Below are 54,581 nucleotides of genomic sequence, written 5' to 3'. Positions count from 1 at the left end.
GCGCCGACGAACGCGAGATCGCCGAGATCAACACCGGCATCGTCGTCACGCCGACGCAACAGCTCGCGACCTGGCTCGCGTCCCTGAAAAACGACAACGCGCAGGGCGAGTTCTATTTGACCGACGTGGTCGAGCGCGCGCTAGAAGCGGGCGTCGAAGTCGTCACTGCGCAGCCGGACGAGGAGTGGGAAACGCTCGGCGTGAACAGCAAGCAGCAACTCGCCGAACTCGAACGCGTGCACCAGCGCAACGTCGCGAACGCGCTGCTCGTCGCGGGCGTGACGCTGATGGACCCCGCGCGCCTCGACGTGCGCGGCACGCTCCAGTGCGGCCGCGATGTGTCGATCGACGTGAACTGCGTGTTCGAAGGCGAGGTGACACTCGCGGACAACGTGACGATCGGCCCGAACTGCGTGATCCGCGATGCGCGGATCGGCGAAGGCACGCGCGTCGATGCGTTCACGCACATCGAAGGCGGCACGACCGGCGCGAACGTCGTGCTCGGACCGTACGCTCGGCTGCGCCCGGGCGCCGTGCTCGGCGACGAAGCGCATATCGGCAACTTCGTCGAAGTGAAGAACGCGGTGCTCGGGCGCGGCTCGAAGGCGAACCATCTCGCGTATGTCGGCGATTCGGACGTCGGCGCGCGCGTGAATATCGGCGCGGGCACGATCACCTGCAATTACGACGGCGCGAACAAGCATCGCACGGTGATCGAAGACGACGTGTTCGTCGGCTCCGATACGCAACTCGTGGCGCCGGTGCGCATCGGCCGCGGCGTGACTATCGCGGCGGGCACAACGGTGTGGAAGGACGTCGCCGAGGGCGAACTCGTGCTGAACGAAAAGACGCAGGTGAGCCGCCAGGGCTACGTGCGGCCGACCAAGAAAAAAGCCTGAACGCGACTACAGCGTCGGCTCGGAACAAACTTTAGAAGGACGGAAACCATGTGTGGAATCGTCGGCGCGGTCGCGCAACGCAACATCGTCTCGGTGCTGGTGGAAGGCCTGCGCCGGCTTGAATATCGTGGTTACGATTCCTGCGGCGTCGCCGTGCTCGCCGGCGGCGAGCCGAAGCGCGCGCGCAGCGTCGCGCGCGTGTCGGACCTCGACGCGCAAGTGCGCGAAACGCGTCTCGAAGGCGTCACGGGCATCGCGCACACGCGCTGGGCGACGCACGGCGCGCCCGTCACGGACAACGCCCACCCGATCTTTTCGCGCGACGCCGTGGCGCTCGTTCACAACGGCATCATCGAGAACTACGAATCGTTGCGTGAAATGCTGCGCGGCAAGGGCTACGTGTTCGTCTCGCAGACCGATACCGAAGTGATCGCGCACCTGATCCACAGCATGTATCGCGGCGACCTGTTCCAGACCGTTCGCGATGCCGTCAAGCAGTTGCACGGCGCGTATGCGATCGCCGTCGTTCACAAGGATCAGCCGCATACCGTGGTCGGCGCGCGGCAGGGTTCGCCGCTCGTCGTCGGCGTGGGGCAGGGCGAGAACTTCCTGGCATCGGATGCGCTTGCGCTCGCGGGCAGCACCGACCGTTTCGCGTTCCTCGAAGAAGGCGACGTGGTGGAGATCACGCTCGACGGCGTGAAGATCGTCGATCGCGAAGGCATCCACGTCGAGCGCGAAGTGCGCACGGTCGCGGCTTACGGCGGCGCGGTCGAACTTGGACCGTACCGGCATTTCATGCAGAAGGAAATCTTCGAGCAGCCGCGCGCGATCACCGACACCATTCCGCAAGCGGACCAGTTCGATGCATCGCTCTTCGGCGATCGCGCGAGCGACGTGTTCGGCGATATCGACAGCCTGCTGATCCTCGCGTGCGGCACGAGCTATTACTCGGGGCTGACGGCGAAGTACTGGCTCGAATCGGTCGCGAAGATTCCGACGCAGGTGGAGATCGCGAGCGAGTACCGGTATCGCGAGTCGGTGCCGAATCCGAAGGCGCTGGTCGTGGTGATTTCCCAATCGGGCGAAACCGCCGATACGCTCGCGGCGCTCAAGCATGCGCAGTCGCTCGGACACACGCACACGCTCGCGGTGTGCAATGTCGCGACGAGCGCGATGGTGCGGTTGACCGGCATGTCGTTCCTCACGCATGCAGGGACGGAGATCGGCGTGGCATCGACGAAGGCGTTCACGACACAGCTTGCGGGATTGTTCGTATTGGCCGTGACGCTTGGCAAACTGCGCGGACACGTCGATGCCAGGCAGGAAGCCGCGTATCTCGCGCAATTGCGGCATTTGCCGGCCGCGTTGAACAGCGTGCTGGCGCTCGAACCGCAGATCATCGCGTGGGCCGAGGAGTTTGCCCGCAAGGAGAATGCGCTGTTCCTCGGCCGCGGCTTGCACTACCCGATCGCGCTGGAAGGGGCGCTTAAGCTCAAGGAGATTTCGTATATCCACGCGGAAGCGTACCCGGCGGGCGAACTGAAGCACGGGCCGCTGGCGCTGGTGACGGAGGCGATGCCTGTCGTGACGGTGGCGCCCAATGACACGTTGCTGGAGAAGCTCAAGTCGAACATGCAGGAAGTCAGGGCGCGTGGCGGCGAACTGTATGTGTTCGCCGATTCGGATACGCGCATCGTCAGTGAAGACGGGATTCACGTGATCCGCATGCCGGAGCATTATGGGTTGCTGTCGCCTATCCTGCATGTGGTGCCGTTGCAGTTGCTGGCTTATCACACGGCGTGCGCACGGGGGACCGATGTCGACAAGCCGAGGAATCTGGCGAAGTCGGTGACGGTGGAGTAGGCGAATTGAAGTAAGCCACCTCTTCTCACTTTCGATCGAAGCAGCATCACAAAACGGCCACCATTCGGTGGCCGTTTGCATTGGCGCCTTCAGCCATCTCCATGCTGAATGAATCATGTCGGAACGAGTTGCTCGACTCCTGTGCGCAGAATGTGCATAACTTCGAAGCGGTCCCGAAAGCAGGAAAGTTGTCCCAGCCTCGCGCTCATCGTCCCGCGTTTCTACGCAAGTCATTCGGTCTGCAAGATGCTGAGCACAAAGCCGATTCGCCTGTTGTCCACAGAAAACGGGCAGCCTTGTTAACTGTTACTACGTATACATACAGAAGCAGTAAACACCAGTGAGCAGAACATGTATACGCGGTGATCTCGAAAGCATGCCGCAAAAAACGTATGTGCAAGTGGACCAAACGCGAGCGCAAAGTTCGACCATCCCTCGCTCACACCGCCCAACCGAAAACGCACTATAGTGACAAGCACGCACGTCATGGAGGGACTCAGCATGAAACTCAATGCATGCCGCATCACCGCAACGATTCTGATCACCGTCGCGAGCCTTTCGGCATCCGTCGCCTACGCGCAACTCGGCGACCTCTTGAAAAACAACGGCGGCACGACGGGTGCCGCTGGCGGCCTGGGCGGCCTCGGCAGCGCGCTGTCCGGCAGTTCGCTCAGCTCGGGAAGCCTCGGCAATGTCACCGGCATCATCGAATACTGCATGAAGAACAATTACCTGAGCGGCAGCGGAGCGTCGTCGGTGAAGGATTCGCTGATGAGCAAGCTAGGCGGCTCGCCGTCGTCCGATAGCGGGTACACCGACGGCGCGAAAGGCATCCTGAACAGCGGCAGTGGTCAAAAGGTCGACCTGAGCGCCGGCGGTCTGAAGGAGCAAGTCACGAAGCAGGTCTGCGACAAGATCCTCGAGCAAGGCAAGTCGATGTTGTAGGCGTCGCTCACTCGTCGAAAGGCAAGTCCGTCTGACCCTCTGCGCGCATGTCGAACGTATTGAGCGTCATCGCGACGAGCGAGTAGTAGCCGAGCAGCCCGACGAGATTGATCACCGTCACGTGCCCGAACCGCTCGACCGCGCGATCGTACGTGCGGTCGCTCACGCGTCGCGATTCGTATAGCTCGGTCGCGAAGGCATGGATGAGGGCGTCGTCGGCATCGTCGAACGCGGGCGTGCCGCCTTCGCGCAGCGCATCCGCGACAGCCGATGGCACGCCCGCCTTCAGTGCGATCGGATGGTGAATGAACCATTCCGCCTGCGAGCGCCAGCGCGCCGCAGTGACCAGAATCGCGAGTTCCGACAGCCGCAACGGCAGCCCCGTCTCGTAGCGGCAAAACGCGCCGAGCCGCTGCGCATGCTGCGCAAACTCGGGGCTGTGAATCCAGCCGAGAAACGGTCCATTCAGATTCCCGCGCGGACCGCTCAGGATTTCCTTCAACACGGCTTCCTGTTCATCGGTTGCGTGGTCGGCATCGAAGTCGGGAAGGCGCTTGTTCATGTCTTACTCCGTGGTCGTGAGGTGCAGCGCGGCGTCGACGGCATCCCCCAGCCGCTCCACGATGGTCTCGATCTGCCGTTCCGTGCAGATGAACGGCGGCGCCAGAAGCACGTGATCGCCGATACGGCCATCCACCGTCCCGCCCATCGGATACACCATCAGACCGCGCTGCATCGCCTGATTCTTGATGAGCGCGTGCAGCTTGCGCTTCGGGTCGAACGGCGTCTTGCTCGCGCGGTCCTTCACGAGTTCGACGCCGACGAACAAGCCGCGTCCGCGAATGTCGCCGATATGCGGATGATCCGCGTAAACGTTCGCGCAGCAACGAGCGCAACTGTTCGCCGCGCGCCTTCACGTTGTCCAGCAGCCGTTCTTCTTCGATCACGCGTTGCACTTCGAGCGCCGCCGCGCATGCGCTCGCGTGGCCGATGTATGTGTGCCCATGCTGAAAGAAGCCCGAGCCGCCGACGATCGCGTCATAGATCGCGTCGGAGACGAGTGTCGCGCCGGGCCGCGTGCGCAGACGCGCGACGAACAGCTCCCGCAGTTCGTTCCAGCCGGGAAAGCCGAGTTGCTGGGCGAGACGCACGAGCGCGGCGGGCTGGACGCTCGCCCGCTCGGCGACCTTGCGCATCGACGAGACAGCGACCTCGTCGGGATAGTCGAGCAGGAACGCGGCGCCTGCCTGGAATTGCGGGCTCAGCTTGGAAAAGGTGGCGCGGATCGCGACGGCGAGGTCGTCGAAGGAGTGATACACGGTGCCGCCTCATTTGTTTCGACAACAAATGTTACGCAGCGGGCGGAAGAGTTGGCAAGGACAGGTTGATCGCGCCGAAGGCGCTGGCGAATTTCATTTGCGGCCGACCAGATACGTCACGCCGTCCGGACCGTAGCTTTCCGAGTGCGGCGCGTGGGTCGCGAGGTGAAACATGTCGCCCGGCCGGTAGTGCCGTTGTGATTCACCCGCGCGGATCGTCAGATCGCCCGCGACGATCAGCGCCTTGGCTTCGAACGGATGTGCGTGGAGATCCATCGCCAGGTTCGGTTCGCGCGTGACCGTCACGATTTCCTGGAAGCCTTCGCGCGCGAGTTCGGCGAGGAATTCGTCGCGTGTCATGGCGTGAATGGAGGCGAGTTCTTACAACTGAAAAGGAGAATCCGCCGGCGTGAAAACGCCTCGCGGATTCTCCCGATTGCAACCTTCACTGGCCGAAGAAAATGTCGCAGCCCGGGCCGCGCACGCACGGCTTCGATACCATGCCCGCCGCGCTACGTGTCGACGGCGTGCCGCCATAGGCGCTGCTGTCGGCAGGCTGGCCGGGCGCGTTCGCGTCCTGCTGCATGCCGGGCTGGGTCATGGACGATTGCCCGGTCGTATCGGCGCCCTGCATAGGCGGCTGCGCGGTGCGGTAGGTTTCCTGGGCGGAGGCGAGACCGCCCACCGCGACGAGCGATGCGACGACCGCCGTCAATACCAAACGTGATTTCATATCGACTCCTTCATCTATAAGCGCTGATCACATGAGACCCGCACGCGACCGATGGCGGGCTCGTTTTCCGTTCGCAAGGCGCGTGCCGCATCGTCGGACGGCGTGGTCATGCAGAGCGGCTGACGTCGGTTCTGCGCCGGTTTTTTCCGGCGCGCCGAACTGGTTGGACTGATACGCAAATGACGCAGATACGCGAATACGCAGGTGTCGCCCGGACCCGTTGCCGGTGCGAGCAGCGCGGTGCGCCGGCGATCTGGCCGGCGAGGGGACCCGCAAGGTCCGGGACGCGTCCCGAACGCGTCGGGAGCCGCACTGCAATTTCGTTATAGCGTGCGGATGCGGGAATTGACAGCACATTCTCGCGGCGGGGCGCGTCGGCGCTCGACGCGGCACAGTCCTGCCATATTGTCGCCGATGGCCGGCCATTTTTCGACACGGGTTGCCGCATGCTCGTGCGCTTCGAACGCCGGCCGTACCGGCACTAGAATGTCGACTGACCGGGCCTTCATGCACGCTCGAAACCAGAAGGAAGACATCATCATGACCGTCACGATCTACCACAACCCCCAGTGCGGCACGTCGCGCAACACGCTCGCGCTGATCCGCAATGCGGGCATCGAGCCGCAGGTCGTCGAATATCTGACTGCGCCGCCGGATCGCGCCACGCTGACCGCGTTGATCGCGCGCGCGGGCCTCTCGGTGCGCGACGCGCTGCGCGAGAAAGGCACGCCCTACGCCGAACTCGGCCTCGGCGATCCCACGCTCACCGACGACCAGCTGATCGACGCGATGCTCGCTCACCCGATCCTCATCAACCGTCCGTTCGTCGAGACGCCGCTCGGCGTGCGGCTGTGCCGGCCCTCGGAACAGGTGCTGGACATCCTGCCTTCGGCGCAGCGAGGGCCGTTCGCGAAGGAAGACGGCGAAGTCGTCATCGACGACAAAGGGCAGCGCGTGCGCTGAAGCCGCGGTAACGACGCGTTACCTTTCTGCCACTCCTGTTGCACCTGTGTCCGGGCTCGCCCTCTAGACTGCGCACGTGGTCATACATTGCACTCGGTGCAGGGAGAAGCGAGATGAACAAGACAATCCTCGGGGCGGTTCTCGGCTTGACGGTGCTGGCGGCGTCGACGGCGGCGTCGGCGCATGTGGATGTGGCGGTCGGCATCGGCGTGCCGGGTTACTACGCGGCGCCACAGCCGGTGTATGTCGCGCCGCCGCCCGTCGCGGTGGCCTACGGTTACGGCGGCTATGACGACTGGCGCGGCCGTGAGTGGCGCGAGCGCCGCGAATGGCGCGAACGCCACTGGCGTCACGAAGCGCATCGCGAGGAGCGCTGGCGCGAACGTCAGGGCTGGAACTGAGCCCGGCGGATTGGGCGCGATACAGACACGGCGGCGGAGCCTGACGGCCTCGCCGCCGTTTGCATTGGGCGTGACGTTCAAGTTTGCGCCGCGATTGCCGTTATTCCGATGAGCGTGTCTGCACGACGCGCGCGCTGACCATGCCGGGCAGCGCCGCTCACACGACGGTCGCAAGCGGCCGAATCCACCCACCAGCCACGATGTTCAGCCCTGTCAGCATCCTCGTCGTCACCGCACTGTCGAGCATCCTCTCGATCCTGGTGCTGATCTCGCTTCTGCCGAACGCGATAGCGGGCGTGCCGCGCTGGATCTGCGCCAATGTGCTTGCGCTCGTCTCGCTCGTGCTTTTCGCGATGCAGGGCGGATTGCCTCCGGTGCTCGGCATTCTGATGGCTAACCAGTTGCTCGCCGCGACGGTCCTCCTGATCTTCGAAGGCTGCACTCAGTTCTTCGACGCCGGGACGCGGCCTGCGCGCTCGAACGTCGGCTGGCTCGCGTGGCTGGCGGTGCTCGCGGGCATCGCGTATTTCACCTACAAGGCGCCCGATGTGAACATGCGCGTGGTGATCGTGTCGGCGTTTCATGCGGCCTGCGATCTCGCCATCATGGCGCGCGTGCTGATCGCCTGGCCACGCGAGCGTCCGCGCTACAACTACTTCTTTGCGGCGGGCGCGGCGGGACTCGGCGGCATCGGCCATCTGGTGCGCGGCTCGATCTACGTCGCCGCGCCGCCCTCGCAGACGGCACTGCTGCAGCCCGGCGCGATGCAGATCGCGTTTCTGGCGCTCGGCATCCTCGTCTTGCCGTCGCTGTCGATCGGTCTCGTGATGATGGCGCACGACCGCCTCTCGCAGCGTCTGGAGCGTCTCGCCCGTTTCGACGACCTGACCGGCGCGCTCTCGCGCAAGGCGTTTCTGCAACTCGCCGCGGCCCGCCTCGCGCGCCCGGCGCAGGACGGGGCGCGCGAATACGTCGCCGTCATCGACATCGATCATTTCAAGAGCGTGAACGACCGCTACGGTCACGCCGCAGGCGACGAAGTGCTGCGCCACTTCTGCGCGCTCGTGACGGCGCGAATCGGCGAGGCGGCGTTCGGCCGGATCGGCGGCGAAGAGTTCTGCCTGATGCGCGCCGCGCGAACTCGCGCGGAATTCGCGGCGCTCGTCGAAATACTGCGGCAGGCAGTCGAAAGCACGCCGTGCCCGTTGCCGGGCGTGATGCTGCGCTACACGTTCAGCGCGGGAATCGCCTGCCGCTCCGACTCGGAGTCGCTCGCGACGCTGCTCGCGCGCGCCGACGCGCGGCTCTACGCGGCGAAAGTCGGCGGACGCAACCGCGTCGAATCGGAGGCGGCGAGCGTCGCGGCGTGAGAAATCGCCGCCGGAAGCGTCGCGTTCATATTCGTCCAATGCGAATCCGGCGACGCTGTTAGGATTGGGGCTCGAACAAAATTCGAGACGACAATGACGATCGGTCTGGGCCAGCCGGCTTCAAACAGTCTTTCATTCCGAGATCTGATTTTCCCGCACGCCACCGGCGCCAGGCGAACTTGCAGGCGTTTGCCCGCGGCGCTCGGCGCGATGCTGCTCGCCGCTTCCGGCGCGCTCCACGCGCAGGAGATTTCGCTGCTCGGGGGCGTGTCGCGCGGCATCGGTGAGCACACCTATTCGTGGGCGGCCTCCTACGAGGAAGGGCTCGGGGAATACTTCGCCGCGAGCTTCACCTGGATCAACGAAGGCCACGTCACCGGCCACCATCGCGACGGCCAGGTGATCCAGGGCTGGGCGCGCCTGCCGCTCGCCAACCGGCGCGTCGTGCTGTCGGCGGGCATCGGCCCGTACCGCTACTTCGATACGTCCACCGAACAGGACGGCGGCAGTTATTCCGATCTGCACGGCTGGGGCATCGTGTACAGCCTTCGCGCGCAGTACTACTTTGCGAACCGCTGGATCGCGCAATTGCAGTTGAACCGCATTCAGGTGCAACGCGGGCCGAACACGAGCGCCGCGCTGATCGGCGTCGCGTACCAGCTCGACGCGCCGAGCGTGCCCGGCCCGCGCGACTGGGCGCCCGGCCGCTCGACGCGCGTGACCGGCAACGAAGTGACGGCCTTTCTCGGGCAGACGATCGTCAACAGCAACGAGTCGCAGACATCGCTCGCCGCGGCGCTCGAATACCGGCGCGGCCTGATGAAATATCTCGACTGGACGCTCGGCTACCTGCACGAGGGCAACTCGGATCTGGTGCGGCGCGACGGCCTCACGACGCAGCTCTGGGCGACGCGCGCCTTCTTCGACGATCGCATGACGCTCGGCCTCGGCGCGGGCGCGTACTTCGCGGTCAAGCAGCGCTCGAACACCGACGTCACCGGCGACAACGACACCGACGACCGCTTTGCCGGCATCATCTCGATGTCGGCGTCGTACCGGTTCGGCCAGCACTGGACGACACGCGTCACCTGGAACCGCATCGTCACGCGCTACAACCGCGACACCGACGTGATCGTCGCGGGCGTCGGCTACCGGTTCTAGGCTGCGCCGACTGGCGGCAGGCTCAGTCCTCGTCGGGGAGGCTGCGTGCCTCGCGCTCGGCGGGCGGCTTTTGCAGCCATTGCCGATGCAGCGACTTCTCGATCAGGCGACCGATGGTCAGCAGCGCGATCAGGATCACGGTCGCCGCGAGCGCCACGCTCCAGAGCCCGAGACCGCACACGATCCCGACCGCCGCCGTCACCCAGATCGATGCCGCCGTCGTCAGCCCGCGCACGCGGTTCTGGTCCGGATTCTGGATGATCACGCCCGCGCCGAGAAAGCCGATGCCGGTGACGATCCCCTGCACGACGCGCGACACGTCGGCGTTCGCGGAGGGCGCGGCCACCGAAAAACCCATCGCGGACATCGTCGCGAGACACGCGCCGAGCGAGACCAGCCCGAGCGTCTTCATGCCGGTCGGCTTGCCGTGCAGATCGCGGTCGATGCCGATGATGCAGCCGATCGCCACCGCCACGAGCATGCGGATCACGACTTCCATCAGGACGGGAAAAGGGAGCATGGCGGGTTCCGGGTTGATCGGGTGCGGTTCGGTCGCTCAGAACAGCAATTGTCCGTCGAGTTTGACCTCGTTCATCACGAAGAAGGTGCGCACCTGCCGCACGCTCGGCAGGGCGAGGATTTTTTCGCTGTGAAAGACGTTGAACGCGGCCAGATCGCGCACGCGCACTTTCAGGAAATAATCGACGTCGCCCGCGACCAGCACGCATTCGAGCACCTGCGGCAGTTCGCGCGCGGCGCTTTCGAAGAGCGCAAAGCTTTCCTGCGTCGAGCGGTCGAGCACCACGCCGACCAGCACCAGCACCGGCCGCTGAACGGCCGCCGGATCGATGCGCGCGTGCACGCCCTGGATCACGCGCAGGTCGAACAGACGCTTCGTGCGGTTCCAGCACGCAGCCGCGCTCAGGCCGACGAGTTTCGCCAGTTCGGCATTACTCAGCCGGCCGTCGTTCTGAAGGGCGCGGAGGATCTTGCGGTCGGTCGGATCGAGCGGGATGTCCTGGTCGGGCATGATGAAGATCGTTTTGCAAAGAGCGACAATTTCGGAAAGATGATCTGAAACATGCGTCGAATATAAAAATACTACGCCAAACGAGGTTTTTGAACAAAGCACATTCAGCGAACAAATTTCTAGAATGAGATCTCCTTTCGTCGCCTTCCAACAGGAATCTCACGCATGGCACTCGATCTCGAAAAGCGCTTCGGCCGCGTCACGCTCGGCTTTTTTCCCTCGCCGATCCACAAGCTCGAACGGCTGTCGAAGGCGCTCGGCGTTTCGGTGTGGGCGAAGCGCGACGACGTCTCGTCCGGGCTCGCGTTCGGCGGCAACAAGATTCGCAAGCTCGAATGGCTCGCCGCCGACGCCGTGAAGCAGGGCGCCGACACGCTCGTCTCGATCGGCAACATCCAGTCGAATCACACGCGGCAGGTCGCGGCGGTGGCCGCGGTGCTCGGCATGCGCTGCCGGCTCGTGCAGGAGGAGTGGACGCACTGGGAAGACCCGGTGTACGACAAGGTCGGCAACATCCTGCTGTCGCGGCTGATGGGCGCCGAGACGTTGCTGGAGGGCGAAGGCTACTCGACCGAGGTGAAAAAGACCTGGGAGCGCGCGCTCGAACAGGTGCGCCGCGACGGCGGCAAGCCGTATGCGATTCCTGCGGGCGCGTCGGATCATCCGCTGGGCGGCCTCGGCTACGCGAATTTCGCCGACGAACTCGAACGCCAGGAAAACGACCTGGGCGTGTTCTTCGACACCGTCATCACCGCGACCTGCACCGGTTCCACGCAAGGCGGCATGGTCGCGGGCTTCAAGGCGCAGGAACGGCCCCGCCGGCTGATCGGCATCGACACCGCCTGCGACGAAGCGATGACCCGCCGCGCCGTCACGAAGATTGCACGGCAGACGGCGGAACTGATCGGCATCGACAAGCCGATCGACGACGCCGACGTCATCATCGATCCGCGTTTTGCCGGGCCGGACTATGGTTTGCCGGACGAGCAGACGATCGACGCGATCCGCACGGCAGCGCGGCTCGAAGCGATGCTGACCGATCCGGTGTACGAGGGCAAATCCATGGCCGGGCTAATCGCGATGGCGAAGGCGGGCGAAATCGCGCCGGGCGCGAACGTGCTGTATGTGCATCTGGGCGGCGCGCCCGCGCTCAACGCCTATCACAAGGCGTTCGCGTGAGAGGAAGCGTATTTTTTGGCGCGATAACGTGAGAGCTTTTTCACTTTTGACTCAGGAGCCGATTTGAGCCTGCCCACATTCACGATGGTCGACGCCGCGCCCACGCCGGTCGGTCCGTTCTCCCACGCGGCCGAAGCCGACGGCTGGGTGTTCCTGACCGGCCAGATGCCGACCGATCCCGTCGACGATCGCGCGCCGCTGCCGGAAGGCGTCGCCGCGCAGACGCGTCGCGTGATGGACAACCTGATTCTCGTGCTGGCCGGGGTCGGTCTGACGCTCGACCACGTGGTCAGCGTGCGCATCTTCCTCACCGAGTTCAAGCGCGACTACGACGCGATGAACGCCGTCTACAAGTCCTATTTCCTGCCGAAGCCGCTGCCGGCGCGCACCTGCATCGGCGTGACGGGACTGGCGCGCGACGCGCTCGTCGAGATCGATTTCGTCGCCAGGCGACCGTAGGCCGCAGGGCCTTCGATGCTCAGGCGCGGCGCGTCTTCCGCTTCGGCGCGGCGGCGGCATCGACCCAGCGAAAAGTGAGATTGATGCGCTCGCCGCGCGCGGCCGGCTCCTTCGGCACGCGATGAACCCATTCCTGCTGCGTGCGTCCGCGCATCACGAGCAGGCTGCCGTGCGCGAGCGAGAGCGTATGGGTCGCGTGCGTGCGTGCGTGGCGGAACTCGAACGTGCGCGTCGTGCCGAGGCTCACCGACGCGATAACCGGCTCAGGCCCGAGTTCGCGCTCCTTGTCGGCGTGCCAGCCCATGCTGTCCTGGCCGGTGCGGTAGCGGTTGAGCAGCACGCTGTTAAAGCGCGTCTGCGACGCCTCCTCGGCGCGCGCGCGCAACTGCGCGACCGTGGGCGTCCACGGCGCTGGCACATTGCGAATGCCCGAATAGACGTAGACGGCATCCGGCTCGCCCTGCCACGCGGTCAGGCGCGGCAGCGGCACGCGGCCGCCGGGCGTCGTCATCGTGTCCTGCTGCCAGCGGACTTCGTCGATCAAGGCCGCCATCAGATCGGACGCGAGATCGGCGGGAAGCCAGTCCGGCTGCCAGTCGATCTCGGGCTTGGGGATGTCGTCGAAAAGGTCGAACATGGTGCGTCACGCGTGAAGGCGGCCGCGCGCCGCGGCCCGAACTTCACCATAACAGAGGCGGCCACACGAGGTTTGCGCATCCATTTTCCGGCGCGTTTCAGCGCGCTTTCAACCCCGCGCCGACCGGCCGCAAAAGCACGCCCCGCGCGGGCAGACGAATTTACTCGGCCCGAACGCCTGTGCTACAGTCGGCCGGACTTATATCGAAAGTGCGCCGATGCGGGGCGCGCCCATCTGGCAGACCACGATGAACGACATGGACACGACCGGCGCGGACAACCGCACGGGGCTTCGTCGGCGCGTGCTCGTCGTCGACGACAGCGTCGATGCGGCAGAAGCCCTGTCGATGCTGATCGAGACGCTCGGCCACGACGTGCGCGCGGCCTTCGATGGCGCGAGCGCGCTCGCCACCGTCGATGGATTCAGGCCGCAGGTGGTGATTCTCGACATCGGTCTGCCGGACATGGACGGCTTCACGCTCGCGCGCGAACTGCGCCAGCGGGATTCGACGTGCGATGCGCTCCTGATCGCGCTGACCGGCTTCGGCGGCGACGCGGACCGGCAGCGCTCGATCGATGCCGGTTTCGATCATCACCTCGTCAAGCCGGTTTCCTTCACCGAACTGGAAACGCTGATCGCGTAAGCGGCGCTCGTCACTCCACCCGCAGCCGCGCCATATACGGAAGGTGATCCGAGAGCCACGCGGTGTCCTGCGTCGGCGTGATCCATTCGACCGGCTTCATGCCGCGCACGAACATCTTGTCGAGCGCGAGCGCCGGTGAAAATGCCGGAAACGTCCGCCCCGATTCGCCGAGCAGCGTCGCGACTTCATGCATGCCGAGTTCGCCGAAGAGCGGCACGGAATCGTTGCGCCAGTCGTTGAAATCGCCCGCGAGCACGAGCGGGCCGTCCGGCGCCTCTTTCGCGATCCAGTGCGCGATCCAGTTCATCTGACGCAGACGCGCCTGGCGCGTGAGCGCGAGATGCGCGCAGAGCAGGGTGATCGAGCGTCCCGCGAAGGTCGCGCGCGCGACCAGCAGGCCGCGCCGTTCGAAGCGATGCGCCGAGATGTCCCAGCGGCCGGAGAGATCGAGCGGATGCGGCGAGAGGATCGCGTTGCCGTGTCGCCACGACGGCTTGAACACGTTCGGTCCGAGCGCGATCTGAAGTTCGAGCGCCTGCGCGATTTCGGTGGCCTGGCAATGCCAGATGTCGTCGGGCGGGCTGGCGAGCGGATTGCCGAAACCCGTGGCGAGCATCGGCTGGGGCATGCGCCGCGCCATCGCTTCCTGGAGGAAATAGGCATCGGCGTTGGTGGACTGAACCCAGCGCTGCATGGCGCTCCAGGCCTGCAGCCCGAGCGGCGAGCGGCCCTTGTGCAGATTCCAGCTCACCGCGGTGAAATCGGGCGTTTCGTGCGCGGAAGGAAGGCTCGGCGGGAAATGGTCGGGGTTTCGCATGCGTTTCGTGTTGTCGTGCGGCGCGGCGCGGATCGGATCGGTCAGGCCGTCATTGGGCCGCCGCAGTGGTATTCAGGCTGGCACGTACCCGATACGCAAGCGACGGATTCTTTTCGACGATCTGCCAGTTCGACCATTCTCCGGGCTTGAGCACGAGCCCCGGATGCGACGCGTTCACGACGCGCGGCTGCGGCGGCAGCTTGCAACCCTGCACGGTGGCGCGCGACGCGTCGTCCTGGAGCGTTTCCTGGGCTTCGATCGAAAGCGTGATGTCGTCCGGGCCCGCGTGGGTCGGCGAGACCGTGAGGGTGCGTTGCAGGTCGATGTCGCCGGCCGGCTTGTCGGCGCAGCCTACGTTGTTCTTCACGACGTTGTGATGCGTATCGGTGCGCGCCTGGCCGACGTTGGTGGTCGCGGAGAACGAGTCTATCTGCTGGCCGTCGCTCAGGACCTGAAGCTCCCACGCCACCGGCTGCGACGTGCTCTGCGCGTGGGCGGCGAGCGTCAGAGCGAGCGATGCGCCGGCGAGAAGCAGGGTCGGCAGACGGATGGCGCGCGGGTTCAGCATCGAAAGTCTTCTCCTGGAGAGCGGGCATGCGCGCGGTTTTTGCCCGCGCGGCCCGTGGTCGGGAACGTATTTGTGACACCGCGGGCGTCGGCGGGTTCAGCCGGAGGCTGCTTTGCGTGCGTCGTCCTCTATTTGGGTCCGGATGCGCGCATTGCAATTCGCCGACGGCGCTTCGCCTTTCGGGAGCACGATCTGCACCCGGGGACGGGCGGTTCGATCCGCGTCGAGACGTGTCGATGATACTAGCGCTTGGGGCTGGGCGCTTTCTCCATACTTTATGACGTTGTTGGGGGATATTTATCGCGAGTGAGCGGGTCTATGCGGGCATGCCAAAACGTTCGACCAACCGATCAGAAAGGAAAATAACCTGTCGTTAGGTTTATACTCGCTATGCCAAAGCTATTTCGGACGCAAGGATACAAGTTAGTCATTTTTACGTTGGACCATCGACCCGCGCACGTCCACGCGATCGGCCCCGAGGGCGGTCTACGAACTGAACTGCCCGTCGGGACCCGTGGTCGTCAGGGAAATCCAGGGCAGGATTGGGCTCGCGACGGTTCGAAAAATCGCGCGATTCGTCGAAACCGAGATACGCGTTCTCTGCGAGCATTGGAGAAGCATTCATGGCAAACACTAAAGAGGAGCGCGAGCAATACGAGCGCGCTGTTCAGGCCGGCAAGGCGCTCGGCCCGCGTGTCGCCGCCGCGCGCTACCGACGTGCGAGCGCGAAGCTCGAAATCGACTACGACAATGGCGTCACGCTCGGCGTGCCGGTCGCGATCATCCAAGAGTTTGATTTGCTGCCCGCCCCGCCAGGCACGGCAGATCTCTCCCACATCGAAATCTGGGGAGATGGCTACGACTTGCATTTTCCTCGGCTGGACCTGTCCATCTATGCGCCGGCGCTTCTGAAAGGCGTCTTCGGAACGCGCGCATGGCAGCGCGACCTCGCCCGCGCAATGGGCTCGATCACCTCTCCCGCCAAGGCGGCCGCTTCGCGGGAAAACGGAAAGAAAGGCGGCAGGCCACGCAAGCATGCTGTTCCGGCTCAGGCCGCGTAACCTTCTGCCCACGGCCGGTCGTTCCCCCCCACAATTAGCAGCAAACCCCTCCGACTGCTCGCTTGCGCCGCCTTTTGTCGTCGATACACTGGCCTCATCGACTACAGAAACGACGGGGTGTGACATGACGACAGCCGTGGTCAAACAGGAACTCGCGGTCGCATCGTTCAGCAAGGTCTACAGTCTCGACGACGTCGAGACCGCGCTCAACGATCTCTCCGACGGCGCCAGCGAAGCGCTGCGCGCCACTTACGAAAAGATGCTCAAGGTCGGCAACCTGCGCTTTTGCGTGAAGCCGAACCGCATGCCGTCGATCGACGATCTCGTCGCCAATCTGCCGAATTTCGAGGAACCGCTCGCCGACATCCGCAAGCAGATCGCGCTCTGCCTCGAAACCGACGACCGCCTCGAACTCATGCCGATGCTGCTCCTCGGCGACCCCGGCATCGGCAAGACGCATTTCGCGAAACAGCTCGCGCGTCTGCTCGGCACGACCTGCCACTACGTCGCGATGAGTTCGCTCACGGCCGGCTGGATCTTGTCGGGCGCGTCGTCGCAATGGCGCAACGCCAAGCCGGGCAAGGTCTTCGACGCGCTCGTCAACGGCAGCTACGCGAACCCCGTCATGACCGTCGACGAAATCGACAAGGCCACCGGCGACGCGCAATACGATCCGCTCGGCGCGCTTTACGCGCTGCTGGAACACGATACGGCGCAATGTTTCATCGACGAATTCGCCGAAGTGCCGATCAACGCGGGCAACGTCGTGTGGATCGCGACCGCGAACGACGCCCGCGCGATCCCCGAGCCGCTCTTGAACCGCATGAACGTCTATGAAATCCCGCCACCCGATCGCGACGGCGCGCGCCGCATCGCGCAGGCGATCTACGACGAGATCCGCAACGCGCACGCGTGGGGACGGCGCTTCCCGGAAACGCTCGGCGATGCCCCGCTCGACGCGCTCACGAAGGCGTCGCCGCGCGCGATGCGCCGGGCGATGCTCAACGCGTTCGGCAACGCGCGCATCGGCGGGCGGCATCACGTCGAAGCCGGCGACATCCAGATCGACCCGCACTCGCGTAAGAAAGCGATTGGCTTCTGAAAGGGCGCGATTTTTAAAACTTGCCAAAAAGGCCGTCAAAAACCGATTTTTCTGGCTCGAAACCCTTTAATTCTTGCCTTTTCGTGAATCGTTTCATAGCGCGGTGTAATTCACCTTCCGTTGTTGTGCAACACGCAATAGTCCAGAAAGTAGAATGGATTGATTGACCCTGCGACGGAAAAGACATGGACCAGATCGAATGTGTCGTCATCGGGGCGGGCGCCGTCGGGCTCGCCATCGCCCGGGCGCTCGCGGCGCGCGGGCGCGAAGTCGTCGTGCTGGAAGCGGGGGAGGGAATCGGGATCGGCACGAGTTCGCGCAACAGCGAGGTGATCCACGCCGGTATCTACTACCCGCGCGGCTCGCTCAAGGCGGAACTCTGCGTGCGCGGCCGCGCGATGCTGTACGAATTCTGCGAATCGCACGGCGTGCCGCACCAGCGCTGCGGAAAGCTGCTGGTCGCGACCGCGCGCAATCAACTGCCGCAGCTTGCGGCGATCGAGCAAAAGGGCGTCGAAAATCACGTCACGGGGCTCGAACGGCTGTCCGGCGCCGAAGCGGCCGCCTTGGAACCGCAGCTCCAGTGCGTCGCGGCGGTGTATTCGCCGCAGACGGGCATCGTCGACAGCCATCAGTACATGCTCGCGCTGCAAGGCGACGCGGAACGCGACGGCGCGAACATCGCGTTTCGCACGCCCGTCACCGCGATCGACGCGCGCGAGGGCTGCTTCATCATCGAAACCGGTGGCGAGACGCCCGCACGGCTGCGCGCGGCGCAGGTCGTCAACAGCGCGGGTCTGCATGCGAACGACATCGCCCGGAAGATCCAGGGTCTCGACGACCGCCACGTCCCGCCGCTCTACTTCGCGAAGGGCAATTATTTCAGCGTGAGCGGGCGCACGCCATTCGACCGCCTGATCTATCCGATGCCGAACGAAGCGGGCCTCGGCGTGCATCTGACCATCGATCTCGGCGGCCAGGCGAAGTTCGGGCCGGACGTCGAATGGGTGCAGTCGATCAGCTATGACGTCGATCCGCAACGCGCGAACGCGTTCTATGCAGCGATCCGCGCGTACTGGCCGGGCCTGCCCGACGGCGCGCTGCAACCGGCCTACGCCGGCATCCGGCCGAAGCTCTCGGGGCCGGGCCAGAGCGCCGCCGACTTCATGATCCAGGGAAAATCCGCGCACGGCGTGCGCGGGCTCGTGAACCTGTTCGGCATCGAATCGCCGGGGCTGACGGCGTCGCTCGCGATCGCCGAGCGCGTCGCCGACATGCTTCCGCCGCCCTGATCCGGTATTCCCTTATCTATAACATTTGGGCTGTCTGTTGCCGCTTCGCATTGTTATGCTCGGACGTCGCCGTCGTCAGAACGGCGCGTCCCCACAATACAAGGAGTGAGCATCATGAAGACATCCCGTCGAACGTTCCTGATTTCGAGTATCGGTGTGGCCTCGACGCTGGCGCTCGGCACGACCGCCTTCGCCGCCGACGCCGCCCGAGTCGAGGAAAGCGATCCGACCGCGCAGGCGCTCGGCTACAAGCACGATGCGAGCAAGGTCGACAAGGCCAAGTACACGAAGTACGCGGCCGGCCAGGATTGCGGCAACTGCTCGTTCTATCAGGGCAAGCCGACCGACGCCTGGGCGCCGTGCCCGATGTTCGCCAACAAGCAGGTGGCATCGAAGGGATGGTGCAGCGCGTACAACAAGAAGGCCTGATTCACCGAGTTCGGCCGTTGCAGACCTGAGAGCGTAAGAGAAGCGAAAAAGAAGAAGAATGAAAGCGCGCCGGCCCTGTGGTCGAGCGCGCTTTTTTCATCGCTTGATAACGTTGAGCGCCCTAATTACACTCGCCAAGGCACAAAACCGTCCGGCGCCGAAACCGCGTCCGGCGGACAATACAACCGAGGCAGTGCGCCCGACGGGCGGGGAGAATTCATGCCAACGGAGAATCGCAAGGCAGTCCGGCCACCCAATGTCCGAGCGGTCGTGGCCGCGGTCATCGGCAACGCGCTCGAGTGGTACGACTTCACGGTGTTCGGTTTCATGACCGTCGTGATCGCGCAACTGTTCTTCCCGAGTCACAGCGACTATTCCTCGATCCTGCTGACCACGGCGACCTTCGGCGTCGCCTTCGTGATGCGGCCGGTGGGCGGCATCGTCCTCGGTCTCTACGCCGATCGCGCCGGCCGCAAGGCGGCGCTCACGCTCGTCATCGCGCTGATGACGGTGGGCATCCTGCTGCTCGCGATCGCGCCGCCGTATTCGGCGATCGGCATCGGCGGGCCGCTCATCATCGTGTTCGCGCGGCTTCTGCAAGGTTTCTCGGCGGGCGGCGAGTTCGGCAGTTCGACTGCGCTCCTGATCGAAGCCGCGCCGTTCTCGAAGCGCGGCTTCTACGGCAGCTTGCAGATGGCGAGCCAGGCGGCGGCGCTCCTGCTCGGCGCGATCGTCGGCGCGGCGATCTCGCGCGGCATGTCGCCCGAGACGCTCAATGCCTGGGGCTGGCGCGTGCCGTTCATTCTCGGGCTCGTCATCGGGCCGGTGGGCTTCTATATCCGCCGCAACATGACCGATACGGAAGCGTTCCTCCACGCGAAGAAGACGGGCCGCCGCGCGACGCTCGGCGAAGTCTTTCGCGGACACACCCGCGAAGTGCTGTGCGGACTCGGCTCGGTGATCGCGCTCACCGTCACGATCTATGTGTTCATCGCCTATCTGCCGACCTTCGCCGTCAAGCAACTGAAGCTGCCGTTCGGCGAGTCGTTCACGGCGCTGATCGTCGGTAACCTGCTGTTGACCGTGCTCTCGCCGATCGCGGGCGCATGGTCCGACCGCATCGGCCGGAAGGGGCTGTCGCTGTGGTCGCTGTTCGTCAGCCTCGTGATCATCTATCCGCTCTTCGCGTGGCTCGCCGCCGAGCCGAGCGTGCTGCGCCTCGTGATCGTGCAGGCGGCTTTGTCGATCACGCTGTCCGGCTACTACGGGCCCTTCGGCGCGCTGATCGCGGAACTCTTTCCCGCGCATATCCGCTCGACCGGCCTCTCGCTCGCCTACAACGTCGCGGTGATGGTCTTCGGCGGCTTCGGGCAGTTCATCGTGACCTGGCTCATCAAGACGACCGGATCGCAGCTCGCGCCGACCTTCTACGTGATGGCGGGCATCGCGCTGTCGCTGATCGCGGTGGCGTGCATTCCGGCGGCGCGGCGCGTCGATGTCGACGAGGCGCGCGAATCCACCCGATGAATCGACGATCATGAAAGTAATCGAAAGCGAACGATTTACCGCCGCGCGCGCCTGGGGCGCACTCGATGTCTGCACGATGAACGGCATCACGTGCCGCCTGCACTGGACGGATCAGCCGTACAAGTGGCACGTCAACGATGGCGAGGAAGTCTTCGCCGTGATGCACGGCGAAGTGAAGATGCACGTGCGCCGCGAGGGACGCGAAGACACGCTGACGCTCAAGGCCGGCGACATCTTCCACGCGCAGGCGGGCGACGAGCACTTCGCCGAGCCGGTGGGCGAAGCGCGCATTCTGGTGATCGAAAAAGAGGGCAGCGTCTGAGCGACGCTGCGGGTTTCAGCGCGTCAGTCCGGCAGCGACCAGCAGTTCGGCGAGCGCTTCCGTCATGCCGCCTTCATGCGCGGCGGCGCGTTCCTGCAACTGCTTGACGAGCGCGGCGTCGAGCTTGCAGGCGAACGGCACGAGGCCCTTTTCCTGATCGATGCGGCGTTGCTCGCGGCGATCCAGCTTCGGCTGCGCGCCGGCGGCGCCGAATTTCGCGGCGCTGTTTTGCTTGAGGTCGTTGGCGAGCTTGAGCGCCTTGTTCTTTTCGAGGTCGAATTTCTTCACGCTAAGCTCCGGGCAGTAGGTTGAACGTCTGAGAGGACGCGTATTGTACGTAAGGTTGCGCCGCGCTCATTCGCAACTCATGCGCAACCGACGCGCAACTCACGCGCAACTCACGCGCGGCTCGCGTCCGCGAGCGACGCGATGCGCTCGCGCATCCGCTTCCAGTGCGAGCCTTCCCAGAATACGCGCCGGCAGACGTCGCACGTGACGAAGCGCGTGTGCCGCTCGCGCACGCCCTCTGGCACGCGGCCGTCGAGATCGCGGGAATGGGCGGGCCGCAGCGGCGCGTTGCACATCAGGCAGAGCCGGAACGCGCGCACGTGCGGCAGCAGATCGAGCCGTTCGGCGATTTCGCGCCATTGCGCATCGGCCTGCAGCGCGCGCACGTAGCAGCCGTGCACCACCGAGCGGCGTTTGAGCAACTCGCGGTCGCGCGTCAGCACGACGCGCGCTTCGTCGAGTGCGAGGCGCTCGACTTCGTCGTCGGGGAAGTTGTTGTCGTAGCGCGTGTCGAAACCGGCGAGTCGCAGCAGTTGCGCGAGCGCACCCAAATGCGCATCCGCGACGAAACGAATGCGCTCGGGGTCGAGCGGCGCACGCAAGAGCAGCGCGCCCGCGCGCAGGTCGTGCGGCACGGCGCGCTTCGGATAGACGTCGATCACGTCGCCTTGCGCGATGGGCGCGTCGAATCCGGCCGGCCTGCCGTTTTGCACGATCAGCTCGACTTCCGTATGCGGCACGCCGAGCGCCTCGATCATGTGCTTCGTCGACGAAGCCTTCGCGCACGCGCAGTCGAACGCGCGCTCGCGCTGCGGCCGCGCGAGGAATTCGTTCAGTTCGCGATGGAATCGAAAGCGTGCATGAACCATGCGACGAGTATCGCATCGCTCGGCGCTGCATGCTTCGGATCGATGTGCTCTACTGGCGCTCGAGCTTTCTCCGACGGTTTTGGGCAAGAACAGAAAGGAGCACGACATGGACATCGGTTTCATCGGACTCGGCGAAATGGGCGGCGCGATCGCGGGCAACGCGCTGAAAGCGGGCCACACGGTGCGGGTCTGGAACCGCTCGCGCGATCGCACGAAAGCGCTCGCGGATCAGGGCGCAACCGTGGTCGACACGCCCGAGCAGGCCTTCGCCGGCGACGCCGCGTTTTCCATGCTCGCCGACGATGCCGCGCTGTGCTCGGTGCTGATCGACGGCGGTTTGCTGAAACACGCGCCGAAAGGGCTCGTCCACGTGAACATGGCGACGATCTCGGCCGCGCTCGCAGGCGAACTGGCCGAGCTTCACGAGCAGCACGGCGTTGCGTATGTGGCGGCGCCGGTGCTCGGCAGGCCGGACGTCGCGGCGGCCGGCAAGCTCAACATCCTCGCCGCGGGCGCCGACGACGCGATGGAGCGCGTCCAGCCCATCTTCGATGCGATCGGCCAGAAGACCTGGCGCGTCGGCCGCGAGCCGCAGCATGCGAACGTGCTCAAGCTGGCGGCCAATTTCATGCTGGCATCGGCGATCGAAACGTTCGGCGAGGCGGCGGCGCTGGTGTCGGGGCACGGCATCGAGCCGCAGTCGTTCCTCGACATCATCGCGAACACGCTCTTTCCCGGACCGGTCTATCAGGGCTACGGGAAGATGATCGCCGAGCGCCGCTATGAGCCGGCGCTTTTCAAGGCGCGGCTCGGACTGAAAGACGTGCGGCTCGCGCTCGCGGCTGCGGAAGCCGTCGATACGCCATTGCCGATCGGCAGCCTCCTGCGCGACAGCCTGATCGACGCCATCGCGCACGGCGGCGGCGACAAGGACTTCGCCGTGCTCGGCGAAGTGGCGATCCGGCGCGCGGGACGCTGAATTGTCAACTAAAGTGAATCGGCGTGGCATTTCGTAGTCGGCGGCGTGTACAACCGGCATAATCCGGTCCTATCTCAATATTTGTGCACGCCGCGATGAACCTGCATACCTGGTGGCTGTTCGTTGCCACCGTCTTCGTGATTGCGGCGATTCCCGGGCCGAACATGCTGCTCGTGATGACGCACGGCGCGCGCCACGGTCTGCGGCGATCCAGCGCGACGATGGCGGGCTGCCTGACCGCGCTGGTGCTGATGCTGTCGGTGTCGGCGGCCGGCCTCGGCGTGTTTCTCGAAGCGTGGCCCGCGATGTTCGACACCCTGCGCTTCGTCGGCGCGGCTTATCTGGTGTGGCTCGGCGTGAAAAGCTGGCGCGCGAAGATCGACGATACCGAGGTCCCGATCGTCGATCCGGTCGCCCGGTCGCCGCGCGCGCTCTTTCGCAACGGCTTTCTGGTCGCGAGCAGCAATCCGAAGTCGATCCTGTTCGCTGCCGCGCTACTGCCGCAGTTCATCGGTGCCAGCCGTCCGACGCTGCCGCAGTGCGGCGTGCTCGTCTCGACCTTCGCGGTGATCGAAGTGAGCTGGTACCTGCTTTACGCGGGGCTCGGCACGCGGATCGGCGCGACGCTCAAGAACCGCAACGTCGCAAAGGCGTTCAATCGTCTGACGGGCGGCGTCTTCGCCGGCTTCGGCGCGATGATGGCGCTCATGCGGCATTGACGCGCGCGAGCGGCGCCTGCACAGCAAAGATGTGATGAATTTCGCGGATGGCGCGCATATCACGCGGGCGTCGCGCCTATCGTGCGTGGTTCGCGCCTTGCTACTGTCATGATGGGTTTCATTCGGTTTCGAACATACGCGGTGGCGGCTTGAGCGCAAAGTGGCCGTCGATGAAGTCTTGCGTCGATCGCAGAAGAACAGCAAGAAAGGGAGGCGCCCCATGTTTTCATCCACGCGAACGATCGCCCGGCTGGCGCTCGTGACAGCCGTCGGTGCAGCACTTGCGCCGGCCGCCGCGCTAGCCGACGACACGCCGAGTCCCTGCGACGCACTCAAGCGCATCGTCGCGGCGGCGCCCGGATTTTCGGCGCTGACGCCGGAGGACGGCAGGGCAGCCGCGCTTCCCTATGGCGACGATGCGGCGTGCTCCGCCACGCACGGCAGCTATCAGTGCACGTGGACCTCGCGCGGCGGTTCGAGCGCGGACGCGTTGCAGGGCGTCGCGGCCGACATCGCGTCGTGCCTGCCCGATGCCACTCACGACCAGAATTCTCCATCCCGCCAGCACTTCTATCTGGGCGCGCGCGGTCAGCGCACGCAGATCGTCGCGGCTACGGCGGGCGCCAACAAGCTCAAGCTCGTCGTTTCGGGCAACAAATGAGACTGCCGTGACCAAACGCATCCTGATTGCCGACGATGACGACGACGCGCTCGTCGGACTCTCGAACTTGCTCAACGGAATGGGCCATGAAATCGCGCTCGCGGCGAACGGGGCGCAGGCCGTCGAGGTCGCGCAGCAGTTCGAACCGGAAGTCGTGATTCTGGATCTCGGCATGCCGCTGATGGACGGCCTCGCCGCCGCGCGGGCGCTGCGAAATCTGCCGAACGGCCGCGCCTTGCTGATCGTCGCGCTGACCGGCTGGGGCCAGCCGCAACATCACGAGATGACGCAGCTCGCCGGATTCGACGTGCATCTTGTCAAACCCGTATCCGCGGACCAGCTCGGCTTCATTCTGTCGATGACGCAGTCCTAGTTGCGTCGGCAGGCCGTTGTATGAGCGAGACAGATCGACGCACCCCGCTGTGGGATGTTGCGGCGCACCAATCGTTTTGGTACAGTCGTTCTTGTCTCCTCCATGTCTCCACTGATATGGATTCAGCCCGCTCCACAACGAGCGGGCTTTTTTTCGTCCGTTCGTTTTGTGCGAGAGTTCGAGCGACAAGAAAAAGGCCGGTCCGCCCATCTGGCGAAACCGGCCTTCGGTTCGAAGTGTTCTTGTTTACTACCGCTTCAGTCCCGCTTCTTCATCCGCGCCGATGTGCAGGTTCATGCACTGGATTGCCGCGCCCGATGCGCCCTTGCCAAGATTATCGAGGCGCGCCACGGTCACGAAGCGCTCGTCATTGCCGAACACGAAGAGGTCCACGCGATTCGTGTCGTTGCAGGCCTGCACGTCGAAGAAGCCGTCGTCGAGATTGCTGTCCGCGTTGAACGGCAACACGCGCACGAACGGCTCGTTCGCGTAGTACTCGGCGAGCATCGACTGCACGTCCTGCGGCTTGCCGGCGCGCGCAAGCTGGCTCGGCGAGAAATACGTCGTGACGGAGAGACCCTTCAGGAAGTTGCCGACGATCGGCGTGAAGATCGGCGCGCGCTTGAGTCCCGAGCGCACCGCCATTTCCGGCAGATGCTTGTGCGTGAGTCCGAGCGCGTACGGACGCGGGCTCGTGAGCTTCGCGTTGCCGCCGGCTTCGTAGTCCGCGATCATTTTTTTGCCGCCGCCGCTGTAGCCCGTGATCGAGTACGCGTGCGCGTCGAAATCGGCGGGAATGAGCCCGCCCGCGACGAGCGGCTGCACCGACAGCACGAACGCCGACGCGTGACACCCCGGCACCGCGATGCGCTTGGCCGTGCGGAGCCGCTCGCGCTGGGCGCGCGTCAGTTCCGGCAGGCCGTAGGCCCAGTCGTCCTGCGTGCGAAACGCCGTGCTCGCGTCGATCACGCAGGTGTTGTCGTTGTCGACGAGCGACACCGACTCGCGCGAAGCCACGTCGGGCAGGCACAGAAACGTCACGTCCGACGCGTTGATCAGGCGGCGGCGCTCCTCGATGTCCTTGCGCTTCGCCTCGTCGATGCGCAGCACCTCGATGTCACGGCGTTCCGACAGGTATTCGAAAATCTTCAGGCCGGTGGTGCCTTCCTGTCCGTCGACAAATACTTTCGTGGTCATCTCGATCTCGCTGGTTCGGCCCCGGGTGCGTCGCGCGCGGGGCGGCAAAACCGTCATTTTAATGCGCTTCCAGGTCAGCGTGATGGCGCGCGGTGGGAATCGGCCGTTCGGACGATACCGCCGTCATTTTCCGGCCCAGCGCGCGGTGACGGTCGCGATGCGCGCGCCGAACGCCTTCGCGGTCTCGAGGTCGCCCGGCGGCGGCGCTTCTTCCGGCGACGCATCGGCGGGCGATTGCGCGAGCAGCCCCGTAAAGCCGCCGACGAAGTTCAGGTCGTTGCGCGTGGCCGCCTTGGTGTTCGACGGCATCATGCCCGTGCCCGCCCAGATCATGCCGTGCTGCATCGCGAGCGTAACGAGATAGGTGATCGTGTTGAACTTGTCGCCGTTCATCGTCGCGGAATTGGTGAAGCCGGCCGCGACCTTGTCCTTCCATTTCTGCGCGAACCACGGTTTGGAACTGGCATCGGCGAATTTCTTGAAGTCGGCCGACGGCCCGCCCATGTAGGTCGGCGCGCCGAAGATGATTGCGTCGGCGGCGTCGAGCTCGGCCCAGCCGGCGTCGTCGAGATCGCCTACCGGCATCAGTTTCGCCTCGGCGCCCGCGCCCTGCGTGCCGGCAAGCACCGCTTCGGCGACTTTCTTCGTGTGACCGTACCCACTGTGATAAACGATGACGATCTTCGGCATGGTGATGTCCTTGGGCTGCGATGGGGCGTCCGTCGTCGGTCGCGAGCGCGGCTTGCCGCGCTTTCCGGTGACGAGGGCGCCGGGGATGACTCGGCCGGGCCAGTCTAGCAAGAAGAAATCCGGTCGCTCGGTTCGCCAGCCAACGGCGGTGCGCCGTCCCGTCGTCGTGCGACTAGCGCCCGTAGGTGAAGACGAGCTGCGCGCTCGCGATCGTCGTCGCGCGGATCTCGTGCTCGAACATCAGCGCGGGACGGCCCTGGCGCAGACGCAGGTCGTCGCTGTTGAGCGCGTAGACGGTGATGACATAGCGATGCGGCTTGCCGGGCGGTGGACAGGGGCCGCCATAGCCGTCGGTGTCGAAATCGTTGCGGGCCTCGACGGCGCCCATCGTCCGCAGCGCGCCCGATGCGCTCGCATTGCCGGGCAACTGCGTGACATTGGCGGGGATGCCGGCTGCGGCCCAATGCCACCAGCCGCGGCCGGGCGCGTCCGGATCGACGATCGTGACGGCGAAACTGCGCGTTGCGGCGGGCGCACCGTGCCAGGAGAGCTGCGGCGACCGGTTGCCGCCCTTGCAGTCGGTCTGATCGAAGAGCAGCGACGGCGACACGGCCTTGCCGGCGATCAGATCGCTGCTTTTGACCGTGAATGTGGGTTCGGCGAGCGCGTGAGGCGACCTAAAGGCGATCGCCGCCGCGCAGAGCGCGGCGAAAACGAGGGTGAAACGGCCGGAGTTGAGTACGGCAAGACGCGCGGCGAGGCTTGCCAAACGCATGGTGCGGATTCTCCTTATTCTCAACATCGGAACTGACATCGTTACGATTGTGTAACGATGTAATTTGTCTCAAACTGCACCATATGTCACTTTCAAGTTTAACATTGCAACAATCGTTAACGTTTTGTTGTCGTAGCGCGTGATGCAGTGTGCATTGTGGCTATCCTGTCTGTCAGAGAAAGACTAAAGTAGAGCCTGGATCCCGGGTTTTTTTGGTATGGATCAGCAAATGAAAAAGTTCAAGTCGGCGCTTATTCGCGGGCTATCGCGTCAATTACAACGGTTGGGGAAATAATGAGCCAGCGAATAAGAGTGATTATTGCTGACGACCATCCGGTTATTCTATTCGGCGCTGCGCAGGCGTTGGCTCGCTTTCCGGAAATCGAGGTGGTCGGCCAGGCACGGCAGTCTACGGAATTGATTCAGCTGTTACAGAAGACGCCTTGCGACGTTCTGGTGTCCGATCTCGCCATGCCGGGCGGGCAATTCGGCGACGGCATGCCGCTGCTCGGCTATGTCGGCCGGCAGTTTGCTTCGGTGCGGATCGTCGTCCTGACGATGCTCGAAAATCCGGCGCTGCTCAAACGTTTGCGGGAAGTCGGCGTGACCGCAGTCATCAGCAAGGCCGACGATCTAAGTCATATCGGCCTCGCGATCGTGCAGGTCATGCGCGGGCAGGAATACATCGGGCCGTCAGTGAAGGCGGCGCTCGACAGCATGGGGCTTTCCGCGAGCGGGCAGCAACGTGACGTCGTGCTGTCGAAACGTGAACTGGAAGTTGTGCGACTTTTTGTCTCGGGAATGACCATTACCGAGATTGCCGCGCACTTGCGTCGCAGTATAAAAACCATCAGTACGCAGAAAAACACCGCAATGCGCAAACTGGGTATCGACCGCGATTCCGAACTGTTTCAGTACGCGCAAAGTAATGGGCTATTAAATCTCGCGGCGTATGTCGGAGACGGAAATCCCGACACGCCGTCCCAGTCCAGGCCGGATATCAGTTAATTCTTTGTTGCTTTCTCGGAAGAGACAAAAAAAACCGCTGGGCACCCAGCGGTTTTTTAATGCGCGCCCTGAAGACGTTTATTGCGGCGCGGCCGTCGCGCCGCCGTGCGCCGCTGACCATTCGGCCGGGGCATGCAGGAATTTTTCGACTTCGTCGAGCGTCTTCGTTTCGAAATAACCCGAATCCTTCGCGACGCGCAACACGTCCCACCACGTGGCGAGCGCGTGCAGATCGACGTCGATGTCCTTCAGGACCGACACGCTTTCCTTGAAGATGTTGTAATGAAACAGCACGAAGCAGTGGTTGACTGTCGCACCCGCCGTGCGCAGCGCATTGATGAAGTTGATCTTGCTGCGGCTGTCGGTGGTCAGGTCCTCGACCAGCAGCACGCGCTGTCCTTCGGTCAAGAGGCCTTCGATCTGCGCATTGCGGCCGAAACCCTTCGGCTTCTTGCGCACATATTGCATCGGCACCATCAGGCGGTCCGACAGCCACGCCGCGAACGGAATGCCGGCGGTTTCGCCGCCCGCGACGGCGTCGATCTGCTCGTAGCCGACGTCGCGCAGGATGGTCGCTTCGGCCATTTCCATCAGGCCGCGGCGCACGCGCGGATACGAAATCAGCTTGCGGCAGTCGATATAGACCGGGCTCGCCCAGCCGGACGTGAAGATGTACGGTTTTTCCGCGTTGAAGTGCACCGCCTGGACTTCCAGGAGCATTTTTGCGGTGGTGTCTGAGATCGTCTGGCGATCGTTGCCTGTCATGGGCGAATCCTTGGACTTTGAGTGGCGCAGAGCGCGGAGGCGGCCCGTGGGCCCGTGGCGCAGCGACTCAGGCGGACGAGCGGCGGAAGATCCGGCGTGTCCGACGATGGCTGCGCGCGTAGCCCGCGATTTTACCCGAGTTCCGAGTCCTTCTGCGAATGCCGGGTCCGTCTGTAACACGCTTGAAAGCCAGCGGAAGCTGGCGATTTTCGCGAGTTGTGAGCGCTCCACGCCCCACGTACACTCGCGGCTCTTTATCGAGATGCCGCGCGCATCCGCTGCTGCCATGACTCCTGCGTCCCCTTCTTCCGCCGAATCGAACGTTCTGCCCGATCGCCACGCCGCGCGCGCGCTCGTCGCCTCGATGCTCGGCTACGCGATGGACGGCTTCGACCTGCTGATTCTCGGCTTCATGTTGCCCGCGATCGCCGCCGACCTGCATCTGAGTTCGACGCAGGCGGGCTCGCTCGTCACGTGGACGCTCGTCGGCGCGGTCGCGGGCGGGCTGATTTTCGGCACGCTCTCCGATTTCTACGGCCGCGTGCGGATGCTCACCTGGACGATCCTGCTGTTCGCCGTCTTCACCGGCCTGTGCGCGCTCGCGCAGGGTTTCGGCGACCTGCTGTTCTACCGGACCGTCGCGGGCATCGGGCTTGGCGGCGAGTTCGGCATCGGCATGGCGCTCGTCGCCGAGGCGTGGCCGGCCGAGCAGCGCGCGCGGGCGTCGTCGTATGTCGGGCTTGGCTGGCAGGCGGGCGTGCTCGCCGCCGCGCTCCTCACGCCGCTCCTCTTGCCGCTGATCGGCTGGCGCGGCATGTTCGCGGTCGGCCTGCTGCCGGCGGTGGTGTCGTTCGCGGTGCGGCGGCGCGTCGAGGAGCCGGCGCTCTTCACCGCGCGCGCGAAGGCGAATCGCGGCTTTCCGCTCAGGCGTCTCGTCGACGATGCCAGCACGGCGCGCGCGAGTCTCGGCGTCGTGATCCTCTGTTCGGTGCAGAACTTCGGCTATTACGGCCTGATGATCTGGCTGCCGAGCTATCTGTCGAAGACTTTCGGCTATTCGCTCACGAAGTCGGGCGTCTGGACGGCCGCGACCGTGCTCGGCATGGCGCTCGGCATCTGGCTCTTCGGCATCGCCGCCGACCGCTTTGGCCGCAAGCCCGCGTTTCTCGCGTATCAGATCGGCGCGGTCGTCATGGTGTTCGTCTATTCGCATCTGATGACGCCGTTCGCGCTCCTGATCGGCGGCGCGGTGATGGGCATCTTCGTGAACGGGATGATCGGCGGCTATGGCGCGCTTATCTCCGAGCTGTATCCGACCGAAGCGCGTGCGACCGCGCAAAACGTGCTGTTCAACATCGGACGCGCGGTCGGCGGCTTCGGGCCGGTGGCCGTGGGCGCGCTCGCGGCGCGGTACTCGTTCGCGGCGGCGCTCGCGTTTCTGGCGTCGATCTACGTGCTCGACATCCTCGCGACGCTCTTCCTCATTCCCGAGCGGCGCGGCGCGTCTTTGCAGTGATCGACCTGCGCATCACGCACGCTTTCGTCGAAGGAAAGCCCGCCCGATAAGGGTTTCACCCTGCCTCCCGAGCGCGCGATTCCGCGATTGCTGCTTCGCGTCAACGCGTGTGCGGGGTGTACACTAATTCTCCCAAAAAAAGAGCTCTGTCCGCCGCTGTCATCCCGCAACGGCGAGACGACGCGCCTACCAGGCGCGCCGGGCGCCGCCGTATTCATCGATCGATCCATCGATTTACACCCCGCGGCTCGCGTGCCGGCAGCGAGGCCAACTCGAATAATCTCAACGTCTCTAGGCTAATCATGGACGAACAACTGAAGCAAAGCGCCCTCGCATATCACCAGAATCCCCGGCCCGGCAAGATTTCCGTCACGCCGACCAAGCCGCTCTCCAACCAGCTCGATCTTTCGCTCGCGTACTCGCCGGGCGTGGCCGCCGCGTGCATGGCGATCTTCGAGGAGCCGCTCGACGCGCAGAAGTACACCTCGCGCGCGAACCTCGTCGGCGTGGTGACGAACGGCACGGCCGTGCTCGGCCTCGGCAACATCGGGCCGCTCGCCGCGAAGCCGGTGATGGAAGGCAAGGGGTGTCTCTTCAAGAAGTTCGCGGGCATCGACGTGTTCGACATCGAACTCGCCGAGACCGATCCGGACAAGCTCGTCGAAGCGATCGCGATGCTCGAACCGACGCTCGGCGGCATCAATCTGGAGGACATCAAGGCGCCCGAGTGCTTCTACATCGAGAAGAAGCTGCGCGAGCGCATGAAGATTCCCGTCTTCCACGACGACCAGCACGGCACGGCGATCATCGCGTCGGCGGCGATTCTCAACGGCCTGAAAGTGGTCGGCAAGAAGCTCGAAGAAATCAAGCTCGTCTGTTCGGGCGCGGGCGCGGCGGCGATTGCGTGTCTGGATCTGCTCGTCGATCTCGGGCTGAAAAAGTCGAATACGCTCGTCGTCGATTCGAAGGGCGTGATCTACGAAGGGCGCGGCAACCTGGATGCGTCGAAGGAGCGTTATCAGTCGAGTACCGACGCGCGCACGCTCGCCGATGCGATGCACGGCTGCGACGTCTTCCTCGGCTGTTCCAGCGCGGGCGTGCTGAAGCCGGACATGGTCACGACGATGGCCGACAAGCCGCTGATCCTCGCGCTTGCGAATCCCGAGCCGGAAATCCGGCCGGAAGAAGCGAAAAAGGTGCGCCCGGACTGCATCATCGCGACGGGCCGTTCGGACTATCCGAACCAGGTCAACAACGTGCTGTGCTTCCCGTTCATCTTCCGCGGCGCTTTGGATGTGGGCGCGACGACGATTACCGAAGAGATGAAGCTCGCGTGCGTGCGCGCGATCGCCGAACTCGCGGAAGAAACCGATCAGGGCGATGAAGTCGCGAAGGCATACGAAGGCCATTCGCTGGAATTCGGCCCCGAGTATCTGATTCCGAAGCCGTTCGATCCGCGCCTCATCATCAAGATCGCGCCGGCCGTCGCACAGGCCGCGATGGATTCGGGCGTCGCGACGCGCCCGATCCAGGACATGGACGCCTATCGCGAGACGCTCGGCGCGACGGTCTATCGCACCGGCATGGTGATGCGGCCAGTGTTCCAGGCGGCGAAGGCGGCGCCCGCGCGCATCGTGTTCGCCGAGGGCGAGGACGAGCGCGTCCTGCGCGCCGCGCAGTTCGTGCTGCTGGAGAAGATCGCGAAGCCGATCATCGTCGGGCGGCCGGCGGTCGTCGAAATGCGGCTGAAGAAAATGGGCTCGAAGCTGAAAGCGGGCACCGATTTCGAGATCGTCAACCCCGAGGACGATCCGCGCTATCAGAAGAGCTGGCAGGAATATCACACGATCGCGGCGCGCGAAGGCGTGACGCCTGAAAGCGCGAAGGCCGCGCTGCGCAAGTTCAACACGCTGATCGGCGCGATTCTGGTTCGCATGGGCGACGCCGACGGCATGATCTGCGGTCTGATCGACACGTATCACGACCATCTGAAGTTCGTCGAGCAGGTGCTCGGCAAGGCGAAGGGCGTCGAGAACTTCGCGGCGATGAACCTCTTGATGCTGCCGGGCCGCAATCTTTTCATCAGCGATACGTACGTGAACGAAGTGCCGACGCCCGAGCAACTCGCCGACATGACGATTCTCGCGGCGAGCGAAATCGAGAAGTTCGGCATTCAGCCGAAGGTCGCGCTGGTGTCGAACTCGAACTTCGGCAGCGTGCCGACGGCCTCGTCGAAGCGGATGGCGGACGCGCGCAAGCTGATCGCGGAACGCGCGCCGCATCTCGAAGTCGATGGCGAGATGCACGGCGACGCGGCGTTGTCCGAAGCGGTGCGCAAGGCGTCGTTCCCGGGCACTTCGCTGCATGGCGAAGCGAACCTGCTCATCATGCCGAACGTGGAAGCGGCGAACATCACGTACAACCTGCTCAAGATGGTGAGCGGCGAAGGCGTGACGGTCGGACCGTTCCTGCTCGGGACGGACAAGCCGGTGCATATCCTGACGCCGGCCGCGACCGTGCGGCGGATCATCAATATGACGGCGGTGGCTTCGGCGGGGGCGCGGGTCGGGAAGTAACGGAATCGACGGCGCGTCGACTGGCGCGCAGGCGAGTCACAAAACGGCGATCCGGAGGACATCCGGGTCGCCGTTTTTTTTGAATTTGTTGTGTTGCTAGGGAGATTCGCTAAAGATTCCTGATTAACCGCATGTTGAACAGGGTGATGTGATTTTTTAACACTTCAACATTTAGCAACAACCCTTTCAATTCGGACAAATCTGGTTAAACCGTTCAGCTTCACTGAGTAAATTTCGCGGCTCGCTTGAGCAAAGGCATCAGACAAACGTCACCGCATCACCGTCGCGCTGCCGTTTCGCCGAGCATCAACCGCAAATTCTCAGCGGGTAAAGCAATGAACAAGGTTTACAAGTCCGTCTGGAATGAAGCGCTCGGCGCGTGGGTCGCCGTGTCGGAGCAAGGGCCGGCGCGCGGCAAGCGCAGCGGGCGGGTGGCGAAGGCGGCGGTCGCTTTGCTGTTGTCTTGCGGCGCGGTTGGCGTCGCTTCGGCGGCTTCGCTCCTTGGCGGTACAAACGAGGGTGCCAGTTCGATTGCCATCGGTGCCGGCGCAACGGGTTTTGACGACGGCAACCTGGCCGTCGGAACCAATGCCATAGCGGATGGCATCATTGGCTCGACTGCGCCCGGCATCTCCGGCGGCGTCGCGGTTGGCTATAACGCGCGTGAGTTCGGTGCTGGCAGTATTGCGATTGGTCGGGACGCGATCGTTGGTGTCGCCGCGCTGGGCGGCGAAACCATCGACGGCGTGGCGCTCGGACACTCGGCGAGCGTCACTGGTCAGAGCGGCGTCGCGATCGGCTCGAATTCCGCGGTCACAGGCGTCGGTGCGGTCGCGCTAGGTCAAACAGCGACGGCTGTCTCGGCGAACTCGGTGAGCGTCGGTTACAGCACGTCCGCGCTTGGCGGAAGCGACATCGTGGTTGGCTCGCAATCGAGCGCCAACGGCAATGGCGTGAACGCTATCGTTCTCGGCGTGCACAGCACCGCGACGGGCGAAAACGCAATCTCGATCGGCGACATGACCATCACCTCGGCCAATCACGCCGAAGCATTCGGCGCGCACGCAACGTCCTCGGCAACTGACTCCCTCTCAGTCGGCTACGGCGCGACGGCCACGCAGGCAAGTTCGGTCGCGCTCGGCGCGGGCTCGGTCGCCAGCACGGCCAACACCGTGTCCGTCGGCAATGCCTCGCAGCAGCGCACGATCACCTATGTGCAAGCTGGCACGCTCGGCGCCTCAAGCACGGATGCCGTCAACGGCTCGCAACTCTTCACGACGAACCGGAATGTCGCGCAGAACACGACGCAGTTGCAGACCGTAGCGTCGCTGCTTGGCGGCGGCGCGGCGATCAACCCCGATGGTTCCGTCACGGCGCCCACGTATAACGCAAACGGCGGTACGCAGAACACGGTCGGCGGCGCGATCACGGCGCTCGACAGCGGCTTGCAGGAGCGCGTGACATACGACTCCACGGCGCACGACAAGGTGACGCTTGGCAACGTCGGCACACCGGTCGCGCTCACGAACGTGAAAGCCGGCGCGCTGAACGCGGCCAGCGCCGACGCCGTGAATGGCTCGCAGCTCTACGACACCAATCAGAACCTCGCCACGACGAACGCGAACCTCACGTCGACGAACACAGGCCTCGCCGCGCTCTCCGCCAACGCCGTCAAGTACGACACCGCCGCGCACGACATCGTCACGTTCGGCAACTCCGGCACGCCCGTCAAGCTGACTAATGTGAAGGACGCCACCCTCAGCGCCACCAGCGCCGACGCGGTCAACGGCGCGCAGCTCTATGCGACCAACGTGAAGGTCGCGCAAAACACCACCGACATCAGCAACCTGTCGTCGAGCTTCAACGGCCTGACGAACAACATCGACAACGGCCAGGTCGGCATCGTCCGCCAGGACCTGACGACGCGCGTCATCACGGTCGGCGGCGCGACGGACGGCACGACGATCAACGTCGCCGGCACGGCCGGTCCGCGCGTCGTCACGGGCGTGGCGAATGGCGCGGTGAACGCAAAGAGCGTCGATGCAGTCAACGGCTCGCAGTTGTTCAACGCATCGTCGACGATCGCGGCGGCGCTCGGCGGCGGCGCGGGCGTCGATTCGAAGGGCGGCGTGAGCGCGCCGACCTACAACGTCGGCGGCTCGCAGGTGCATAACGTGGGCGCCGCGATCGACAACCTCGACGGCCGCGTGACCAAGAACACGACCGACATCGCCGCTTTGCAGGGCAATCTCGCGAGCGTGTCGGAAGTCGCGTCGAACGCGGTTGCGTATGACTCGAAGGACCATACGAAGGTCACGCTCGGCGGCCCCACGCCGGCAGACGGCACCGCGCCCGCGGCAGTCCAGTTGACGAACGTGAAGGACGGCGATCTGTCGGACACCAGCACGGACGCCGTCAACGGACGACAGTTGAACGCCACGAACGCCAAGCTCGACGCCTACGCCGGCCTCGTGAACAACTTCCAGAGCGCGGGCGTCGACTATGTCGCCGTGAACTCGACGAAGGAGCCGCTGCCGGTTGCCACGGGAACGAACGCGGTTGCCATCGGCGCGAATTCGACGGCGAGCGGCAACAACTCGGTCGCGCTCGGCGCGAACTCCGTCGCGGATCAGGACAACACGGTGTCGGTCGGATCGGCGGGTAACGAGCGCCGCGTGACGAACGTCGCGCCGGGCACGAACGGCACGGACGCGGCCAACGTCAACCAGTTGAACGCGTTGCGCAACGATATCGGCGCAAGCCTGACGTCGCTGCAACGCAGCGCGTTCGCCGGCGTGGCGGCGGCGATGGCGATGCCGAACCTCACACCGCGTGAGCCGGGCAAGACGGTCGTGGCGGCGGGCATCGGCAACTACAAGGGCTACAGCGCGCTGGGCGCGGGCGCGACGTATCGTTCGCGTGACGGCGCGTGGCTCGTGAACGGCGCGTTTTCGGTGACGCCGCACGGCGACGCTGGTCTGCGCGCGCAAGTCGGCTACGAGTTCTGATCCCAACGTAACGACACAACGTAAAAGGGGCGGTCCGCAAGGACCGCCCCTTTTTTTCGACGCAAGCAAAAACCTTTAGGCCACTTGCCGCGCCTCCCCGGCAGACCCGTCACGCCAGCGCGCGAGCAGCGCATTCCACTTCGTCTTCGCCGCCCTCACGTTGTTGTCCTTCACGTGGCCGTAGCCGCGCATCGAGTCGGGCAGGCTCGCCAGTTCGATCGCCAGCGCGAGTTTCTGCGCCGTCAATCCGGCGATCAGTTCCTTCACGAGCGCCTCATACTCGACGATCAACGCACGTTCCATCTTGCGCTCTTCGGTCTTGCCGAATACGTCGAACGCCGTGCCGCGCAGGAACTTCATCTTTGCGAGCACGCGCATTGCGGGCAGTATCCACGGACCGTACTGCTTCTTGACGAGCTGTCCCTTCGCGTCCTTCTTCGAGAACGCCGGCGGCGCGAGGTGGAACTTGATCTTCCAGTCGCCTTCGAAACTGCTCTTCACTTTCTCCACGAACGCCGGATCGGCATAGAGGCGCGCGACTTCGTACTCGTCCTTGTACGCCATCAGCTTGTGCAGATTCTTCGCGACCGCCTCGGTCAGCGCATACTGCCCGTCGCCCAGGCCCAACTCGGCTTCCGCCGAGCGAACCTGCGCGACGAGACGTCCATAACGCGCCGCATACGCCTCGTTCTGATAGTCGGCGAGATACGCGAGGCGCTTTTCGATCAGCTTGTCGAGCGCTTTCGGCGAATGCAGCGCGATGATCTTGCTCGTCGTTTCCTGCGACGGCGCGCGTCCCTGCGAATCGACGATACGTCGAACAGCTTCGAGATCGTGCGCGGCGCGGCGTCCCCATTCGAACGCCGCGAGATTCTTCTCGACCTGCACGGCGTTCAGTTCGATCGCGCGCACGATAGATTCGTGACGCAGCGGCACCCAGCCGCGCTGCCACGCGAAGCCGAGCACGAACGGGTTCGTGTAGATCGCGTCGCCGAGGAGCGCGACGGAGAAGCGGTTCGCGTCGACCATCGCGACATGCTCGCCCGCCGCCGCGCGGATGTCGGCTTCCGCGCTCGCGCCCGGGAAACGCCAGTTCGGGTTCTTGATGAACTCGGCGGTCGGCGTCTGTGCGCTGTTCACGACGACGCGCGTGTGGTCCGGTTGCATCCGCGAGCCGCATTCGTCGCTCGCCGTCACGATCGCGTCGCAGCCGATCACGAGATCCGCTTCGCCCATCGCGATGCGCGTCGCGTGGATGTCCGTGGGCCGCGTGGCAATCTGCACGTGGCTCATCACGGCGCCGCCTTTTTGCGCGAGTCCGGTGACGTCGAGGACGGTCACGCCCTTTTGCTCCAGATGCGCGGCCATGCCGAGCAGCGCGCCGATCGTCACGACGCCTGTTCCGCCGACGCCCGTCACGAGCACGCCATAGGGCCGCGCGATTTCAGGCAAGTCGGGTTCCGGCACGACGGGCATCGCGTCGCCCGCCACGCTCGACGTCTGCGGTTTCTTCAACTGTCCGCCCTCGATCGTCACGAAGCTCGGGCAGAAGCCGTTGAGACACGAATAGTCCTTGTTGCACGTCGACTGGTTGATCTGGCGCTTCGTGCCGTACTCGGTGTCGAGCGGCTCGACCGACAGGCAATTCGACTTCACCGAGCAATCGCCGCAGCCTTCGCAGACCGCCTCGTTGATCACCACGCGCTTCGCCGGATCGGGAAACGCGCCGCGCTTCCTGCGGCGGCGCTTCTCAGTCGCGCAGGTCTGGTCGTAGATCAGGATCGACGTGCCCGAAATCTCGCGAAGCTCGCGCTGGATCTCGTCGAGCTTGTCGCGATGATGCACGTCGATACCCGGCGCGAGACCGACGTTCGCCGTGTACTTCTCCGGCTGATCGGTGACGATCACGATCTTGGCCGCGCCTTCGGCCGCGAGCTGATGCGTGATCTGCGGGACGGTCAGGACGCCATCGACCGGCTGGCCGCCCGTCATCGCGACCGCGTCGTTGTAGAGAATCTTGTACGTGATGTTCGCCTTCGACGCGATCGCCGCGCGAATCGCGAGCAGGCCCGAATGGAAATACGTGCCGTCGCCGAGATTGGCGAAAACGTGCTTGTCGTTCGTAAACGGCGCCTGGCCGATCCACGCGACGCCTTCGCCGCCCATCTGGCTGAACGTGCTCGTGCTGCGGTCCATCCACACGGTCATGTAGTGGCAGCCGATGCCCGCCATCGCGCGCGAGCCTTCCGGCACGTTCGTCGACGTGTTGTGCGGGCAGCCCGAGCAGAACCACGGCTTGCGCTCGGCTTCGACGCGCGGCTTCGCCAGCGCGCGCTCCTTCGCTTCGATCACCGCGATACGCGTCGCGATGCGCGCGCGCACTTCGGCGGGCAGATCGAACTTGTCGAGGCGCGTGGCGATCGCCTTTGCGATGATCGCCGGCGACAGCTCGTAATGCGCCGGCAACAGCCAGTTGCCCATCGGCACCGACCATTCGCCGCCCGCGCCGTCTTTCTCGTCGAACTTGCCGTACACGCGCGGACGCTGCGCATCCGGCCAGTTGTACAACTCTTCCTTGATCGCGTATTCCAGAATCTGGCGCTTCTCTTCGATCACCAGAATCTCTTCGAGCCCGTGCGCGAACTTGTGCGCGCCCTGCGCTTCGAGCGGCCACACGCAGCCGACCTTGTACAGCCGGATGCCGATGCGCGCGCAGGTTTCGTCGTCGAGACCGAGGTCCGCGAGCGCCTGGCGCACGTCGAGATACGCCTTGCCCGCGGTCATGATGCCGAAGCGCGCGTTCGGCGCGTCGATTTCGACGCGGTCGAGCTTATTCGCGCGCACGTAGGCGAGCGCGGCGTACCACTTGTAGTCGAGCAGGCGCGCTTCCTGGACGAGCGGCGGATCGGGCCAGCGGATGTTCAGGCCGCCGTCGGGCATCGTGAAGTCGGTCGGAAGCTCGATTTTCACGCGATGCGGATCGATGTCGACCGAAGCCGACGATTCCACCACGTCGGTGACGCACTTCATCGCGACCCAGAGGCCGGAATAGCGGCTCATCGCCCAGCCGTGCAGGCCGAAGTCGAGATATTCCTGCACGTTCGACGGGAACAGCACCGGCAGGCCGCACGCCTTGAAGATGTGTTCCGACTGATGCGCGAGCGTCGAGGATTTCGCGGCGTGGTCGTCGCCGGCGAGCACCAGCACGCCGCCGTGCGCGGACGAACCCGCCGAATTGCCGTGCTTGAAGACGTCGCCGGAGCGGTCGACGCCCGGGCCCTTGCCGTACCACATCGAGAACACGCCGTCGTATTTGGCGCTCGGGTACAGATTGACCTGCTGCGAACCCCAGACGGCGGTGGCCGCGAGGTCTTCGTTCACGCCGGGCTGGAACACGACCTGATGCGCGGCGAGATGCGTCTTCGCCTTCCAGAGCGACTGGTCGAGACCACCAAGGGGAGAACCGCGATAGCCGGAGATGAACCCGGCCGTATTGAGCCCGGCGGTCTTGTCGCGTTCCTGTTGCAGCATCGGCAGCCGAACCAGCGCCTGGATGCCGCTCATGTACGCGCGGCCGCGTTCGAGCGTGTATTTGTCGTCGAGCGTGACGGATTTCAGCGCGGCTTCTAGCGAAGCTCTTTGTTCTGCGTCTAGCGGGGCATTCATTATGTGTACTCCTCCACCCAGTTTGGGATCACCAAAGCATTCCGTGGACCGCGGCATCTTGTGGACGCGTCGGCCGGGATTGTGAGTGTGCCGAGTCGCGCGCGTTTCGGGCAGTGGTAAAAACCCGCTGAAAAATCAGGCGCTTGTTTCAGTTTATGTCGTTTTGACGACACGTTCGAGTGCTTTTGCACACGGATGTTACTAGCTGTAAAAACGACCGGCTCGCGGAACTGATGTCCCTTATCCTGTCTAATCTCGGGCTTGCGCACCTTTTTGCGTACCGAAATTCGGAGTCAGGCTTTACGAAGCAGCACTAGCCGTACCCATGCAGCACGTAGTCAGAAGGAGATAAAACAATGAAGCAGCGCCATATCCAGAGCTTTTTGATGGTTTCGGCCGCCTTTTTCGCCATGAACGCGCCGATTCGCGCCGGCAATGCCACTTCGCACGTCAACGCGTCACCCGCGCAGCAGGTCGCGCAGATGCGCGCGCAAATGGCGGACGCCCGCACCACGCGACAGGACGCGTCGCAGGCCGACGACGACGCGCAAGACTGATCGAACACTCGGCGGCTCTTCCAGCATGAGCCGTCAAAAACAAAAAAGGCGAGGATCGATTCGATCGCTCGCCTTTTTCTTTGCGCATCCGCGTTAGCTGGTCGTGTCCTTCACAACGCCGCGGCGCATCTGATCTAGTTCGATCGATTCGAAGAGCGCCTTGAAATTGCCCTCGCCGAAACCCTGATTGCCCTTGCGCTGAATGATCTCGAAGAAGATCGGCCCGATCTGGTTCTCGGTGAAGATCTGCAGCAGGATTTCGTCCGCGACGCCGTCGATCAGAATCCCGCGCTTCTTCAGTTCCGCCACCGATTCGCCGTGATTCGGCACGCGGCGGTCGACGAGTTCGTAATACGTGTCGATGGTGTCCAGGAGCGAGATCTTCGCGCAGTTGAGGCCGTCGACGGTGCGATAGATGTCGTCGGTGCCGAGCGCGATGTGCTGGATGCCTTCGCCGCGATACGCGTCTAGATATTCCTGAATCTGGCCGGCCGTCTCCGAGCCTTCCTCGTTGATCGGAATGCGGATCTTGCCGCAGGGCGACGACATCGCCTTCGATTTGACCGCCGTCACCTTCCCTTCAATGTCGAAATAGCGCGCTTCGCGGAAGTTGAAGAGGCGCTCGTAGAACTCCGCCCATTCGATCATGCGGCCGCGATGCACGTTGTGCGTCAGGTGATCGATGTACGTCAGTCCGTGGCCGACCGGATTCTGCTCGGCGCCGGGAATCGGCTCGAAATCGACGTCGTAGATGCTGATGTCGCCGATGCTGCCCGGCTGCGCGCCGTTCTTGCCGCGCCAGCGGTCGACGAAATAGATCAGCGAATCGCCGATGCCCTTGATCGCCGGGATGTTCAGTTCCATCGGGCCGGTTTTATTGTCGAAGCCCCACGCGCCGAGTTCGAGCGCGCGCTCGTAGGCCTTGCCCGCATCGGCGACGCGAAACGCGATCGCGCAGATCGACGGCCCATGTAGGCGCGCGAAGCGCTGCGCGAACGAATCGGGCTCGGCGTTGATGATGAAGTTGATCTCGCCCTGGCGATACAGCGTCACGTTCTTGTGGCGATGGCGCGCGATCGCGGTGAAGCCCATCTGTTCGAAGAGCTTGCCGAGCGCGACCGGGTCCGGCGCGGTGTATTCGATGAACTCGAAGCCGTCGGTGCCGACGGGGTTATCCCAGCCCTGAAATGTCATCTCGTCTCCTTGAATCTCTGTGCAGAAATAGTGAGATGAAGTGTAATCAAGCCCGCCCGGCGAAAACTTGCGAAATAAATCGTCGATGAATACGATTGCGCAAGTTGCTGCTGCATTTCAAAGAACAGGAGACAGAAAATGGCCGATGCCGAACTCGATGCGATCGATCGAAGAATTCTCGCGATTCTTCAGGAGAACGGGCGGCTGTCGAATCAGGAGATCGCGGAGCGCGTGAATCTGTCGCCGAGTCCGTGCCTGCGCCGCATCCGGCGGCTGGAGGAAAGCGGCGTCATTCGCGGATACGTGGCGTTGCTCGATCCGCAAAAGCTCGGGCTCGGGCTGCTGGCGTATGTGAACGTGCGGCTGGAGAAGCGCGGCGGGACGGCGGGAACGCGCTCGCCGAATCCCGCGACCCACGCCGATCTGTTTCGCGAGGCCGTGCGCGCATGGCCGGAAGTCGTCGCCTGCGACGCGATGACGGGCGACATGGACTATCTGCTGCGCGTTCAGGTGGAAGACATGGCGCACTTTTCGCGCTTCGTGCAGGACCAGTTGCTGCACCATCCATCGGTGATCGACGTCAAGACGAGCTTTTCGCTCGAGCGCATCAAGGAAACGACCGCGCTGCCGCTGCGCTGACGGCGTCGCCGATGATGTCGGCGCGGCACAAAAGAAGAAGGGCGGTCATGGCCGCCCTTTGTATGGTCCCGCTCGCAACGCCAACCCCGCGTTTTCTTTACGCAGCGCCCGCCGTCGGCATGAACACATTGAACATTTGCGACGCGCGGCGCGCCTGGCGCTTGATCGCGTAGTCGAACGCGGCGGCCTGCTCTTGCAGCATTTCCGCGATCAGGCTCGACTGATCGGCGGGCGTGAGCGACAGATAAGCATCCGCTTCGCCATACGCGTACTCGATCTTCATGCCCGATTTCTTGGCGATGTGCATCATCGTGGCGTTGCGCGACAGGCAGTGCATGTAGAGCATCGATACCTGCGTGTTGCGGCTGCGGATGGCGGCGCGCTCGAACATCTTCGTGCCGATGCCGCGGCCGCGCGCGCTTTCCAGCACGGAGACGCCGAATTCGGCGGTGCGCTTGTCGCCTTCAGCCGGCAGATATGCCAGATGGCCGACGCCGATCAGTTGCAGTTCGTTGTCGAAGACGCCGAATACCGTGTCGCGCGCGAAATCGATATTGCGCACGTAGTTGTCGATGACGTGGTCCGGCACGATCTGGCCGAAGCGCAGCAGGCGGTCGTCTTCGTCGAGCGCGAGAAAGTGGGTGAGCAGACGCTCGCGGTCGCCCGAAGACAGCTCGCGAACGAGAACCGGCCGTCGACCGGCGTCCGGCAGCGTGCGCTCGGCTGCGACGGTGGGTGCGGTAACGCGGTTAATAGTTATGTTCACGATGGGTTCTCCTTGATTCGTCATGCGACGTGCTGCATCGCAAAACGAATTTTACCCGATTAGTGAAATACGGATACGGGAAAACCCTTAAAACGCCCCTGAGGCGGTGTTCTAAAAAATCGTTTACAAATAAAATAATGTATAAAAATCAACGATGTAGTGATTGTGTCTCAAAACAACATTCACTGTTCGCGAATCGGTGCTGTCGCGCAGCAATCATTGATCGCCGTTGAGCCCATGCTCGATCACGTCGACGACCTGCTCCGCGAACTCGCGATAGCCCAGTGTCCCGCCCGGCTTGAGCCACGTGAACGTCCAGTTGATCATGCCGAACACCATCATCGTGAGCGCGGTCTGATTTTCCTTCGTCGCGCGCTTCGGATACGCGCGCGCCAGTTGTCTGGCGAACGCGGCCACGATATCGCGCTGCCGGTCGAGCACTATCGTGCGCTGGACGTCTTCGAGATACTTCACGTCGTTGAGCAGCGCGACGTGCCGGCTGTGCGACGTCTCGTACTCCGCGAGAAACGCGCGGACCAGTTCCGCGAACGCTTCCCGCTCGGTAAGACCACGTCGCTGGCTCGCGCCTTCCACCTCCGCGATGATCAGCATCAGCCGCTTGGTGTAGCGGTCGAGCAGATCGAAGAGGATCGCTTCCTTGCTCTCGTAATAGTGGTACAGACGCGCCTTCGACGTGCCGCTCGCCGCGGCGAGGTCGGCCATCGAGGTGCTCGGATAGCTCGTCTTGGCGAATTTGGCGGCGGCGAGTTCGAGAATCTGTTCGCGTTGGGTGTCGTGATCGGGCGCTCTTGTGCGGGCCATTGAGAAGTCGAATACGGTTTTAGTCGGAGTTGCCGGCGCTCTGCCGGAGGTCTGCGTTGACGATGTCGCCGGGTTCGCCGCGAAGTTTAAGCCGTCCCGCCATCGCCAGCTCGCGGCAGCGCCAGAAGGCGATCGAATCGCTGACCATGAAGCCGAACTCCGCGCTCATCACCTGTCCGGCGATGCGGCGCGCCGGCTGCCAGTCGGGCGTGACGAGCTCGAGAATCGCCTGGTCGATCTCGGCGTAGGTGCCCGCGACGAACGTGTTGTCCTGCCAGCGCCGCGTTTGCGCGTTCACGTGCTTCGCCTCCTGCCATTCGAGCGCGAGCCGTCCGATGCGCAGCACCGAGATCGGCGCGGCGCTCGGCAATTTCGCGAGCATTTCCTCGGCCGAGAACATGCCGACGGCCGTCGCGCCGTCGCTGCGGCCGCGACGCCGCTCCTGGCCGTCGGCGTCAGTCACGAAAGGGAGATCGCGGTCGGAGAGTTTGGCTTCGTTCAGCCGCTGCGGCGCATTGCGCAGATGATAGGCGACGCGTCTGAGCGTCAGCTGATCCGACGCGCTCTGGCCGTGCCAGACGACGATTTGCGCGTCGTTGCGCACGAGGCCTTGCAACTGCGTTTCCTGCTGCTCGAACTCGGCGTCGAAGTCGATGCCGTCGCCCGCGAGCACGTGACGCCAGAACGTGGCCCGCGTGTCGGGCGCGTCGTCGACGTTGCGGATCGGGCCGACCGCGAGATCGTCCTTCAACGCGACGACGGGTTCGTCGCGGCCCGCGAGCTTCAGCGCTTCGCGAAGGGTGTCGGCGGCGTGGTCGCCGTTGGTGACGTGGATGATGCTCATCGTTGTGTGTCCGCTGACGAAAGCTGGCTGCAAAACAAAAGGACCGCACGAAGCGGCCCTAGTGTAAGCCAGGCTCCATGACGATCAACGTTCGTCGTAGCTCACGACGATGCGATCCGAAACCGGATGGCACTGGCACGTCAGCACGTAGCCATCGTCGATTTCCTGCTGTTCCAGCGTGAAATTCTTTTCCATCGTCACCTCGCCTTCGAGCACTTTCGCTCGACAGGTGCAGCACACGCCGCCCTTGCACGCGTAAGGCAGCGCGAGACCCGCCTTCAGGCCGACATCGAGCACGCTCAGGCCGACGTAAGGCAGACGCAGCTTGCGCTTTTTCCCGTCGATGATCAGTTCGAGGTCGGCGGCCGGCGTGTCCTCGGTCATCTCGATGGGCGGCACGCCCGCCTGCGGCAGCGGCGTGCCGAAGCGCTCGACGTGCACTTGTTTCGGCGGCACGCCCGCGTCTTTCAGGGCGGCTTCGGCCGCGTCCATCATCGGGCCGGGGCCGCAGATGAACGCTTCGTCGATGTCGGCGGCGGGTGCGAGCGTCTGCAAAAACGCCGCGCATTTGTCCTGATCCAGAACGCCGTTGAACAACTCGACGTCCTGCAAATCGTCCGACAGCACGTGATACAGCGAAAACCGGCTCATGAAGCGGTTCTTCAGGTCTTCGAGTTCCTCGGCGAACATGATCGCGTCGACGCTGCGGTTGCCGTAGACCAGCGTGAAGCGGCTCGTCGGCTCCGATTCGAGCGTCGTCTTGACGATCGCGAGCACCGGCGTGATGCCCGAGCCGCCCGAGAACGCGACGTAATGCTTCGCGTGATCCGCGTTCAGGTGCGTGAAGAAGCGGCCGTCGGGCGTCATCACGTCGATTTCGTGACCGGGCTGCAGCGTGTCGAACGCGAAGTTCGAGAAGCGCCCGCCGCGCACGCGCTTGATGCCGATGCGCAGTTCGCCGTCGCGGTCGTAGTCGGTCACGCCGACGCAGATCGAATACGAGCGGCGCGTCTCTTCGCCGTCGATGTGCGTCTTCAGCGTGACGAACTGGCCTTGGGTGAAACGGTACGCGTCGCGCAGTTCGGGCGGAACGTCGAACGAAACGGTGACGGCATCGGCGGTTTCGGGCCGTACTTCGCGGATACGCAGCGGATGGAATTGCGGAGTCGCCATGATGTCGGGTCAGTAGGGTTTGAAATAGTCGAACGGCTCGCGGCAGTCGATGCAGCGGTACAGCGCCTTGCACGCGGTCGAGCCGAATTGCGCGAGGCGCTCGGTGTGCTTCGAGCCGCAGCGCGGGCAGGCGGGCGTCTCGACGACGGCGGCGCGCGGGACGAAGCGGATCGTCTTTTCCTTCGGCGCCGCGCTGCCGCAGTTGCCCGTCGGCGGCGCGATGCCGTAGCGGCGCAGCTTTTCGCGTGCGTCGTCGGTCATCCAGTCCGTGGTCCAGGCGGGCGCGAGCACGGTTTCGATCCGGTGCGCGCCGAGACCGGCCTGCGATAGCGCGTCCTCGATGTCTTCGGCGATCTGCGACATCGCCGGGCAGCCGGAATAAGTCGGCGTGATCACCACTTCGATGACGTCGTCCGCCCCGCGACGCACGTCGCGCAAGATGCCGAGTTCGCGGATCGATACCACCGGAATTTCCGGGTCGGGCACGTTTTCCAGCACTTCCCAGGCGCGTTCGAGGATAGCGTCGGCGGTCGTCATCATGGCGTTACCAGCCCGCGCCGGGGTGCTGACGCGCGAGGCTCTGCATCTCGGCGAGCAGATAGCCCATGTGCTCGGAATGCTCGCCGTGCTTGCCGGTGCTCACGTGCTTCACGTCGGCCGGCGCGGCGAGCGTCGCCTGTTCGAGCGTCGCGGCGACGTCTTCTCGCCAAGCGGTTTCGATATCGGTCGGAAGCGGGCCGATGCCCGCCGCGGCGATCGCCGTTTCCACGTCGTCGACGCTGAAGAACTCCCGCGTGTACGGCATCAGGTAGTCGAGCGCCGCCTGTGCGCGCCGATGCGATTCCTCGGTGCCGTCGCCGAAGCGGATCAGCCAGTCGCCCGCATGATGCAGGTGATAGCGCGTTTCCTTCAGCGATTTCGCGGCGATCGCGGCAAGATGTTCGTCCGTCGACGATTCGAGCGCCGTCCACACATGGCTCATCAGCGCGGAATACAGGAAGTTGCGCACGATCGTCACCGCGTAGTCGCGCTCGGTGCACGCGGTGCCCGCGAGCGGCCCGAAGTGCGGCAACTCGGCGATCGTGTAGTTCGCGAATTCACGCTCGGTGCGGAAGTAGGCGTAGTCGTCTTCGGTCTTCTTCTTGCCGTTGAGCGCTTCGTCGAGCGTCGCCGCGTGCGAATAGAGCAAGCGCGCCTGACCGATCAGATCGAGGCTGATGTTCGCGAGCGCAATGTCTTCTTCCAGCGCCGGGCCGTGACTGCACCACTCGGCGTTGCGCTGCCCGAGGATCAGCGCGTTGTCGGCGAGACGCAGCACGTAGGCGAGATGTTGGGGCGTCGTCATGTCTCTAGCGCCTTACATGTGGTTGATTTCGTCGGGCAGCACGAAGAAGGTCGGGTGACGGTAGATTTTGTCGCCGGCGGGCTCGAAGAGTTCGGCCTTGTCGGCGGGATCGGACGCCGTGATCGCCGCCGAGGGCACCACCCAGATGCTCACGCCTTCCTGACGGCGCGTGTAGACGTCGCGCGCCATGCGCAGCGCGGCGGGTGCGTCGGGCGCGTGCAGGCTGCCGCAATGCTTGTGATCGAGACCTTGCTTGCTGCGCACGAATACTTCCCAGATCGGCCATTCCTTGTTCATGTTTGTCTCCTCGTTCAAGCAGCTTGTTGATGGGCGCGGGCGGCTTGTTTTTCCGCATGCGCGAGCGCGGCTTCGCGGACCCAGGCGCCGTCGTCGTGCGCCTTCACGCGAGTGGCGAGCCGCTCCTTGTTGCACGGGCCGTCGCCGTTCACGACGCGCCAGAATTCTTCCCAGTCGATCGCGCCGTAGTCGTGCGCCTTGCGTTCCTCGTTCCACTTCAGATCGGGATCGGGCAGCGTGACGCCGAGAATCTTCGCCTGCTCGACGGTCGCATCGACGAATTTCTGGCGCAGGTCGTCGTTCGAAATGCGCTTGATGCCCCACTGGAACGACTGGCCGCTGTGGATCGAATCCTTGTCGCTCGGGCCGAACATCATCAGCACCGGCCACCACCAGCGGTCGACCGCCTGCTGGACCATCTCTTTTTGCGCCTCTGTGCCCTTCATCATCGCGAGCAGGGCGTCGAAGCCTTGCCGCTGATGGAACGATTCTTCCTTGCAGATGCGGACCATCGCGCGGGCGTACGGGCCGTAGGTGCAGCGGCAGAGCGGAATCTGGTTCATGATCGCGGCGCCGTCGACCAGCCAGCCGATCACGCCGACATCCGCCCACGTGGGCGTCGTGTAATTGAAGATGCTCGAATATTTGGCCTTGCCGGCGTGCAGCGCTGCGACGAGTTGATCGCGCGAGACGCCCATCGTTTCGGCGGCGCTATATAGATAGAGGCCGTGACCGCCTTCGTCCTGCACTTTCGCGAGCAGGATCGCCTTGCGCTTCAGGCTCGGCGCGCGGCTGATCCAGTTGCCTTCGGGCTGCATGCCGATGATTTCCGAATGCGCGTGCTGCGAAATCTGGCGGATCAGGGTCTTGCGGTAAGCCTCGGGCATCCAGTCCTGCGGCTCGATCTTGCCGTCGGCCTGCATCACGGCGTCGAAGCGTTGCTGCTCGGGAGAGGCGCTCGTATCGGCTTGCGCGCCGATCGGCTGGACGTTGCCGGGAATATCGAGGGATTGGGTGTACATGACGATCTCGCTCAAGGTAAGTCGCTGTGCGGCGATTATAAACCGACCGGCCGGTCGGTTTATAACTTTTTTTGAGATAAACGGGAGGATTTTTGTCTCGGGCGGGGAAGGGAATCGGCAAAGCTCAGGGACACCGTGCCAGCGACAAAAAAAGGGCCGCTTCTGTCGAAGCGGCCCTTTTTTCAATTGAGAGGAGCGGGTGTTACCTAAGTCCCCGCAAGCTCGATCAACCGGCGACTCGCCCGCCTGAGGCCTCGAAATCCTCCGCATCGACGTCGTAACCCGACGGCTCCCAGCGAATCGCGAGGAGCGCGATCAGTCCGGCGAGCGGCGCGGCCGCGATGATCCAGAACACCTTGGTCCCGAGCGCCGCCGACAACACCGGAAACAGGAACAGCGACACGGTCGAACTGGAGCGCATCAGCGTCTGGTTGAAGCCGACGCCGACGCCGCGCAGCGAAGTCGGATAACTGAGCGACGCGAACGTCATGCTGTGCGAGCCGGGCCCGAAGCCCTGTCCGAGCAGGAACAGCGCGAGGAACGCGATCGCCATGACGACTTCCGCGCCGTTCGCCGGACGCCCCACGATTGCCAGTCCGACGAGCGCGGCCAGCTGGAACGCGTAGCCGCCGACCGTCAGCTTCCACGCGCCGATCTTCGGCACGGTGCGCACCGCGATCAGCCCGCCGACGAACGCGAAGCACAGGTTGAGCGCGAGCGATGCGAGGATGGTGGTGAGCATCGACTGCTTGAGGAAGCTCGAAATGATGACCGGCAAACCGAACGCCACCGCGTTGTACGCGAACGAGGACGCGATGGCGATGATCGTCGCGAGCACGGTGCGTCGCAGATAGACCCCGCGCAGGAGCGCGCCGTAGTTGCTCCAGGAAGCCTTGCGCGGCGTGCGCGTCGCGGCTGCGGTCGCGGGCGACGCATCGACGCGCGTGTCGATGCCATATGAGCGTTTGAGAATCGCGGCGGCGCCGGCGAGATCGCCCTGATTGGCGGCCCACACCGGCGACTCGCTGATATACCGGCTGCGAATCGCGATGATCACGATCGCCGGCACCGCGCCGAAGCCGAGAATCAGGCGCCAGAGCCAGCCGGAGTGGCTTTCGGGCAGCACCGCGTACAGCCCGAGCACGAGCAGATACGACACGCTGATTGCCGCGTACCACGTCGGGCACCACATCGCGATGCTGGCCGCCTTGTTGCCGCGCCCCTTCAGCCGCGAGAACTCGGCGAGAAAGGCCATCGCCACCGGCAGGTCGATGCCGACGCCCAGCCCCATCACGAAGCGCGAGCCGCCGAGCACCCAGGCGTTCGGCGCGAGCGCGCAGGCGATCGCCGCGATGACAAAAAAGAACATGTCGGCCATGAACACGCGATATCGGCCGATTTTGTCGGTGAGATAGCCGCCGATCAGCGCACCGATGATCGCGCCGAACGTGATCGCCGATGCGACGAAGCCCGTCCCGGTCGGCGTGAGCGAGAACTCGCGGGCGATGTCCTTGACGCCGAACGCGAGCGCGCCGAGGTCGTAGGCGTCGAGGAAGACGCCGCCGAGGGCGATCGCGATGACGACGCGTGCGTCGCTGCCGACCGCCGCGCCACGGTTGACGAGATCGGAGACGTCGGCGGCGCTGCGGATGACGGGCCGCGCATCGGTGGTGGCGGCGGCCGGCGCGTGGGCGCGGTCGGGGGCGATGGAAGCTGACATGAATGAACCGTAAAAAAGTTTGACAAGGCAACGATCGCGCGATGCTACGTGCTCGCGCGCGCCCGGCCAAATTCATTTTTGTTATTTGATGACTTACGGCCGGAGCGGGCCCGCGCGCGACGGAATGCGACAATGTCGGCGTTTCCAACCGCAGCCGAGAGCATGTCCGCACCCGAACCGAAACAGATTTCCCGCGTGGCCGTTATCGGCGGCGGGCCGGCCGGCCTGATGGCGGCCGAGGCGCTCGCGGCGGGCGGCGTGCAGGTCGATGTCTACGACGCGATGCCGTCGGTCGGCCGCAAGTTCCTGATGGCGGGCAAGGGCGGCATGAACCTCACGCATTCGGAAGCCGCCGCGCCGTTCCTCGCCCGTTACGGCGCGCGCAGCGAACAGATTGCGCCGCTCCTGCGCCGTTTCGATGCCGGCGCGCTGCGGCAATGGGTGCACGAACTCGGCATCGAAACGTTCGTCGGCAGTTCAGGACGCGTCTTTCCGACCGACATGAAAGCAGCGCCGATGCTGCGCGCGTGGCTGCATCGGCTGCGCGGGGCGGGCGTGCGGTTCCATATGCGGCATCGGTGGACGGGATGGACGTCGTCCGCGCTGGTGTTCGCCGCGCCCGAGGGCGAAGTGCACGTGCAGGCCGACGCGGTCGTTCTGGCGCTCGGCGGCGCGAGCTGGCCGCGGCTCGGCTCGGACGCCGCCTGGGTGCCGTTTCTCGAAGCGCGCGGGGCGCGCGTGCAGCCGTTCGAACCGTCGAACTGCGGCTTCGACGTCGACTGGAGCGAACATTTCTGCAGCCGCTTCGCGGGCGAACCGCTGAAATCGGTGGCGATTGGCATCGAGCGGGAAAAGGGCGCGATCGACTGGCGTGCCGGCGAGTGCCTGATCACGGCGATGGGCATCGAAGGGAGTCTCGTCTACGCGCTGTCGGCGCCGATTCGCGACCGGCTGAAGCAGAACCCGGGCGAAGGCGCGACGATCCTGCTCGATCTCGCGCCGGGCATGACGCCCGAGCGCGTGCTCGCCGAAGTGGCGCATCCGCGCGGCGCGCGCTCGATGTCGAGTCATCTGCAAAGCCGGCTGCACATTGCCGGCGTGAAGGCGGGATTGCTGCGCGAGTGCGTCGGCAAGGAGGAATTCGCCGATCCGCCGACGCTCGCGCGGCGCATCAAGGCGCTGCCGCTCGCGGTGCGGCGGCCGCGGCCGATCGCCGAGGCGATCAGCAGCGCGGGCGGCGTCGCGTTCGAATCGCTCGACGCGCATTTGATGCTCGCCACTTCGCCGGGCGTGTTCTGCGCCGGCGAAATGCTCGACTGGGAAGCGCCGACCGGCGGTTATCTGCTGACGGCGTGTCTCGCGAGCGGACTCGTCGCGGGTGAGGGCGCGCTCGCTTATCTGAAGTCTTCGAACGCGGCGCGCCCCTGAATCAAGCCGCCACGAGCCGCCACAGCGACGTCGTTTCCTTCGAGCGCGCCGAGAAAAGCGGATCCGTTTTGTCGGCGGCGCGCGGGTGCTGCGGCTTCACGTCGAGCCGCCCGTCGACCTTCAGGCCGGCCGCGTCGATCCATTCCTGCAGTTGCGCGCGCGTGCGCAGGCCGAGATGTTCCGCGAAATCGGACAGGATCAGCCAGCCTTCGCCGCCGGGCGTCAGATGCGCGGCGAGGCCGTCGAGAAAGCCGCGCAGCATGCGGCTTTCCGGATCGTAGATCGCGTGCTCGATCGCCGAACTCGGCCGCGCGGGCAGCCACGGCGGATTGCACACGATGAGCGGCGCGCGGCCATCCGGAAAGAGATCGGCTTCGATCACATCGACCTGATTGCCGAGCCCGAGCCGCTCGACGTTTTCACGCGCGCAGGCGAGCGCGCGCGGGTCCATGTCGGTCGCGACCACGCGTTCGACGCCGCGCTGCGCGAGGAGCGCCGCGAGGACGCCGGTGCCGGTGCCGATATCGAACGCGAGCGACTTCGACGGCAGCGGCTGGTCGGCGACCAGCTTGATGTACTCGCCGCGCACCGGAGAAAACACGCCGTAATAAGGATGAATCCGCGCGCCGAGCGCCGGGATCTCGACGCCCTTCTTGCGCCACTCGTGCGCGCCGACGAGTCCGAGCACTTCCCGCAGCGACACCACCGACGGCCCGTCGGACTGCCCGTAGGCCTCCGCGCAGGCATCGCGCACGTCGGGCGCGCGGCGCAGCGGAATCGCGTATTGCTCGTCGAGCGGCAGCACCAGCATCGCCAGCGTGCGCGCGCGCTGCGACTGCGCGAGCCGATGCAGATTGAAGCGGTCGACGGGAGAAGGCTCGGGCGCTTCGGCCGCCTTGCGTTTTTTCGGCTTGTTTTCGATCCGGCGCGCCATCGCCTGCAATAACTGGCGCGCGTTCTGGAAGTCGCCGCGCCAGAGGATCGCCGTCCCTTCGCACGCGAGGCGATAGGCGGAATCGGCGGTCATCTGGTCGTCGCCGATGACGACGCGCTTCGGCGGCGCGTTCCCGCTCTCCGAGCGCCAGCGCGCCGAGTGGCTCACGCCGTCTTCCTCCCAGTTGAGCGATGGGTGAGCGGCGGCGGTGGCGGGAGTTGCGGAATTCTTCGATTGCATGCGGATGTCGATTCGAGGTTGGGCCGGTCGGCCGTGTGACTATATTCTGAGGCTTTTCCGGCGAGCCGCCGGAAATCTGGCGAAAAGCAGCGCTTCGGCGATCTTCGGCGCGGTGCGTCGATCAGGCACAATCGCTCTATTTTCTGCCTCCGAACGACCGAATGAAGCTTCGAATTCTTGCTGCAAGCGCGGGCATGCTGGTCGCGCAGTTTCTTGCCGGATCGGCTGCATTCGCGCAGACCGCCGCCGAACCGCCGTCCAGCGGCCATTGGGTGAGCGCCTGGGCGACCGCGCTGCAGGCGATTCCGCAGCAGGCGGACTTGCCTCCGCTGTACCGCGCGCCGGAAATCGGCGGGCGGACCGTGCGGCAACTGATCTATCCGCAACTCGACGGCAAACGCGCGCGGCTGCGTCTGAGCAATGTCTACGGCACGGCGCCGCTGGTAATCGAGTCGGTGCACATCGCGCGGGCGGTCGGCGCAGGTAGCGCGGCGACGCGTCCGGGAACCGATCGCGCCGTGCTGTTCGGCGGACGTCCGAATGTGACGATCGCACCGGGCGGCCAGATCGACAGTGATCCGGTCGCGTTCGACGTGTCGGCCAAACAGCCGCTTGCGGTCAGCATCCATGCGGCAAAGGAGCAGCGGCTTGCCGCATGGCATCGCGTGGCGAGCCAGGTTAACTACGTCTCGACGCCCGGCGACCATTCGGCCGACACCTCACCCGACGCTTTTCGCACCCGCTTCACGCAATACGCGTGGCTGACGAGTGTCGCCGTCGACGATGCGTCGGCAGAGAGCGTTGTCGCAATCGGCGATTCGATCACGGACGGCATGCGATCGACGCTCAATGCGAACCGGCGTTGGCCCGACGCGCTGGCGCGTCGGCTCGCGGCAAAGGGCGAGTCGGGGACGACGGTCGTCAACGCGGGGATCAGCGGCAATCGGCTCCTCAGCAATTCGCCGTGCTATGGCGAAGCGGTGATCGGCCGCTTCGAGCGCGACGCGCTGCGGCAGCCCGGCGTGCGCGCGATCATCGTGCTGATCGGCATCAACGACATCAATTTCGCCGCGATGCCCGCGCACGCTGGCCTCGACTGCGACAATCCGCATACCCAGGTGACGGCGGATTCGCTGCTGCGCGGTTATCAGCGGCTGATCGCGCAGGCGCATCAACGCGGTATCAAGATATATGGGGCCACGTTGACGCCGGCGTCGCTGCCGCCCGAGCGGGAAAAGATCCGGCTGGCGGTGAACGAATCGATCCGCGCAAGCCGGGCCTTCGACGGCGTGATCGATTTCGACCGGGCCTTGCGCGATCCGGCGCGACCGGACGTGCTGCAGCGTCGCTACGACAGCGGCGACCACATTCACCCGAGCGACGCCGGATATTCGGCGATGGCGGAGGCGGTTCCAATTGAAGCGATGGCGTCCGCGCAGACTCATTGAGCGGCGGACAAAAATTATTTTTCGTCATTCTCTTGTCATCGGCGTCGGGTTGGCCTAATATTCGCCTCCTCGTTTCAAAACGAGGCCGCCAAGGGAACGGGCGGTTCCAGAAGTCGGCAAATTTGGAAGCGAAAGCGGAAAAAGATGTTGACGGAGGGAAAAAGATTCTTCATAATCTCGTTTCTCTGCTGCTGATGCAGCGACGCAAAACGGAAGGGGTGGCGGCGGTAGTTTAAGCGGCTAAACTTCGAAGGCGACTGAGGGTTGGGGCGCCGGTTCTTGCGAATGTTCTTTAAAAACTAACAGCCGATAAGTGTGGGCGCTTGATGGCGACGCGCC

55 protein-coding genes and 2 pseudogenes (1 of these 57 running past the window's edge) are annotated in these 54,581 nt (G+C 64.5%); 29 read left to right on the top strand and 28 right to left on the bottom strand.

All coding sequences use genetic code 11. The features are described 5' to 3' along the window. The 3 genes from glmU to AWB66_RS18825 form a co-directional block, all read left to right on the top strand. Positions 1-899: the 3' portion of a bifunctional UDP-N-acetylglucosamine diphosphorylase/glucosamine-1-phosphate N-acetyltransferase GlmU gene (glmU, locus tag AWB66_RS18835; RefSeq protein WP_087631697.1), read on the top strand. 463 nt of this gene lie to the left of the window's left edge; only the last 899 of its 1,362 coding nucleotides appear in the window; its start codon lies beyond the left edge, outside the window; it ends in the stop codon at positions 897-899. A 48-nt stretch (positions 900-947) separates the two neighbouring features. Next, positions 948-2,765 carry a glutamine--fructose-6-phosphate transaminase (isomerizing) gene (gene glmS, locus AWB66_RS18830; protein WP_087631696.1) on the top strand — a complete coding sequence of 606 codons (1,818 nt, stop codon included), beginning with the start codon at positions 948-950 and terminating at the stop codon, positions 2,763-2,765. A gap of 501 nt (positions 2,766-3,266) precedes the next feature. Further along, positions 3,267-3,710, top strand: coding sequence for a DUF2501 domain-containing protein (locus AWB66_RS18825; protein WP_087631695.1), 444 nt, complete (start codon positions 3,267-3,269; stop codon positions 3,708-3,710). Between the two features lie 7 nt (positions 3,711-3,717). On the opposite strand, the gene AWB66_RS18820 is transcribed toward AWB66_RS18825, so the two are convergent. The 5 genes and pseudogenes from AWB66_RS18820 to AWB66_RS18805 all read right to left on the bottom strand — a co-directional run bounded on the left by AWB66_RS18820 (position 3,718) and on the right by AWB66_RS18805 (position 5,762). After that, positions 3,718-4,272, bottom strand: a complete 555-nt coding sequence (locus AWB66_RS18820; RefSeq protein WP_087631694.1) for a carboxymuconolactone decarboxylase family protein — start codon at positions 4,270-4,272, stop codon at positions 3,718-3,720. 3 nt (positions 4,273-4,275) lie between these two features. Next, positions 4,276-4,780, bottom strand: a pseudogene (locus AWB66_RS18815) (aminotransferase class III-fold pyridoxal phosphate-dependent enzyme); the annotation flags it as partial. Further along, a pseudogene (locus AWB66_RS34060) lies at positions 4,781-5,029 on the bottom strand (MurR/RpiR family transcriptional regulator); the annotation flags it as partial. A 93-nt stretch (positions 5,030-5,122) separates the two neighbouring features. Further along, positions 5,123-5,389 (bottom strand): cupin domain-containing protein, encoded by a 267-nt coding sequence (locus AWB66_RS18810; protein WP_087631693.1) that lies wholly within the window; start codon positions 5,387-5,389, stop codon positions 5,123-5,125. A gap of 85 nt (positions 5,390-5,474) precedes the next feature. Continuing rightward, positions 5,475-5,762, bottom strand: a complete 288-nt coding sequence (locus tag AWB66_RS18805; RefSeq protein ID WP_125469748.1) for a hypothetical protein — start codon at positions 5,760-5,762, stop codon at positions 5,475-5,477. A 540-nt stretch (positions 5,763-6,302) separates the two neighbouring features. On the opposite strand from AWB66_RS18805, the gene arsC reads away from it, so the two are divergent. The 4 genes from arsC to AWB66_RS18785 all read left to right on the top strand — a co-directional run bounded on the left by arsC (position 6,303) and on the right by AWB66_RS18785 (position 9,657). Further along, the gene (gene arsC / locus AWB66_RS18800) at positions 6,303-6,725 is read left to right on the top strand and encodes an arsenate reductase (glutaredoxin) (protein ID WP_087631691.1); all 423 of its coding nucleotides are present in this window, start codon (positions 6,303-6,305) and stop codon (positions 6,723-6,725) included. Positions 6,726-6,838: 113 nt separating this feature from the next. After that, positions 6,839-7,126, top strand: coding sequence for a hypothetical protein (locus tag AWB66_RS18795; RefSeq protein ID WP_087631690.1), 288 nt, complete (start codon positions 6,839-6,841; stop codon positions 7,124-7,126). A 200-nt stretch (positions 7,127-7,326) separates the two neighbouring features. Next, positions 7,327-8,496 (top strand): GGDEF domain-containing protein, encoded by a 1,170-nt coding sequence (locus AWB66_RS18790; protein WP_087631689.1) that lies wholly within the window; start codon positions 7,327-7,329, stop codon positions 8,494-8,496. Positions 8,497-8,706: 210 nt separating this feature from the next. Further along, complete coding sequence (locus tag AWB66_RS18785) at positions 8,707-9,657, top strand: hypothetical protein (protein WP_200819021.1); 951 nt, start codon at positions 8,707-8,709, stop codon at positions 9,655-9,657. Between the two features lie 22 nt (positions 9,658-9,679). On the opposite strand, the gene AWB66_RS18780 is transcribed toward AWB66_RS18785, so the two are convergent. Together AWB66_RS18780 and AWB66_RS18775 are read right to left on the bottom strand one after the other, a co-directional pair. Next, positions 9,680-10,177 carry an MgtC/SapB family protein gene (locus tag AWB66_RS18780; RefSeq protein ID WP_235021166.1) on the bottom strand — a complete coding sequence of 166 codons (498 nt, stop codon included), beginning with the start codon at positions 10,175-10,177 and terminating at the stop codon, positions 9,680-9,682. Between the two features lie 36 nt (positions 10,178-10,213). After that, on the bottom strand, positions 10,214-10,687 hold the full coding sequence (locus AWB66_RS18775; protein WP_087631688.1) for an Lrp/AsnC family transcriptional regulator: 474 nt from the start codon (positions 10,685-10,687) through the stop codon (positions 10,214-10,216). 165 nt (positions 10,688-10,852) lie between these two features. Here AWB66_RS18775 and AWB66_RS18770 point away from each other — a divergent pair, with 165 nt between their 5' ends. After that, on the top strand, positions 10,853-11,866 hold the full coding sequence (locus tag AWB66_RS18770) for a 1-aminocyclopropane-1-carboxylate deaminase (RefSeq protein ID WP_087631687.1): 1,014 nt from the start codon (positions 10,853-10,855) through the stop codon (positions 11,864-11,866). An 84-nt stretch (positions 11,867-11,950) separates the two neighbouring features. Continuing rightward, positions 11,951-12,325, top strand: a complete 375-nt coding sequence (locus AWB66_RS18765; protein WP_407642298.1) for a RidA family protein — start codon at positions 11,951-11,953, stop codon at positions 12,323-12,325. A gap of 19 nt (positions 12,326-12,344) precedes the next feature. Here AWB66_RS18765 and AWB66_RS18760 read toward each other — a convergent pair whose 3' ends face one another. After that, on the bottom strand, positions 12,345-12,962 hold the full coding sequence (locus AWB66_RS18760) for an alpha-ketoglutarate-dependent dioxygenase AlkB family protein (protein WP_087631685.1): 618 nt from the start codon (positions 12,960-12,962) through the stop codon (positions 12,345-12,347). A gap of 217 nt (positions 12,963-13,179) precedes the next feature. Here AWB66_RS18760 and AWB66_RS18755 point away from each other — a divergent pair, with 217 nt between their 5' ends. After that, positions 13,180-13,605, top strand: coding sequence for a response regulator (locus tag AWB66_RS18755; protein WP_235021165.1), 426 nt, complete (start codon positions 13,180-13,182; stop codon positions 13,603-13,605). 10 nt (positions 13,606-13,615) lie between these two features. Here AWB66_RS18755 and AWB66_RS18750 read toward each other — a convergent pair whose 3' ends face one another. Further along, entirely contained in the window at positions 13,616-14,422 is an 807-nt protein-coding gene (locus AWB66_RS18750) for an endonuclease/exonuclease/phosphatase family protein (protein ID WP_087631684.1), read from the bottom strand. A 49-nt stretch (positions 14,423-14,471) separates the two neighbouring features. After that, positions 14,472-14,990 (bottom strand): hypothetical protein, encoded by a 519-nt coding sequence (locus AWB66_RS18745; RefSeq protein ID WP_235021164.1) that lies wholly within the window; start codon positions 14,988-14,990, stop codon positions 14,472-14,474. A gap of 623 nt (positions 14,991-15,613) precedes the next feature. Here AWB66_RS18745 and AWB66_RS18740 point away from each other — a divergent pair. The 6 genes from AWB66_RS18740 (at position 15,614) to AWB66_RS18715 (ending at position 20,723) form a co-directional block, all read left to right on the top strand. Continuing rightward, positions 15,614-16,051, top strand: coding sequence for a DUF2442 domain-containing protein (locus AWB66_RS18740; RefSeq protein ID WP_087631683.1), 438 nt, complete (start codon positions 15,614-15,616; stop codon positions 16,049-16,051). Positions 16,052-16,175: 124 nt separating this feature from the next. Then, positions 16,176-17,153 (top strand): AAA family ATPase, encoded by a 978-nt coding sequence (locus tag AWB66_RS18735; RefSeq protein ID WP_087631682.1) that lies wholly within the window; start codon positions 16,176-16,178, stop codon positions 17,151-17,153. Between the two features lie 185 nt (positions 17,154-17,338). Then, positions 17,339-18,445, top strand: coding sequence for an NAD(P)/FAD-dependent oxidoreductase (locus tag AWB66_RS18730; protein ID WP_087631681.1), 1,107 nt, complete (start codon positions 17,339-17,341; stop codon positions 18,443-18,445). Positions 18,446-18,559: 114 nt separating this feature from the next. After that, positions 18,560-18,874 (top strand): high-potential iron-sulfur protein, encoded by a 315-nt coding sequence (locus tag AWB66_RS18725; protein WP_087631680.1) that lies wholly within the window; start codon positions 18,560-18,562, stop codon positions 18,872-18,874. Positions 18,875-19,093: 219 nt separating this feature from the next. Continuing rightward, on the top strand, positions 19,094-20,401 hold the full coding sequence (locus tag AWB66_RS18720) for an MFS transporter (protein ID WP_087631679.1): 1,308 nt from the start codon (positions 19,094-19,096) through the stop codon (positions 20,399-20,401). Positions 20,402-20,411: 10 nt separating this feature from the next. Continuing rightward, complete coding sequence (locus AWB66_RS18715; RefSeq protein WP_087631823.1) at positions 20,412-20,723, top strand: cupin domain-containing protein; 312 nt, start codon at positions 20,412-20,414, stop codon at positions 20,721-20,723. A gap of 15 nt (positions 20,724-20,738) precedes the next feature. Here AWB66_RS18715 and AWB66_RS18710 read toward each other — a convergent pair whose 3' ends face one another. Both AWB66_RS18710 and AWB66_RS18705 read right to left on the bottom strand, forming a co-directional pair. Then, positions 20,739-21,011, bottom strand: coding sequence for a hypothetical protein (locus AWB66_RS18710; RefSeq protein WP_087631678.1), 273 nt, complete (start codon positions 21,009-21,011; stop codon positions 20,739-20,741). A 110-nt stretch (positions 21,012-21,121) separates the two neighbouring features. Then, positions 21,122-21,880 carry a Mut7-C RNAse domain-containing protein gene (locus tag AWB66_RS18705; RefSeq protein ID WP_087631677.1) on the bottom strand — a complete coding sequence of 253 codons (759 nt, stop codon included), beginning with the start codon at positions 21,878-21,880 and terminating at the stop codon, positions 21,122-21,124. Positions 21,881-21,986: 106 nt separating this feature from the next. Between AWB66_RS18705 and AWB66_RS18700 the strand changes: the two genes are divergently transcribed. From AWB66_RS18700 to AWB66_RS18685, 4 genes are all read left to right on the top strand, one after another. Next, complete coding sequence (locus AWB66_RS18700) at positions 21,987-22,859, top strand: NAD(P)-dependent oxidoreductase (RefSeq protein ID WP_087631676.1); 873 nt, start codon at positions 21,987-21,989, stop codon at positions 22,857-22,859. Between the two features lie 95 nt (positions 22,860-22,954). Beyond that, positions 22,955-23,578, top strand: a complete 624-nt coding sequence (locus tag AWB66_RS18695) for a LysE family translocator (RefSeq protein ID WP_087631822.1) — start codon at positions 22,955-22,957, stop codon at positions 23,576-23,578. 220 nt (positions 23,579-23,798) lie between these two features. Further along, positions 23,799-24,239 carry a hypothetical protein gene (locus AWB66_RS18690; protein ID WP_087631675.1) on the top strand — a complete coding sequence of 147 codons (441 nt, stop codon included), beginning with the start codon at positions 23,799-23,801 and terminating at the stop codon, positions 24,237-24,239. 7 nt (positions 24,240-24,246) lie between these two features. Beyond that, positions 24,247-24,612 carry a response regulator gene (locus AWB66_RS18685; protein WP_087631674.1) on the top strand — a complete coding sequence of 122 codons (366 nt, stop codon included), beginning with the start codon at positions 24,247-24,249 and terminating at the stop codon, positions 24,610-24,612. Positions 24,613-24,861: 249 nt separating this feature from the next. On the opposite strand, the gene argC is transcribed toward AWB66_RS18685, so the two are convergent. The 3 genes from argC to AWB66_RS18670 form a co-directional block, all read right to left on the bottom strand. After that, positions 24,862-25,809: an N-acetyl-gamma-glutamyl-phosphate reductase gene (gene argC / locus AWB66_RS18680; RefSeq protein WP_087631673.1), complete on the bottom strand. Its 948-nt coding sequence runs from the start codon at positions 25,807-25,809 to the stop codon at positions 24,862-24,864. 123 nt (positions 25,810-25,932) lie between these two features. Beyond that, on the bottom strand, positions 25,933-26,499 hold the full coding sequence (locus AWB66_RS18675) for a flavodoxin family protein (protein WP_087631672.1): 567 nt from the start codon (positions 26,497-26,499) through the stop codon (positions 25,933-25,935). Between the two features lie 172 nt (positions 26,500-26,671). Next, positions 26,672-27,274, bottom strand: coding sequence for a YbhB/YbcL family Raf kinase inhibitor-like protein (locus AWB66_RS18670; RefSeq protein WP_087631671.1), 603 nt, complete (start codon positions 27,272-27,274; stop codon positions 26,672-26,674). Between the two features lie 294 nt (positions 27,275-27,568). Between AWB66_RS18670 and AWB66_RS18665 the strand changes: the two genes are divergently transcribed. Then, on the top strand, positions 27,569-28,282 hold the full coding sequence (locus AWB66_RS18665) for a response regulator (protein ID WP_087631670.1): 714 nt from the start codon (positions 27,569-27,571) through the stop codon (positions 28,280-28,282). A gap of 78 nt (positions 28,283-28,360) precedes the next feature. Here the strand turns inward: AWB66_RS18665 and AWB66_RS18660 are convergent, their stop codons facing one another. After that, positions 28,361-29,047 carry an orotate phosphoribosyltransferase gene (locus AWB66_RS18660; RefSeq protein WP_087631669.1) on the bottom strand — a complete coding sequence of 229 codons (687 nt, stop codon included), beginning with the start codon at positions 29,045-29,047 and terminating at the stop codon, positions 28,361-28,363. Positions 29,048-29,333: 286 nt separating this feature from the next. Here AWB66_RS18660 and AWB66_RS18655 point away from each other — a divergent pair, with 286 nt between their 5' ends. The 3 genes from AWB66_RS18655 (at position 29,334) to AWB66_RS18645 (ending at position 36,147) form a co-directional block, all read left to right on the top strand. Next, positions 29,334-30,563 (top strand): MFS transporter, encoded by a 1,230-nt coding sequence (locus tag AWB66_RS18655; RefSeq protein WP_087631668.1) that lies wholly within the window; start codon positions 29,334-29,336, stop codon positions 30,561-30,563. Between the two features lie 302 nt (positions 30,564-30,865). Next, a complete protein-coding gene (locus tag AWB66_RS18650; protein WP_087631667.1) occupies positions 30,866-33,139 on the top strand; it encodes an NADP-dependent malic enzyme in 2,274 nt (757 codons plus the stop codon). A 335-nt stretch (positions 33,140-33,474) separates the two neighbouring features. Continuing rightward, entirely contained in the window at positions 33,475-36,147 is a 2,673-nt protein-coding gene (locus tag AWB66_RS18645) for an ESPR-type extended signal peptide-containing protein (protein ID WP_087631666.1), read from the top strand. A 75-nt stretch (positions 36,148-36,222) separates the two neighbouring features. On the opposite strand, the gene AWB66_RS18640 is transcribed toward AWB66_RS18645, so the two are convergent. Continuing rightward, positions 36,223-39,813: an indolepyruvate ferredoxin oxidoreductase family protein gene (locus AWB66_RS18640; RefSeq protein WP_087631665.1), complete on the bottom strand. Its 3,591-nt coding sequence runs from the start codon at positions 39,811-39,813 to the stop codon at positions 36,223-36,225. A gap of 356 nt (positions 39,814-40,169) precedes the next feature. Here AWB66_RS18640 and AWB66_RS18635 point away from each other — a divergent pair, with 356 nt between their 5' ends. After that, positions 40,170-40,370, top strand: coding sequence for a hypothetical protein (locus AWB66_RS18635; protein ID WP_087631664.1), 201 nt, complete (start codon positions 40,170-40,172; stop codon positions 40,368-40,370). A 93-nt stretch (positions 40,371-40,463) separates the two neighbouring features. On the opposite strand, the gene hppD is transcribed toward AWB66_RS18635, so the two are convergent. After that, on the bottom strand, positions 40,464-41,564 hold the full coding sequence (gene hppD / locus AWB66_RS18630) for a 4-hydroxyphenylpyruvate dioxygenase (RefSeq protein ID WP_087631663.1): 1,101 nt from the start codon (positions 41,562-41,564) through the stop codon (positions 40,464-40,466). 138 nt (positions 41,565-41,702) lie between these two features. Here hppD and AWB66_RS18625 point away from each other — a divergent pair, with 138 nt between their 5' ends. Next, positions 41,703-42,203, top strand: a complete 501-nt coding sequence (locus AWB66_RS18625) for an Lrp/AsnC family transcriptional regulator (protein WP_087631662.1) — start codon at positions 41,703-41,705, stop codon at positions 42,201-42,203. 97 nt (positions 42,204-42,300) lie between these two features. Here AWB66_RS18625 and AWB66_RS18620 read toward each other — a convergent pair whose 3' ends face one another. From AWB66_RS18620 to AWB66_RS18580, 9 genes are all read right to left on the bottom strand, one after another. Beyond that, positions 42,301-42,993: a GNAT family N-acetyltransferase gene (locus AWB66_RS18620; protein ID WP_087631661.1), complete on the bottom strand. Its 693-nt coding sequence runs from the start codon at positions 42,991-42,993 to the stop codon at positions 42,301-42,303. A 192-nt stretch (positions 42,994-43,185) separates the two neighbouring features. Beyond that, positions 43,186-43,791 carry a TetR/AcrR family transcriptional regulator gene (locus tag AWB66_RS18615; RefSeq protein ID WP_087631660.1) on the bottom strand — a complete coding sequence of 202 codons (606 nt, stop codon included), beginning with the start codon at positions 43,789-43,791 and terminating at the stop codon, positions 43,186-43,188. A gap of 19 nt (positions 43,792-43,810) precedes the next feature. Then, the gene (locus tag AWB66_RS18610; RefSeq protein ID WP_087631659.1) at positions 43,811-44,635 is read right to left on the bottom strand and encodes a DUF1835 domain-containing protein; all 825 of its coding nucleotides are present in this window, start codon (positions 44,633-44,635) and stop codon (positions 43,811-43,813) included. 84 nt (positions 44,636-44,719) lie between these two features. Continuing rightward, entirely contained in the window at positions 44,720-45,808 is a 1,089-nt protein-coding gene (paaE, locus tag AWB66_RS18605) for a 1,2-phenylacetyl-CoA epoxidase subunit PaaE (RefSeq protein WP_087631658.1), read from the bottom strand. Between the two features lie 9 nt (positions 45,809-45,817). After that, positions 45,818-46,348 (bottom strand): 1,2-phenylacetyl-CoA epoxidase subunit PaaD, encoded by a 531-nt coding sequence (gene paaD / locus AWB66_RS18600; protein ID WP_407642294.1) that lies wholly within the window; start codon positions 46,346-46,348, stop codon positions 45,818-45,820. A 4-nt stretch (positions 46,349-46,352) separates the two neighbouring features. Then, positions 46,353-47,153, bottom strand: a complete 801-nt coding sequence (paaC, locus tag AWB66_RS18595; protein ID WP_087631657.1) for a 1,2-phenylacetyl-CoA epoxidase subunit PaaC — start codon at positions 47,151-47,153, stop codon at positions 46,353-46,355. Between the two features lie 12 nt (positions 47,154-47,165). Continuing rightward, the gene (gene paaB, locus AWB66_RS18590) at positions 47,166-47,450 is read right to left on the bottom strand and encodes a 1,2-phenylacetyl-CoA epoxidase subunit PaaB (protein ID WP_062644177.1); all 285 of its coding nucleotides are present in this window, start codon (positions 47,448-47,450) and stop codon (positions 47,166-47,168) included. Between the two features lie 14 nt (positions 47,451-47,464). Then, on the bottom strand, positions 47,465-48,472 hold the full coding sequence (gene paaA / locus AWB66_RS18585) for a 1,2-phenylacetyl-CoA epoxidase subunit PaaA (protein WP_087631656.1): 1,008 nt from the start codon (positions 48,470-48,472) through the stop codon (positions 47,465-47,467). Between the two features lie 226 nt (positions 48,473-48,698). Beyond that, entirely contained in the window at positions 48,699-50,192 is a 1,494-nt protein-coding gene (locus AWB66_RS18580) for an MFS transporter (protein ID WP_087631655.1), read from the bottom strand. Between the two features lie 162 nt (positions 50,193-50,354). Between AWB66_RS18580 and AWB66_RS18575 the strand changes: the two genes are divergently transcribed. Further along, a complete protein-coding gene (locus tag AWB66_RS18575) occupies positions 50,355-51,620 on the top strand; it encodes a TIGR03862 family flavoprotein (RefSeq protein ID WP_087631820.1) in 1,266 nt (421 codons plus the stop codon). A gap of 1 nt (position 51,621) precedes the next feature. On the opposite strand, the gene AWB66_RS18570 is transcribed toward AWB66_RS18575, so the two are convergent. Continuing rightward, positions 51,622-52,794, bottom strand: coding sequence for a methyltransferase (locus tag AWB66_RS18570; RefSeq protein ID WP_087631654.1), 1,173 nt, complete (start codon positions 52,792-52,794; stop codon positions 51,622-51,624). Positions 52,795-52,955: 161 nt separating this feature from the next. On the opposite strand from AWB66_RS18570, the gene AWB66_RS18565 reads away from it, so the two are divergent. Both AWB66_RS18565 and AWB66_RS32990 read left to right on the top strand, forming a co-directional pair. After that, complete coding sequence (locus AWB66_RS18565; RefSeq protein ID WP_087631653.1) at positions 52,956-54,242, top strand: SGNH/GDSL hydrolase family protein; 1,287 nt, start codon at positions 52,956-52,958, stop codon at positions 54,240-54,242. After that, complete coding sequence (locus AWB66_RS32990; RefSeq protein WP_125469747.1) at positions 54,239-54,478, top strand: hypothetical protein; 240 nt, start codon at positions 54,239-54,241, stop codon at positions 54,476-54,478. Before AWB66_RS18565 ends, AWB66_RS32990 begins: the two co-directional genes overlap by 4 nt. Positions 54,479-54,581 lie beyond the last annotated feature (103 nt).

The organism is Caballeronia telluris (assembly GCF_001544495.1).
Classification (GTDB): Bacteria; Pseudomonadota; Gammaproteobacteria; order Burkholderiales; family Burkholderiaceae; genus Caballeronia; species Caballeronia telluris.
The sequence above is the reverse complement of the archived record's forward strand: the minus strand, read 5'-3'. Positions and strand labels throughout refer to the sequence as shown.

Excerpts from the sequence above, each read along its gene's own strand:
- AWB66_RS18635 (WP_087631664.1), top strand. The coding sequence starts at position 40,170 with ATGAAGCAGCGCCATATCCAGAGCTTTTTGATGGTTTCGGCCGCCTTT.
- AWB66_RS18660 (WP_087631669.1), bottom strand. The coding sequence starts at position 29,047 with ATGACAGGCAACGATCGCCAGACGATCTCAGACACCACCGCAAAAATG.
- AWB66_RS18610 (WP_087631659.1), bottom strand. The coding sequence starts at position 44,635 with ATGAGCATCATCCACGTCACCAACGGCGACCACGCCGCCGACACCCTT.
- AWB66_RS18700 (WP_087631676.1), top strand. The coding sequence starts at position 21,987 with ATGGACATCGGTTTCATCGGACTCGGCGAAATGGGCGGCGCGATCGCG.
- AWB66_RS18650 (WP_087631667.1), top strand. The coding sequence starts at position 30,866 with ATGGACGAACAACTGAAGCAAAGCGCCCTCGCATATCACCAGAATCCC.
- AWB66_RS18805 (WP_125469748.1), bottom strand. The coding sequence starts at position 5,762 with ATGAAATCACGTTTGGTATTGACGGCGGTCGTCGCATCGCTCGTCGCG.
- AWB66_RS18735 (WP_087631682.1), top strand. The coding sequence starts at position 16,176 with ATGACGACAGCCGTGGTCAAACAGGAACTCGCGGTCGCATCGTTCAGC.
- AWB66_RS18645 (WP_087631666.1), top strand. The coding sequence starts at position 33,475 with ATGAACAAGGTTTACAAGTCCGTCTGGAATGAAGCGCTCGGCGCGTGG.
- AWB66_RS18820 (WP_087631694.1), bottom strand. The coding sequence starts at position 4,272 with ATGAACAAGCGCCTTCCCGACTTCGATGCCGACCACGCAACCGATGAA.
- AWB66_RS18625 (WP_087631662.1), top strand. The coding sequence starts at position 41,703 with ATGGCCGATGCCGAACTCGATGCGATCGATCGAAGAATTCTCGCGATT.
- AWB66_RS18705 (WP_087631677.1), bottom strand. The coding sequence starts at position 21,880 with ATGGTTCATGCACGCTTTCGATTCCATCGCGAACTGAACGAATTCCTC.
- AWB66_RS18775 (WP_087631688.1), bottom strand. The coding sequence starts at position 10,687 with ATGCCCGACCAGGACATCCCGCTCGATCCGACCGACCGCAAGATCCTC.
- AWB66_RS18785 (WP_200819021.1), top strand. The coding sequence starts at position 8,707 with ATGCTGCTCGCCGCTTCCGGCGCGCTCCACGCGCAGGAGATTTCGCTG.
- paaE (WP_087631658.1), bottom strand. The coding sequence starts at position 45,808 with ATGGCGACTCCGCAATTCCATCCGCTGCGTATCCGCGAAGTACGGCCC.
- AWB66_RS18745 (WP_235021164.1), bottom strand. The coding sequence starts at position 14,990 with ATGCTGAACCCGCGCGCCATCCGTCTGCCGACCCTGCTTCTCGCCGGC.
- AWB66_RS18725 (WP_087631680.1), top strand. The coding sequence starts at position 18,560 with ATGAAGACATCCCGTCGAACGTTCCTGATTTCGAGTATCGGTGTGGCC.
- AWB66_RS18690 (WP_087631675.1), top strand. The coding sequence starts at position 23,799 with ATGTTTTCATCCACGCGAACGATCGCCCGGCTGGCGCTCGTGACAGCC.
- AWB66_RS18755 (WP_235021165.1), top strand. The coding sequence starts at position 13,180 with ATGCGGGGCGCGCCCATCTGGCAGACCACGATGAACGACATGGACACG.
- arsC (WP_087631691.1), top strand. The coding sequence starts at position 6,303 with ATGACCGTCACGATCTACCACAACCCCCAGTGCGGCACGTCGCGCAAC.
- AWB66_RS18715 (WP_087631823.1), top strand. The coding sequence starts at position 20,412 with ATGAAAGTAATCGAAAGCGAACGATTTACCGCCGCGCGCGCCTGGGGC.
- AWB66_RS18665 (WP_087631670.1), top strand. The coding sequence starts at position 27,569 with ATGAGCCAGCGAATAAGAGTGATTATTGCTGACGACCATCCGGTTATT.
- AWB66_RS18825 (WP_087631695.1), top strand. The coding sequence starts at position 3,267 with ATGAAACTCAATGCATGCCGCATCACCGCAACGATTCTGATCACCGTC.
- AWB66_RS18740 (WP_087631683.1), top strand. The coding sequence starts at position 15,614 with ATGGCAAACACTAAAGAGGAGCGCGAGCAATACGAGCGCGCTGTTCAG.
- AWB66_RS18565 (WP_087631653.1), top strand. The coding sequence starts at position 52,956 with ATGAAGCTTCGAATTCTTGCTGCAAGCGCGGGCATGCTGGTCGCGCAG.
- glmS (WP_087631696.1), top strand. The coding sequence starts at position 948 with ATGTGTGGAATCGTCGGCGCGGTCGCGCAACGCAACATCGTCTCGGTG.
- AWB66_RS18575 (WP_087631820.1), top strand. The coding sequence starts at position 50,355 with ATGTCCGCACCCGAACCGAAACAGATTTCCCGCGTGGCCGTTATCGGC.
- AWB66_RS18780 (WP_235021166.1), bottom strand. The coding sequence starts at position 10,177 with ATGCTCCCTTTTCCCGTCCTGATGGAAGTCGTGATCCGCATGCTCGTG.
- AWB66_RS18670 (WP_087631671.1), bottom strand. The coding sequence starts at position 27,274 with ATGCGTTTGGCAAGCCTCGCCGCGCGTCTTGCCGTACTCAACTCCGGC.
- AWB66_RS18640 (WP_087631665.1), bottom strand. The coding sequence starts at position 39,813 with ATGAATGCCCCGCTAGACGCAGAACAAAGAGCTTCGCTAGAAGCCGCG.
- AWB66_RS18620 (WP_087631661.1), bottom strand. The coding sequence starts at position 42,993 with ATGACGAATCAAGGAGAACCCATCGTGAACATAACTATTAACCGCGTT.
- AWB66_RS18695 (WP_087631822.1), top strand. The coding sequence starts at position 22,955 with ATGAACCTGCATACCTGGTGGCTGTTCGTTGCCACCGTCTTCGTGATT.
- paaD (WP_407642294.1), bottom strand. The coding sequence starts at position 46,348 with ATGATGACGACCGCCGACGCTATCCTCGAACGCGCCTGGGAAGTGCTG.
- AWB66_RS18580 (WP_087631655.1), bottom strand. The coding sequence starts at position 50,192 with ATGTCAGCTTCCATCGCCCCCGACCGCGCCCACGCGCCGGCCGCCGCC.
- AWB66_RS18675 (WP_087631672.1), bottom strand. The coding sequence starts at position 26,499 with ATGCCGAAGATCGTCATCGTTTATCACAGTGGGTACGGTCACACGAAG.
- AWB66_RS18765 (WP_407642298.1), top strand. The coding sequence starts at position 11,951 with ATGGTCGACGCCGCGCCCACGCCGGTCGGTCCGTTCTCCCACGCGGCC.
- paaA (WP_087631656.1), bottom strand. The coding sequence starts at position 48,472 with ATGTACACCCAATCCCTCGATATTCCCGGCAACGTCCAGCCGATCGGC.
- AWB66_RS18570 (WP_087631654.1), bottom strand. The coding sequence starts at position 52,794 with ATGCAATCGAAGAATTCCGCAACTCCCGCCACCGCCGCCGCTCACCCA.
- AWB66_RS18760 (WP_087631685.1), bottom strand. The coding sequence starts at position 12,962 with ATGTTCGACCTTTTCGACGACATCCCCAAGCCCGAGATCGACTGGCAG.
- AWB66_RS18615 (WP_087631660.1), bottom strand. The coding sequence starts at position 43,791 with ATGGCCCGCACAAGAGCGCCCGATCACGACACCCAACGCGAACAGATT.
- hppD (WP_087631663.1), bottom strand. The coding sequence starts at position 41,564 with ATGACATTTCAGGGCTGGGATAACCCCGTCGGCACCGACGGCTTCGAG.
- AWB66_RS18795 (WP_087631690.1), top strand. The coding sequence starts at position 6,839 with ATGAACAAGACAATCCTCGGGGCGGTTCTCGGCTTGACGGTGCTGGCG.
- AWB66_RS18730 (WP_087631681.1), top strand. The coding sequence starts at position 17,339 with ATGGACCAGATCGAATGTGTCGTCATCGGGGCGGGCGCCGTCGGGCTC.
- AWB66_RS18770 (WP_087631687.1), top strand. The coding sequence starts at position 10,853 with ATGGCACTCGATCTCGAAAAGCGCTTCGGCCGCGTCACGCTCGGCTTT.
- AWB66_RS18720 (WP_087631679.1), top strand. The coding sequence starts at position 19,094 with ATGCCAACGGAGAATCGCAAGGCAGTCCGGCCACCCAATGTCCGAGCG.
- paaC (WP_087631657.1), bottom strand. The coding sequence starts at position 47,153 with ATGACGACGCCCCAACATCTCGCCTACGTGCTGCGTCTCGCCGACAAC.
- AWB66_RS18655 (WP_087631668.1), top strand. The coding sequence starts at position 29,334 with ATGACTCCTGCGTCCCCTTCTTCCGCCGAATCGAACGTTCTGCCCGAT.
- argC (WP_087631673.1), bottom strand. The coding sequence starts at position 25,809 with ATGACCACGAAAGTATTTGTCGACGGACAGGAAGGCACCACCGGCCTG.
- AWB66_RS18750 (WP_087631684.1), bottom strand. The coding sequence starts at position 14,422 with ATGCGAAACCCCGACCATTTCCCGCCGAGCCTTCCTTCCGCGCACGAA.
- paaB (WP_062644177.1), bottom strand. The coding sequence starts at position 47,450 with ATGAACAAGGAATGGCCGATCTGGGAAGTATTCGTGCGCAGCAAGCAA.
- AWB66_RS18790 (WP_087631689.1), top strand. The coding sequence starts at position 7,327 with ATGTTCAGCCCTGTCAGCATCCTCGTCGTCACCGCACTGTCGAGCATC.
- AWB66_RS18810 (WP_087631693.1), bottom strand. The coding sequence starts at position 5,389 with ATGACACGCGACGAATTCCTCGCCGAACTCGCGCGCGAAGGCTTCCAG.